This window comes from Pseudomonas sp. P1.8 (assembly GCF_001269805.1).
Classification (GTDB): Bacteria; Pseudomonadota; Gammaproteobacteria; order Pseudomonadales; family Pseudomonadaceae; genus Aquipseudomonas.
Genome location: NZ_LHVM01000003.1, coordinates 1 through 47,504 on the forward strand (window position 1 = coordinate 1; position 47,504 = coordinate 47,504).

Annotated in this window: 44 protein-coding genes and 1 pseudogene; 24 read left to right on the forward strand and 21 right to left on the reverse strand. The window is 60.1% G+C overall.

Annotated features, from left to right (window positions below):
• The 17 genes from AD668_RS29750 to AD668_RS00920 all read left to right on the forward strand — a co-directional run.
• On the forward strand, positions 1 to 211 hold a 211-nt coding region (locus tag AD668_RS29750; RefSeq protein ID WP_218187246.1), incomplete at its 5' end, for a hypothetical protein.
• A 154-nt stretch (positions 212 to 365) separates the two neighbouring features.
• A complete protein-coding gene (gene hutU, locus AD668_RS00845) occupies positions 366 to 2,033 on the forward strand; it encodes a urocanate hydratase (protein WP_053153248.1) in 1,668 nt (555 codons plus the stop codon).
• 139 nt (positions 2,034 to 2,172) lie between these two features.
• Positions 2,173 to 3,642 (forward strand): cytosine permease, encoded by a 1,470-nt coding sequence (locus tag AD668_RS00850; protein WP_053153252.1) that lies wholly within the window; start codon positions 2,173 to 2,175, stop codon positions 3,640 to 3,642.
• Positions 3,643 to 3,711: 69 nt separating this feature from the next.
• The gene (locus tag AD668_RS00855) at positions 3,712 to 4,680 is read left to right on the forward strand and encodes an ABC transporter substrate-binding protein (RefSeq protein ID WP_053153255.1); all 969 of its coding nucleotides are present in this window, start codon (positions 3,712 to 3,714) and stop codon (positions 4,678 to 4,680) included.
• 70 nt (positions 4,681 to 4,750) lie between these two features.
• Positions 4,751 to 5,602: a proline/glycine betaine ABC transporter permease gene (locus tag AD668_RS00860; RefSeq protein ID WP_053153259.1), complete on the forward strand. Its 852-nt coding sequence runs from the start codon at positions 4,751 to 4,753 to the stop codon at positions 5,600 to 5,602.
• A complete protein-coding gene (locus tag AD668_RS00865) occupies positions 5,599 to 6,429 on the forward strand; it encodes a glycine betaine/L-proline ABC transporter ATP-binding protein (RefSeq protein ID WP_053153262.1) in 831 nt (276 codons plus the stop codon). The genes AD668_RS00860 and AD668_RS00865 overlap by 4 nt, the downstream gene beginning before the upstream one ends.
• 135 nt (positions 6,430 to 6,564) lie before the next feature.
• Positions 6,565 to 8,088, forward strand: a complete 1,524-nt coding sequence (gene hutH / locus AD668_RS00870; protein WP_053153267.1) for a histidine ammonia-lyase — start codon at positions 6,565 to 6,567, stop codon at positions 8,086 to 8,088.
• A gap of 117 nt (positions 8,089 to 8,205) precedes the next feature.
• Positions 8,206 to 9,738 (forward strand): histidine ammonia-lyase, encoded by a 1,533-nt coding sequence (gene hutH / locus AD668_RS00875; protein WP_053153269.1) that lies wholly within the window; start codon positions 8,206 to 8,208, stop codon positions 9,736 to 9,738.
• Between the two features lie 101 nt (positions 9,739 to 9,839).
• The gene (gene hutI / locus AD668_RS00880) at positions 9,840 to 11,063 is read left to right on the forward strand and encodes an imidazolonepropionase (protein WP_053153272.1); all 1,224 of its coding nucleotides are present in this window, start codon (positions 9,840 to 9,842) and stop codon (positions 11,061 to 11,063) included.
• Complete coding sequence (gene hutG, locus AD668_RS00885; RefSeq protein WP_053153275.1) at positions 11,056 to 11,859, forward strand: N-formylglutamate deformylase; 804 nt, start codon at positions 11,056 to 11,058, stop codon at positions 11,857 to 11,859. The genes hutI and hutG overlap by 8 nt, the downstream gene beginning before the upstream one ends.
• 283 nt (positions 11,860 to 12,142) lie before the next feature.
• Positions 12,143 to 13,114, forward strand: a complete 972-nt coding sequence (pip, locus tag AD668_RS00890) for a prolyl aminopeptidase (RefSeq protein WP_053153277.1) — start codon at positions 12,143 to 12,145, stop codon at positions 13,112 to 13,114.
• Positions 13,111 to 13,548, forward strand: a complete 438-nt coding sequence (gene dtd, locus AD668_RS00895; protein ID WP_053153280.1) for a D-aminoacyl-tRNA deacylase — start codon at positions 13,111 to 13,113, stop codon at positions 13,546 to 13,548. The genes pip and dtd overlap by 4 nt, the downstream gene beginning before the upstream one ends.
• A gap of 321 nt (positions 13,549 to 13,869) precedes the next feature.
• Positions 13,870 to 15,687, forward strand: coding sequence for a glucan biosynthesis protein G (locus AD668_RS00900; protein WP_053153378.1), 1,818 nt, complete (start codon positions 13,870 to 13,872; stop codon positions 15,685 to 15,687).
• A complete protein-coding gene (gene mdoH / locus AD668_RS00905) occupies positions 15,680 to 18,250 on the forward strand; it encodes a glucans biosynthesis glucosyltransferase MdoH (protein ID WP_053153281.1) in 2,571 nt (856 codons plus the stop codon). The genes AD668_RS00900 and mdoH overlap by 8 nt, the downstream gene beginning before the upstream one ends.
• Before the next feature lie 192 nt (positions 18,251 to 18,442).
• Positions 18,443 to 19,240, forward strand: a complete 798-nt coding sequence (locus AD668_RS00910) for a transporter substrate-binding domain-containing protein (RefSeq protein ID WP_053153284.1) — start codon at positions 18,443 to 18,445, stop codon at positions 19,238 to 19,240.
• A gap of 128 nt (positions 19,241 to 19,368) precedes the next feature.
• Positions 19,369 to 20,328 carry an amino acid ABC transporter permease gene (locus AD668_RS00915; protein ID WP_053153287.1) on the forward strand — a complete coding sequence of 320 codons (960 nt, stop codon included), beginning with the start codon at positions 19,369 to 19,371 and terminating at the stop codon, positions 20,326 to 20,328.
• Positions 20,321 to 21,055: an amino acid ABC transporter ATP-binding protein gene (locus AD668_RS00920; protein WP_053153291.1), complete on the forward strand. Its 735-nt coding sequence runs from the start codon at positions 20,321 to 20,323 to the stop codon at positions 21,053 to 21,055. Before AD668_RS00915 ends, AD668_RS00920 begins: the two co-directional genes overlap by 8 nt.
• 142 nt (positions 21,056 to 21,197) lie before the next feature.
• Here the strand turns inward: AD668_RS00920 and AD668_RS30230 are convergent, their stop codons facing one another.
• The 11 genes and pseudogenes from AD668_RS30230 to ubiE all read right to left on the reverse strand — a co-directional run bounded on the left by AD668_RS30230 (position 21,198) and on the right by ubiE (position 29,352).
• Positions 21,198 to 22,070: a methyl-accepting chemotaxis protein gene (locus AD668_RS30230; protein ID WP_371259745.1), complete on the reverse strand. Its 873-nt coding sequence runs from the start codon at positions 22,068 to 22,070 to the stop codon at positions 21,198 to 21,200.
• Positions 22,053 to 23,114, reverse strand: a pseudogene (locus AD668_RS30235) (methyl-accepting chemotaxis protein); the annotation flags it as partial. The pseudogene AD668_RS30235 and the gene AD668_RS30230, both read right to left, overlap by 18 nt.
• A 188-nt stretch (positions 23,115 to 23,302) precedes the next feature.
• The gene (locus AD668_RS00930) at positions 23,303 to 24,010 is read right to left on the reverse strand and encodes a 16S rRNA (uracil(1498)-N(3))-methyltransferase (RefSeq protein WP_053153297.1); all 708 of its coding nucleotides are present in this window, start codon (positions 24,008 to 24,010) and stop codon (positions 23,303 to 23,305) included.
• Complete coding sequence (tatC, locus tag AD668_RS00935; RefSeq protein ID WP_053153300.1) at positions 24,007 to 24,801, reverse strand: twin-arginine translocase subunit TatC; 795 nt, start codon at positions 24,799 to 24,801, stop codon at positions 24,007 to 24,009. The genes AD668_RS00930 and tatC overlap by 4 nt, the downstream gene beginning before the upstream one ends.
• Positions 24,798 to 25,241: a Sec-independent protein translocase protein TatB gene (gene tatB / locus AD668_RS00940; protein WP_053153304.1), complete on the reverse strand. Its 444-nt coding sequence runs from the start codon at positions 25,239 to 25,241 to the stop codon at positions 24,798 to 24,800. Before tatB ends, tatC begins: the two co-directional genes overlap by 4 nt.
• A 10-nt stretch (positions 25,242 to 25,251) precedes the next feature.
• Positions 25,252 to 25,524, reverse strand: a complete 273-nt coding sequence (locus AD668_RS00945) for a twin-arginine translocase TatA/TatE family subunit (RefSeq protein WP_053153307.1) — start codon at positions 25,522 to 25,524, stop codon at positions 25,252 to 25,254.
• A gap of 25 nt (positions 25,525 to 25,549) precedes the next feature.
• A complete protein-coding gene (locus tag AD668_RS00950) occupies positions 25,550 to 25,882 on the reverse strand; it encodes a phosphoribosyl-ATP diphosphatase (protein WP_007975564.1) in 333 nt (110 codons plus the stop codon).
• Positions 25,875 to 26,276 (reverse strand): phosphoribosyl-AMP cyclohydrolase, encoded by a 402-nt coding sequence (gene hisI / locus AD668_RS00955; protein ID WP_053153310.1) that lies wholly within the window; start codon positions 26,274 to 26,276, stop codon positions 25,875 to 25,877. The genes AD668_RS00950 and hisI overlap by 8 nt, the downstream gene beginning before the upstream one ends.
• 81 nt (positions 26,277 to 26,357) lie before the next feature.
• Entirely contained in the window at positions 26,358 to 27,962 is a 1,605-nt protein-coding gene (gene ubiB / locus AD668_RS00960; protein ID WP_053153313.1) for a ubiquinone biosynthesis regulatory protein kinase UbiB, read from the reverse strand.
• Positions 27,959 to 28,582, reverse strand: coding sequence for an SCP2 domain-containing protein (locus tag AD668_RS00965; RefSeq protein WP_053153316.1), 624 nt, complete (start codon positions 28,580 to 28,582; stop codon positions 27,959 to 27,961). The genes ubiB and AD668_RS00965 overlap by 4 nt, the downstream gene beginning before the upstream one ends.
• On the reverse strand, positions 28,582 to 29,352 hold the full coding sequence (gene ubiE, locus AD668_RS00970; protein ID WP_053153319.1) for a bifunctional demethylmenaquinone methyltransferase/2-methoxy-6-polyprenyl-1,4-benzoquinol methylase UbiE: 771 nt from the start codon (positions 29,350 to 29,352) through the stop codon (positions 28,582 to 28,584). The genes AD668_RS00965 and ubiE overlap by 1 nt, the downstream gene beginning before the upstream one ends.
• Positions 29,353 to 29,507: 155 nt before the next feature.
• Here ubiE and AD668_RS00975 point away from each other — a divergent pair, with 155 nt between their 5' ends.
• The 3 genes from AD668_RS00975 to AD668_RS00985 all read left to right on the forward strand — a co-directional run bounded on the left by AD668_RS00975 (position 29,508) and on the right by AD668_RS00985 (position 31,264).
• Entirely contained in the window at positions 29,508 to 29,783 is a 276-nt protein-coding gene (locus AD668_RS00975; protein WP_053153322.1) for a polyhydroxyalkanoic acid system family protein, read from the forward strand.
• Between the two features lie 223 nt (positions 29,784 to 30,006).
• Positions 30,007 to 30,429: a phasin family protein gene (locus AD668_RS00980; protein ID WP_053153327.1), complete on the forward strand. Its 423-nt coding sequence runs from the start codon at positions 30,007 to 30,009 to the stop codon at positions 30,427 to 30,429.
• A gap of 10 nt (positions 30,430 to 30,439) precedes the next feature.
• A complete protein-coding gene (locus tag AD668_RS00985) occupies positions 30,440 to 31,264 on the forward strand; it encodes a phasin family protein (RefSeq protein WP_053153330.1) in 825 nt (274 codons plus the stop codon).
• Positions 31,265 to 31,357: 93 nt separating this feature from the next.
• Here AD668_RS00985 and AD668_RS00990 read toward each other — a convergent pair whose 3' ends face one another.
• From AD668_RS00990 to AD668_RS01035, 10 genes are all read right to left on the reverse strand, one after another.
• A complete protein-coding gene (locus AD668_RS00990; protein ID WP_053153333.1) occupies positions 31,358 to 31,975 on the reverse strand; it encodes a TetR/AcrR family transcriptional regulator in 618 nt (205 codons plus the stop codon).
• 59 nt (positions 31,976 to 32,034) lie between these two features.
• Positions 32,035 to 33,717 (reverse strand): class II poly(R)-hydroxyalkanoic acid synthase, encoded by a 1,683-nt coding sequence (gene phaC, locus AD668_RS00995; RefSeq protein ID WP_053153336.1) that lies wholly within the window; start codon positions 33,715 to 33,717, stop codon positions 32,035 to 32,037.
• 113 nt (positions 33,718 to 33,830) lie between these two features.
• A complete protein-coding gene (phaZ, locus tag AD668_RS01000) occupies positions 33,831 to 34,685 on the reverse strand; it encodes a poly(3-hydroxyalkanoate) depolymerase (protein ID WP_053153339.1) in 855 nt (284 codons plus the stop codon).
• A 161-nt stretch (positions 34,686 to 34,846) separates the two neighbouring features.
• The gene (gene phaC, locus AD668_RS01005; RefSeq protein WP_053153343.1) at positions 34,847 to 36,526 is read right to left on the reverse strand and encodes a class II poly(R)-hydroxyalkanoic acid synthase; all 1,680 of its coding nucleotides are present in this window, start codon (positions 36,524 to 36,526) and stop codon (positions 34,847 to 34,849) included.
• A gap of 259 nt (positions 36,527 to 36,785) precedes the next feature.
• On the reverse strand, positions 36,786 to 37,163 hold the full coding sequence (locus AD668_RS01010; protein WP_053153347.1) for a gamma-butyrobetaine hydroxylase-like domain-containing protein: 378 nt from the start codon (positions 37,161 to 37,163) through the stop codon (positions 36,786 to 36,788).
• 116 nt (positions 37,164 to 37,279) lie between these two features.
• Complete coding sequence (hslU, locus tag AD668_RS01015) at positions 37,280 to 38,617, reverse strand: HslU--HslV peptidase ATPase subunit (RefSeq protein ID WP_053153350.1); 1,338 nt, start codon at positions 38,615 to 38,617, stop codon at positions 37,280 to 37,282.
• A 54-nt stretch (positions 38,618 to 38,671) separates the two neighbouring features.
• Positions 38,672 to 39,202 (reverse strand): ATP-dependent protease subunit HslV, encoded by a 531-nt coding sequence (gene hslV, locus AD668_RS01020; RefSeq protein WP_053153354.1) that lies wholly within the window; start codon positions 39,200 to 39,202, stop codon positions 38,672 to 38,674.
• A 288-nt stretch (positions 39,203 to 39,490) separates the two neighbouring features.
• Complete coding sequence (locus AD668_RS01025; RefSeq protein ID WP_053153357.1) at positions 39,491 to 40,198, reverse strand: SPOR domain-containing protein; 708 nt, start codon at positions 40,196 to 40,198, stop codon at positions 39,491 to 39,493.
• A gap of 1 nt (position 40,199) precedes the next feature.
• Complete coding sequence (gene argS / locus AD668_RS01030; RefSeq protein WP_053153360.1) at positions 40,200 to 41,936, reverse strand: arginine--tRNA ligase; 1,737 nt, start codon at positions 41,934 to 41,936, stop codon at positions 40,200 to 40,202.
• Between the two features lie 210 nt (positions 41,937 to 42,146).
• Positions 42,147 to 44,366 (reverse strand): primosomal protein N', encoded by a 2,220-nt coding sequence (locus tag AD668_RS01035; RefSeq protein WP_053153363.1) that lies wholly within the window; start codon positions 44,364 to 44,366, stop codon positions 42,147 to 42,149.
• A 291-nt stretch (positions 44,367 to 44,657) separates the two neighbouring features.
• Here AD668_RS01035 and rpmE point away from each other — a divergent pair, with 291 nt between their 5' ends.
• The 4 genes from rpmE to AD668_RS01055 form a co-directional block, all read left to right on the forward strand.
• Positions 44,658 to 44,888 (forward strand): 50S ribosomal protein L31, encoded by a 231-nt coding sequence (gene rpmE, locus AD668_RS01040; protein WP_053153366.1) that lies wholly within the window; start codon positions 44,658 to 44,660, stop codon positions 44,886 to 44,888.
• A gap of 14 nt (positions 44,889 to 44,902) precedes the next feature.
• A complete protein-coding gene (locus AD668_RS01045; protein ID WP_053153369.1) occupies positions 44,903 to 45,703 on the forward strand; it encodes a thermonuclease family protein in 801 nt (266 codons plus the stop codon).
• 183 nt (positions 45,704 to 45,886) lie between these two features.
• Positions 45,887 to 47,155: a malic enzyme-like NAD(P)-binding protein gene (locus AD668_RS01050; protein ID WP_053153375.1), complete on the forward strand. Its 1,269-nt coding sequence runs from the start codon at positions 45,887 to 45,889 to the stop codon at positions 47,153 to 47,155.
• A gap of 115 nt (positions 47,156 to 47,270) precedes the next feature.
• Positions 47,271 to 47,504 (forward strand): helix-turn-helix domain-containing protein (locus tag AD668_RS01055; RefSeq protein WP_156322294.1); only part of this gene is annotated, 234 nt, incomplete at its 3' end.

Consider the following 47,504-nt stretch of genomic DNA (forward strand, 5'->3'; position numbering starts at 1 on the left):
AGCCGGCTCCTACGAAAAGCTGTTCCCCATCGCGCACCACTTTGTTACCGAACGCCCCAGCGTGGCTCAAAACCACGCTTCAGTAACAATCGTCGCGACCTCCAAAAAATCCCCGCAGAAAATTTCATCTTCGCCAGAACCCTTGTTTCAGGCGCTCTCCAGCCATTTCAGAGTTTTTCTTGAACACCCATCCAGCAAGTTGGCCGCTTGATTGCATATGCTTGTATGTACAAGTAAAGACGTATGCGTATGAGTCATGAAGACTCAACCGTCGTCCACTGATTCGCCGGTGTGCACTGATGTCCATCGGCTTGCTCGCCCACTGCCTGGGTTGGTTTTGGATTGATTGCTGAGGAGTTCTTTTCGTGACTAAATTTCGTGACGTTGAAATCCGCGCTGCCCGCGGTAACACGCTGACCGCCAAGAGCTGGCTGACCGAAGCGCCGCTGCGCATGCTGATGAACAACCTCGACCCGGAAGTCGCCGAGAACCCTAAAGAACTGGTGGTTTACGGTGGTATCGGGCGTGCAGCGCGTAACTGGGAATGCTACGACAAGATCGTCGAAAGCCTGACCAACCTGAACGACGACGAGACCCTGCTGGTGCAATCCGGCAAGCCGGTCGGCGTGTTCAAGACCCACAGCAACGCTCCTCGCGTACTGATCGCCAACTCCAACCTGGTGCCACACTGGGCGAGCTGGGAACACTTCAACGAACTGGACGCCAAAGGCCTGGCCATGTACGGCCAGATGACCGCCGGCAGCTGGATCTACATCGGCAGCCAGGGCATCGTCCAGGGCACCTACGAAACCTTCGTCGAAGCCGGTCGCCAACACTACAACGATGACCTGAAAGGCAAGTGGGTCCTGACCGCTGGCCTGGGCGGCATGGGTGGCGCACAGCCGCTGGCTGCAACCCTGGCCGGCGCTTGCTCGCTGAACATCGAATGCCAGCAGGTCAGCATCGATTTCCGTTTGAAAAGCCGCTACGTCGACGAGCAAGCCACCGACCTCGACGACGCACTGGCCCGCATCGCCAAATACACCAAAGAAGGCAAGGCGATCTCCATCGCGCTGCTGGGTAACGCGGCTGAAATCCTGCCGGAGCTGGTCAAGCGCGGCGTGCGCCCGGACATGGTCACCGACCAGACCAGCGCCCACGATCCGCTCAACGGCTATCTGCCGGCCGGCTGGACCTGGGACGAGTACCGCGCTCGTGCCAAGACCGAGCCTGCTGCTGTGATCAAAGCCGCCAAGCAATCGATGGCCGTGCACGTCAAAGCGATGTTGGACTTCCAGAAAATGGGCGTACCGACTTTCGACTACGGCAACAACATCCGTCAGATGGCTCAGGAAGAAGGCGTGGAAAACGCATTCGACTTCCCGGGCTTCGTACCGGCTTACATCCGTCCACTGTTCTGCCGTGGCATCGGCCCGTTCCGTTGGGCTGCACTGTCGGGCAACGCTGAAGACATCTACAAGACCGACGCCAAGGTCAAAGAACTGATCCCGGACGACGCCCACCTGCACAACTGGCTGGACATGGCCCGCGAGCGCATCAGCTTCCAGGGTCTGCCGGCACGTATCTGCTGGGTTGGCCTGGGTCTGCGCGCCAAGCTGGGTCTGGCGTTCAACGAAATGGTGCGCAGCGGTGAATTGTCCGCACCCATCGTCATCGGCCGTGACCACCTGGACTCCGGTTCGGTAGCCAGCCCGAACCGCGAAACCGAATCGATGCAGGACGGTTCCGACGCCGTGTCCGACTGGCCACTGCTCAACGCTCTGCTGAACACCGCGAGCGGGGCGACCTGGGTTTCCCTGCACCACGGCGGCGGCGTCGGCATGGGCTTCTCCCAGCATTCGGGCATGGTGATTGTCTGCGACGGTACGGACGAAGCGGCAGAGCGCATTGCTCGCGTTCTGCACAACGACCCGGCGACTGGCGTTATGCGTCATGCCGATGCCGGTTACCAGATCGCCATCGACTGCGCCAAGGAACAAGGGCTGAACCTGCCGATGATTACCGGCAAGTAATGCTTGCCCTGTAGGGGCCGGCTTGCTGGCGATAGCATCAGTGCGTTGCACCAGACACACCGCGCCGCATGGATCGCCAGCAAGACGGCTCCTACAGGGGATTGTCCAACCCACAATAACAATCCACAGAGGTTGAACCATGGCTGTCACCAGCGAACGTGCAGGCAACAAACCGTTGATCGAGAAACGCTCGATCGACTACATCCCGGAAGCGGAAAGACACGGTCGTCTGTTCAGCCAGTTCACCCTGTGGATGGGGGCCAACCTGCAAATCACCGCGATTGTCACCGGCGCATTGGCGGTGGTGCTCGGCGGTGATGTGTTCTGGTCGCTCATCGGTTTGCTGATCGGGCAATTGCTCGGCGGTGGCGTGATGGCGTTGCATGCGGCGCAAGGGCCCAAGCTTGGCTTGCCGCAGATGATCTCCAGCCGGGTGCAGTTCGGCGTTTATGGCGCGGCCATCCCGATTGTGCTGGTCTGCTTGATGTACCTGGGCTTTACCGCAACGGGAACCGTGCTTTCCGGCCAGGCGCTGGGCCAGTTGTTTGGGGTCAGCGACACCGTCGGCATCCTGCTTTTTGCCAGTGTCATCGTGCTGGTCACGGTGCTCGGTTATCGGGTGATCCATTGGATCGGCCGTGTTGCCAGTGTCATTGGCGTGATTGCCTTTGTTTATCTGTTCAGCCGTCTGATGAGCCAGGTTGACGTTGGCGCGCTGTTGCAAATCCGCCACTTCAGCTGGAGCAGTTTCCTGCTGGCGGTGTCGCTCGCGGCGTCCTGGCAGATCGCCTTCGGCCCCTATGTGGCTGACTATTCCCGCTACTTGCCGAGCAAAGTTTCCTCGGTAAAGACCTTTTTTGCCGCAGGCGCAGGTTCGGTCATTGGTGCACAGGTAGCGATGGTTCTCGGCGTGTTCGCTGCCGCGTCGGCCAACGGGCAATTCGCCGGCCACGAAGTGGCCTACATCGTTGGTCTGGGTGGTACCGGTGCTACCGCTGCGCTGCTGTACTTCAGCATCGCGTTCGGCAAGGTCACCATCTCCACGCTGAACTCCTACGGCAGCTTCATGTGCATTGCGACCATCATCAGCGGCTTTCGCGGTGAGCTGAAAGTAACGCGCTTGCAGCGTCTGGTGTTCGTGCTGGTCATCGTCGGTGCTGCGACCCTGATGGCGTTGCTCGGCCAGCACTCGTTCCTCGGTGCATTCAAGTCCTTCATCCTGTTCTTGCTGGCGTTCTTCACGCCCTGGAGCGCGATCAACCTGGTGGATTACTACTGCATCACCCGCGAACGCTATGACGTGCCGGCGCTGGCCGATCCGAACGGTCGTTACGGCCGCTGGAACACTCTCGGGATCAGCGTCTATGTTTTCGGTGTGTTGGTGCAGCTGCCGTTCATCTCCTCCAAGTTCTATACCGGTCCGCTGGTGGATGCCCTGGGGGGAGTGGATATTTCCTGGATCATCGGCCTGGTGCTGCCCGCCGCCCTGTATTACCTGTGCGCAAAAAAATGGCACGGCACAGTGCCCGATCAACTGATCCTGCCGGTCGAGCAGGACGCCGTCATCGAACAAAAGCTGAGCACCGGCCGCGCTGCGGCGCAGGCCTGACTGGACGTGGACAGGGCTGGATGCCTTTTGACTGCCGTAAGCCCATTCATGATTAGGAGCGTCAAGACAATGAAATCGAACAAGACCCTGCTGACCACATTGCTTTCCATGGGCCTGCTGGCCAGCGCCGGCGCCACGCAGGCGGCGGGTTGGTGCGAGTCGGGGAAACCTGTGAAATTCGCCGGTCTGAACTGGGAAAGCGGCATGCTGCTGACCGACGTGTTGCAGGTCGTGCTTGAGAAAGGCTACGACTGCAAGACCGACAGCCTGCCGGGTAACTCCATCACCATGGAAAACGCCCTGAGCAGCAACGATATTCAAGTATTCGCCGAAGAATGGGTCGGCCGCAGCGAGGTCTGGAACAAGGCCGAGAAGGCCGGCAAGGTCGTCGGTGTCGGCGCTCCTGTAGTCGGTGCTGTCGAAGGCTGGTACGTGCCGCGCTACGTGATCGAAGGCGATGCCAGCCGCAAGCTCGAAGCCAAGGCGCCAGACCTGAAAAACATCGCCGACCTGGGCAAGTACGCCACGGTGTTCAAGGATCAGGAAGAGCCGACCAAAGGCCGCTTCTACAACTGCCCGGCCGGTTGGACCTGTGAGCTCGACAACAGCGAAATGCTCAAAAGCTACGGCCTGGAAAGCACCTACACCAACTTCCGCCCAGGCACCGGCCCGGCGCTGGATGCCGCCGTGCTGTCGAGCTACAAGCGCGGAGAGCCGATCCTGTTCTATTACTGGTCGCCGACGCCGCTGATGGGCCAGGTCGACCTGGTCAAGCTTGAAGAAAAACCGGGCGTGGACAAGACCGTGACCATCAAGGTCGGCCTGTCCAAGACCTTCCATGACGAAGCCCCGGAACTGGTGGCCGTACTGGAAAAGGTCAACCTGCCGATCGACCTGCTGAACCAGAACCTGGGGCGCATGGCCAAGGAGCGGATTGCTTCGCCGAAACTGGCGAAAATCTTCCTCAAGGAACATCCTGAAGTCTGGCGCCAGTGGGTGAGCGAAGACGCTGCCAGGAAAATCGACGCGGCCTTGTAGGTCGGGCTTCTCCGACTGCCGGCAACGGCAGTCTGATGCTTGATCGCAACCCCTTGATTGAGAGTCTCTTATGTTTCCCGAAAGCTTTACCTTTTCCATCGCCGACTGGGTCAACGGTTGGGTCGATTCGCTGGTAACCAATTACGGCGACGTGTTCCGCAGCATCTCCGACACCCTGTTGTGGGCCATCGTCAATCTCGAAGGCCTGCTGCGTGCGGCACCGTGGTGGCTGATGCTGGCGATCGTGGCCGGCGTGGCCTGGCACGCAACCCGCAAGGTGGTGACCACCGCGGTGATCGTCGGTTTGCTGTTCCTGGTCGGCGCGGTCGGCCTCTGGGACAAACTGATGCAGACCCTGGCGCTGATGATGGTGGCGACGGTCATTTCGGTGCTGATCGGCATCCCGCTGGGCATCCTCTCGGCGCGCAGCAATCGCCTGCGTTCGGTGTTGATGCCGCTGTTGGACATCATGCAGACCATGCCGAGCTTCGTGTACCTGATCCCGGTGCTGATGCTGTTCGGTCTGGGCAAGGTCCCGGCGATTTTCGCCACGGTGATCTATGCCGCACCGCCGCTGATCCGCCTGACAGACCTGGGCATTCGCCAGGTTGACGGCGAAGTGATGGAAGCGATCAACGCTTTCGGTGCCAACCGCTGGCAGCAATTGTTCGGCGTGCAACTGCCGCTGGCCTTGCCAAGCATCATGGCGGGTATCAACCAGACCACCATGATGGCCCTGTCGATGGTGGTGATTGCCTCGATGATCGGTGCCCGTGGTTTGGGTGAAGACGTACTGGTGGGGATTCAGACCCTCAACGTCGGACGCGGCCTGGAGGCGGGTTTGGCGATTGTGATTCTGGCAGTGGTCATCGACCGCATTACACAGGCGTACGGTCGGCCACGGCATGAGGTGAGCAAATGAACAACGCATCCGTAAGCAAGATCGAAGTCAAAAACGTCTTCAAGATTTTCGGTAACCGTTCCAAGGACGCGCTGGCCATGGTCGGCCAGGGCAAGACCAAGGAGCAAGTGCTGTCCGAGACGGGTTGCGTGGTCGGCGTGAACGATCTGTCCCTGAGCATCGGCAGCGGCGAGATCTTCGTGATCATGGGGTTATCGGGTTCAGGAAAATCCACTCTGGTGCGCCACTTCAACCGCCTGATCGATCCGACCAGCGGCGCGATCCTGGTGGACGGCGTGGACATCCTGCAATACGACATGGAAGCCCTGCGCGAATTTCGTCGGCGCAAGATCAGCATGGTGTTCCAGAGCTTCGGCCTGTTGCCGCACAAGAGCGTGCTGGATAACGTCGCCTATGGCTTGAAAATCCGTGGCGAAAGCAAAGCCCTGTGCAACGAACGGGCGCTGCACTGGATCAACACCGTGGGCCTCAAGGGCTACGAAAACAAATACCCGCATCAGCTGTCCGGTGGCATGCGTCAGCGTGTCGGCCTGGCTCGCGCCCTGGCGGCGGACACCGACATCATTCTGATGGACGAAGCGTTCAGCGCCCTCGATCCGCTGATCCGCGCCGAGATGCAAGACCAGTTGCTGGAGCTGCAAAAGACCTTGCACAAGACCATCGTCTTCATCACCCACGACCTCGACGAGGCCGTGCGCATCGGCAACCGCATCGCGATTCTCAAGGACGGCCGCCTGATCCAGGTCGGCACGCCGCGAGAGATCCTGCATTCGCCGGCGGATGAGTATGTCGACCGCTTTGTGCAGCGTCGGGCGGCGGTGGTTTAAGAAATTTGTGGTGGTTGTGCTGGCCCCCATCGCCAGCAAGCCGGCTCCTACAAGGTGTACACAATCCCTGTAGGAGCTGGCTTGCCAGCGATGGGGTCAGTGAAGCTGCATCAATATTCAGGTACGAGGTTAAAGATGTCCCAGGCTGAAAAAATCGTTATCACCCAAGCGCAAGTCACTTGGCAGGATGTGGTGGCCGTGGCCCGCGATGGCGCACCGCTTGAGCTGTCGGCGCCGATCTGGGCACGCATCGAAAACGCTCAGGCCATCGTCCAGCGCATCGTTACCAGCGGCGAACGCGCCTATGGCATCAACACCGGGCTGGGCGCGCTGTGCAACGTCTCGCTGCAGGACGAGCAACTCAGCCAGTTGTCGCGCAACACGCTGCTCAGCCACGCCTGCGGCGTCGGCACACCGCTGACCAACGAACAGACCCGTTCGATCATGTGCGCCGCCGTCATCAACTACAGCCATGGCAAATCCGGCCTGCACCGCCAGGTCGTCGAAGCGTTGTTGGCGCTGCTCAACCGTGGCATCACCCCGCAAGTGCCGTCCCAGGGTTCCGTGGGCTACCTGACCCACATGGCCCACATCGGCATCGCGCTGCTGGGCGTCGGAAACGTCAGCTATCGCGGGCAGATCGTTGCCGCGCAGCAAGCGCTGGCTGAAGAAGGCCTGCAACCGGTCAAGCTGGGTGCCAAGGATGGTTTGTGCCTGGTCAACGGTACGCCGTGCATGACCGGCCTGAGCTGCCTGGCGATTGGCGATGCCACGCGCCTGCTGGAATGGGCCGACGTGGTCGGCGCCATGAGTTTTGAAGCTCAGCGCGGACAAATCGATGCGTTTGACGCCGAGATCATCGCGCTCAAGCCGCACCCGGGCATGCAACAGGTCGGGATCAACCTGCGAGCCTTGCTCGACGGCAGTGAAGTGATCGCCCAGAGCAAGGGCATCCGCACGCAAGACGCTCTGAGCATCCGCTCGATCCCGCAGGTGCACGGCGCCGCGCGCGATCAACTGGTGCACGCGATCAAGCAAATCGAAACCGAGCTCAACAGCGCCACCGATAACCCATTGGTGTTGGGCACCGCGGATAACTACCGCGTTGTTTCCCAGGCCAACCCGCACGGTCAGTCCGTGGCAATGGCAGCGGACTTGCTGGCCATCGCGATGGCAGAAATCGGCTCCATCGCCGAGCGTCGTCTGGACCGCTTGATCAACCCGCACGTCAGTGGTCTGCCGGCATTTCTGGTGGCCAACCCGGGTGTGAATTCCGGGATGATGATCGTGCAATACGTGGCTGCTTCGCTGTGCGCGGAGAACCGCCAACTGGCGCAGCCGGCGGTGCTGGATAACTACGTGACCTCGGGCCTTCAGGAAGATCACCTGAGCCTGGGCACCAACGCTGCGCTAAAGCTGCATCGCGCACTGGAAAACTGCACGCAGATCCTTGCCATCGAGTATTTGTTGGCAGCCCAGGCGTTCGAATTCCTCAAGGAACAACGCTTCGGCGCGGGCACCGATGCCGCGTGGCGTCTGCTGCGTGAGCGCGTTCCGGCTTACGATCAGGATCGTTGGCTGGCGCCGGATATTGCCGCTGCTGCTGGCGTTTTGAAAGAAGCGAATTTGCTGCACAAGGTTTTGCCGAACCTGAACTGATTTCCATACAAAAACCAGCGTGCCAAGGCGCGGCTCCCCATAAGGTAGACGCGACGGACAACGGACATCTCCGGAGCGTCTGGTAGTTGATAACAAACTCTCAAAAGGAGCACATAAATGACTGCCCTAAACCTGATTCCCGGCCAACTGACCCTCGCTCAGCTGCGTGATGTCTTTCAACAGCCGGTACAACTGACCCTCGACAACAGCGCCTCGGCGCAGATCGAAGCCAGCGTTGCCTGCGTGGAACAAATTCTCGCCGAGAACCGTACCGCCTACGGGATCAACACCGGTTTCGGCCTGCTGGCCTCGACCCGCATCGCCAGCGAAGACCTGGAGAATCTGCAGCGTTCGCTGGTGCTGTCCCATGCCGCCGGTGTCGGCCAGCCGATCAGCGATGAGCTGGTCCGCCTGATCATGGTGCTCAAGGTCAACAGTCTGAGCCGAGGTTTCTCCGGCATTCGTCGCGTGGTGATCGATGCGCTGATCGCGCTGATCAACGCCGAGGTTTATCCGCACATTCCTTTGAAAGGCTCGGTCGGTGCGTCCGGTGATTTGGCGCCTCTGGCGCACATGTCGCTGGTGCTGCTGGGCGAAGGCAAGGCGCGCTACAAGGGCGAGTGGATGGAAGCCACCGAAGCGCTGAAAGTCGCCGGCCTGACTCCGCTGACCCTCGCCGCCAAAGAAGGCCTGGCGCTGCTCAACGGCACGCAGGTGTCGACCGCGTTTGCCCTGCGTGGCCTGTTCGAAGGCGAAGATCTCTTTGCGGGTGCCTTGGCTCTCGGCGGCCTCACCGTTGAAGCGGTCCTGGGCTCGCGCTCGCCGTTCGACGCACGCATCCACGCGGCCCGTGGTCAGAAAGGCCAGATCGACGCCGCCGCTGCTTACCGCGATCTGCTGGGAGAGCGCAGTGAAGTGTCCGATTCCCACGAGAACTGCGAGAAGGTGCAAGACCCTTATTCCCTGCGTTGCCAGCCGCAAGTCATGGGCGCCTGCCTGACTCAGTTCCGTCAGGCCGCCGAAGTGTTGGCCGTCGAAGCCAACGCGGTCTCCGACAACCCGCTGGTGTTCGCTGCTGAAGGTGATGTGATTTCCGGCGGCAACTTCCACGCTGAACCGGTGGCCATGGCGGCCGACAACATGGCGCTGGCCATCGCTGAAATCGGTTCTCTGAGCGAGCGTCGCATCTCGCTGATGATGGACAAACACATGTCGCAACTGCCGCCGTTCCTGGTGGCCAATGGCGGCGTCAACTCCGGTTTCATGATCGCCCAGGTGACGGCTGCTGCTCTGGCCAGCGAGAACAAGGCACTGTCCCATCCGCATTCGGTGGACAGTCTGCCGACCTCCGCCAACCAGGAAGATCATGTTTCCATGGCTCCGGCGGCGGGCAAGCGTCTGTGGGAAATGGCCGAGAACACTCGCGGGATTCTCGCGGTGGAATGGCTGGCGGCGGTGCAGGGGCTGGACTTGCGCAATGGCCTGAAGACTTCGACCAAACTGGAACAGGCTCGCGCCATTCTGCGTAAAGAAGTGCCGTTTTATGAGAAGGACCGGTTCTTTGCACCGGACATCAATGCGGCGACTGAACTGTTGGCTTCGCGGTGCCTGACTGAGCTGGTTCCAACCAAGCTTTTGCCTAGCCTGTGATGCCCCCATCGCTGGCAAGCCGGCTCCTACAGGGGTTCGTATTCACCCTGTAGGAGCCGGCTTGCTGGCGATTCGATTTTGAATACTGTGGAGACTAAGGGATGAAAATCCTCTGGCAACACTGCCACGTCGCAACCATGGCCCAAGGCGTCTACTCGATTATCGAGGACGCGGCCATCGTGACGTCCGGTGCGCTCATCGAGTGGATCGGCCCTCGCGCTGAACTGCCGGCGGGCGAGTACCCGGCGGTCAACGATTTGAACGGGGCCTGGGTCACGCCGGGCCTGATCGACTGCCACACCCACACGGTGTTCGGCGGTAACCGCAGCGGCGAATTCGAGCAGCGTCTGCAAGGCGTCAGCTATGCGGACATCGCAGCCAGCGGTGGCGGCATCGCCAGCACAGTGCGTGCCACCCGCGCTGCGAGTGAAGACGAGCTGTTCGCCAGCGCAGCCAAGCGCCTGAAAAGCCTGATGCGCGATGGCGTTACCAGCATCGAAATCAAATCCGGCTACGGCCTGGACCTGGCCAACGAACGCAAGATGCTGCGTGTGGCCCGTCGCCTCGGTGCAGAATTGCCGGTCAGCGTTCGCAGCACCTGTCTGGCGGCTCATGCCTTGCCGCCGGAATATGCCGATCGTGCCGACGATTACATCGATCACATCTGCGCTGAAATGCTCCCGGCCCTGGCCGCCGAAGGCTTGGTGGACGCCGTGGATGCGTTCTGCGAGTACCTGGCGTTCTCCCCGGCGCAGGTCGAGCGCGTATTCATCACCGCTCAGAAGCTGGGTTTGCCGGTGAAGCTGCACGCCGAGCAGCTGTCGTCGCTGCACGGCTCGAGTCTGGCGGCGCGTTACCAGGCGTTGTCCGCCGATCACCTGGAATTCATGACCGAAGACGACGCCATCGCCATGGCCAAGTCCGGCACCGTCGCGGTGCTGTTGCCCGGGGCCTTTTACTTCCTGCGCGAAACCCAATTGCCGCCGATGGAAGCCCTGCGCAAGCACGGCGTGAAAATCGCCATCGCCAGCGACCTCAACCCCGGCACCTCGCCGGCGCTGTCATTGCGCCTGATGCTGAACATGGCCTGCACCTGTTTGCGCATGACCCCGGAAGAAGCCCTGGCCGGTGCGACGATCCATGCCGCCACTGCATTGGGCATGGCCGACACCCATGGTTCGCTGGAAGTCGGCAAGGTCGCGGACTTCGTCGCCTGGCAAATCGATCGTCCGGCCGACCTGTGTTACTGGCTCGGCGGCGACCTGGAAAAACGCGTCGTGCGCCACGGCGTCGAATCAAGTTTGCAGGAGATCTGCTGTGGATAAGGTTCTGAACTTCAAACAAGGCCGCGTGCCGCTGCTGATCAGCATGCCCCACGCTGGCGTGCGCCTGACGCCTGCGGTCGAAGCCGGGTTGATCCCTGACGCGAAAAGCCTGCCGGACACCGACTGGCACATTCCGCAGCTCTACGACTTCGCCGCCGAACTGGGCGCCAGTACCCTGGCCGCCGAGTATTCGCGGTTCGTTATCGACCTTAACCGCCCGTCCGACGACAAACCGTTATATGTCGGCGCGACCACCGGCCTGTACCCGGCCACGTTGTTCGATGGCGTGCCGTTGTTCCGCGAAGGGCAGGAGCCTTCCAAAGAACAACGCGCGATTTATCTGGAGCAGATCTGGACGCCGTACCACAGCACACTGCAAAACGAGCTGGCGCGTCTGAAGGCCGAATTTGGCTACGCGCTGCTGTTCGATGCGCACTCGATCCGCTCGATCATCCCGCACCTGTTCGACGGCAAGCTGCCGGACTTCAACCTCGGCACCTTCAATGGCGCCAGTTGCGATCAGCAGTTGGCGACGCAACTGGAAGCCATTTGTGCGCGTCATGACCAATACACCCACGTGCTGAACGGTCGCTTCAAGGGCGGCCACATCACCCGGCATTACGGCAACCCGGCCGAAAACATCCACGCCGTGCAGCTGGAGCTGGGGCAGTGCACGTATATGGAAGAGTTCGAGCCGTTCCGCTACCGGCCGGACCTGGCGCAGCCGACGCAGGTTGTGTTGAAGGAATTGCTGCAAGGGTTGTTGGCGTGGGGCGAAAAGCACTACAGCGCTTAAACACGAAACGCTGGCAAGTGGGCTTTTGTGGCGAGGGAGCTTGCTCCCGTCCGGCGGCGAAGCCGTCGTAAACCCGGACAGTCAGGTGTATCTGACAAAACTCGGTTGAAGGGTTTTGGGGCTGCTACGCAGCCCAGCGGGAGCAAGCTCCCTCGCCACAGGTTTGATTGCGAACTCTTGCCAGGCTGGGCATGCTCATTGACGTAAATCGGGTTTATGATGCCCCACGGCAGAATAATAGAAGTCCCCCCAGGGATGACCTCGACCCCTTACGGAGCGCGCAATGCAGACTTTGTACCCGCAGATCAAACCCTACGCCCGGCACGATCTGGCTGTCGATGCGACCCACACCCTGTATGTCGATGAAAGCGGTTCTCCGCAAGGTTTGCCGGTGGTGTTCATCCACGGTGGCCCCGGTGCCGGATGTGATGCCCAGAGTCGGTGCTTCTTTGATCCGAACCTGTACCGCATTGTCACCTTCGACCAGCGCGGTTGCGGTCGTTCCACTCCCCACGCCAGTCTGGAAAACAACACCACCTGGGATCTGGTTGCCGACCTTGAGCGGATTCGCCAGCATCTGGGCATCGAAAAATGGGTGCTGTTTGGCGGGTCCTGGGGTTCGACCCTGGCGCTGGCCTACGCGCAAACTCACCCGGAACGGGTGCACGGTCTGATCCTGCGCGGGATCTTTCTTTGCCGTACGCAGGAAATCGAATGGTTCTACCAGGCGGGCGCCAGTCGTCTGTTCCCCGACTACTGGCAGGACTACATCGCGCCGATCCCGCTGGACGAGCGTGACGACTTGCTCAAGGCTTTCCACAAGCGCCTGGTCGGCAACGATCAGATTGCCCAGATGCATGCGGCCAAGGCCTGGTCCACGTGGGAGGGGCGCACCGCAACCCTGCGTCCGAACCCGCTGGTGGTCGATCGTTTCTCCGAGCCGCAGCGTGCGTTGTCCATCGCACGCATCGAGTGTCATTACTTCAGTAACAACGCTTTCCTTGAACCGAACCAGTTGATTCGCGACATGGGCAAGATCGCCCATTTGCCGGGGGTGATCGTGCACGGTCGCTACGACGTGATCTGCCCGTTGGACAACGCCTGGGAGTTGCACCAGGCCTGGCCGAACAGTGAACTGCAGGTGATTCGTGATGCCGGTCACGCCGCTTCCGAGCCAGGCATCACTGACGCGCTGGTTCGGGCCGCCAATCAGATGGCGCGCCGCCTGCTCGACCTGGCGCCCGAAGAAGCATGAAAGGCTTGTTGCAACGGGTGCGTGGAGCACGGGTCGAGGTAGCGGGCGAGGTGGTGGGTGCCGTCGATCAGGGTTTGTTGGTGCTGGTGGCCGTCGAGCCCGAAGACACTCGGGCCAGTGCCGACAAACTTCTAAATAAGCTGCTTAACTATCGGGTATTCAGCGATGCCGTGGGCAAGATGAACCTGTCCCTGGCGGATGTCGGCGGCGGGTTGCTGCTGGTCTCTCAGTTCACCCTCGCCGCCGACACCAGGAGCGGGCTGCGTCCGAGTTTCTCGACCGCGGCCCCTCCGGCCCAGGGAGAGGAACTTTTCAACTACCTATTAGACAAAGCGAAACAGGTGCATGGCACTGTGGCATCAGGTAGATTCGGCGCGGATATGCAGGTGCACCTGGTCAACGATGGCCCGGTTACCTTCCTGTTACAGACCTGAAAGCCCTTGAAACATCTTTTTAAGCGCTTTTCGGCTGAAAACAGGCGTTTTCCCCGATAAATACTTTGTTACGCCTGATGCGTTGTAACGCGGCCTACTAGATAATCGCGCGCTACGGGGATCGGCGTTCGTTGGTCCATTTTGACTTAGGTAGAGACTTGTCCTGATCCGATTGGGGAATCATTTTGCCCCAGCGGAGTCGGAACAATGCTCGCCAACTTGGCAAGAGTGGTTTGTAAGGCCGGTTTTTTTACGCCGGGATCCGCACAAACCCTTCAACTGGCCGTTGGTTTTTTGATCTGTTTTCGGCGAGGGTTGCTCGTGATTGTTAGTCCCTGTAATGCACCAAAATTGTCTGCCAAACGGTTACGTAGCGCACTGGTAGCGGGCTCTGCACTGCTCTGCCTGCTCAGCGCCGGCCAACTTTGGGCATTCAATCTGGATGATGTGTCGGTCAAGGCAAAAGAGCTGGCCGGGCAGAAGTACGAAGCGCCGCGCAGTAACCTGCCGAACGAATTTCGTGAAATGAAATTCGCGGACTATCAGAAAATCCGTTTTCTGACCGAAAAAGCCGAATGGGCTGATCAAAAGACGCCGTTCAAGCTGTCCTTTTATCACCAGGGCATGCATTTCGATACGCCGGTGAAAATCAATGAAATCACCGCGAACACCGTCGAAGAAATCAAATACGACCCAAGTCGTTTCGACTTTGGCGACCTGAACTTTGATCCTAAGGCCACCGAACAACTGGGCTATGCCGGTTTCCGTGTGCTGTACCCGATCAACAAGGCCGACAAGCAAGACGAAATCATGACCATGCTCGGCGCGAGCTACTTCCGCGTCGTGGGCAAGGGTCACGTCTACGGCTTGTCCGCCCGCGGCATGGCACTCGATACCGCCTTGCCGTCCGGAGAAGAGTTTCCGCGTTTTCGCGAATTCTGGATTCAACAGCCAAAACCGGGCGACAAGCACCTGGTGATCTTTGCACTGCTGGATTCGCCGCGTGCCACCGGCGCCTATCGCCTGACCTTGCGTCCGGGCAGTGACACCATTGTCGACGTCAAGGCGCAGATGTATCTGCGTGACAAGGTCGGCAAACTGGGTATCGCACCGCTGACCAGCATGTACCTGTTCGGCGCCAATCAGCCGTCGAAAGTGCTGAACTACCGTCGTGAACTGCACGACTCCAGCGGTCTGGCGATCCATGCCGGTAACGGCGAGTGGATCTGGCGTCCGCTGAACAATCCCAAACACCTGGCTGTCAGCAACTTCTCGGTCGAGAACCCGCGTGGTTTCGGTCTGCTGCAACGCGGCCGCGACTTCAGCCACTATGAAGACCTCGACGACCGTTACGACAAGCGCCCGAGCGCCTGGATCGAGCCCAAGGGTGATTGGGGCAAGGGCACCGTCGATCTGGTCGAAATTCCGACCGCCGACGAAACCAACGACAATATCGTAGCCTTCTGGAACCCGGAAAAATTGCCGGAACCTGGTCAGCCGCTCGATGTCGCTTATCGTATGCACTGGACCATGGACGAGGCTTCGATCCACGCCCCGGACAGCGCCTGGGTCAAGCAGACCCTGCGTTCTACCGGTGACGTCAAACAGTCCAACCTGATTCGTCAGCCGGACGGCAGCGTTGCTTACCTGGTGGATTTCGAAGGTCCGTCCCTGGCTGCTTTGCCAGCCGATGCGGAGGTTCGCAGTCAGGTCAGCGTTGGTGATAACGCCGAACTGGTCGAGAACAGTGTGCGTTACAACCCTGAAACCAAGGGCTGGCGCCTGACGCTGCGTATGAAGATCAAGGATCCGGGCAAGGCTACTGAAATGCGTGCCGCGCTGGTGCAGAACATCGTGCCTGCGGACCTGGCCAAGACTTCGATTCCAGCGTCCAACTCCTCCGTTGCCAAGGCTGACAAAGTCGCCGCCAAGCAGCAGGAAAAAGCCGACAAGGAAGCCAAGGCCGCCGAGGCCAAGCAGGCCGACGTCAAGCCGGTTGCAGATGCCAAGGACAAGGCCAACAACAAAGACGCCCAGCAGCCTGCCGCTGCCGGCGCGGCCCCAGTCACACCGGAATCGGCACCGACTGAAGAAGTCCTGACCGAAACCTGGAGCTATCAGTTGCCTGCCGATGAGTAATTCCCAAGTACAGCCAGAAACTCTTGCCGAGTATCTGGCGCATCTGCCGATGAGCGACCAGCAACGTGCGGAACTCGCCGGTTGCCAGTCCTTCAGCGAACTGCATGAACGCCTGTCGTCATCGACGTTCGACGCCCCGACCGAGGCCGCTCAGGCTTCGGTGGGCAAGCGCCTGACGCTGAGCACTGCCGAAGAATTGCAGGACGCGGAAATGCTGGCGCTCGACGCCAGCGGTCGGATCTGCCTCAAGGCGACCCCGCCGATTCGCCGCACCAAGGTCGTGCCGGAGCCGTGGCGCACCAACATCCTGGTGCGAGGCTGGCGCCGGATGACCGGTCGTACCAACCCGCCGAAGCCGCCCAAGGACGAACGTGTCCTGCCGGCCGCACGCTGGCGCACCGTAGGTTCGATCCGTCGCTACATTCTGTTGGTGCTGATGCTCGGCCAGACCATCGTCGCCGGTTGGTACATGAAAGGCATCATGCCTTACCAGGGCTGGTCGTTCGTCGACCTCAACGAAGTGCTGCATCAACCGCTGCTGCAAACCGCCACGCAAGTGCTGCCGTATGCCTTGCAGACCAGCATCCTGATCCTGTTCGGGATTTTGTTCTGCTGGGTCTCGGCCGGTTTCTGGACCGCGCTGATGGGGTTCCTTGAGTTGCTCACCGGTCACGATAAGTACCGTATCTCCGGTAAAAGTGCCGGTAACGAGCCGATTGCGAAAGATGCGCGCACCGCACTCGTAATGCCGATCTGTAACGAAGACGTGCCGCGGGTATTCGCCGGCCTGCGGGCGACCTTCGAGTCGGTTGCGGCCACGGGTGACCTGGACCGTTTCGATTTCTTCGTCCTCAGCGACAGTAACGACGCCGATATCTGTGTCGCCGAGCAACAGGCCTGGCTGGATGTTTGCCGCGAAGCCGGGGGCTTCGGCAAGATCTTCTATCGCCGCCGTCGTCGTCGCGTAAAACGTAAAAGCGGCAACCTCGACGACTTCTGCCGTCGCTGGGGCGGTGACTACAAGTACATGGTCGTACTCGACGCCGACTCGGTGATGAGCGGTGAGTGCCTGACCAGTCTGGTGCGTTTGATGGAAGCCACGCCGGACGCCGGGATCATCCAGACCGCGCCGCGTGCGTCGGGCATGGACACCCTGTATGCGCGCATGCAGCAGTTTGCGACCCGTGTGTACGGTCCGCTGTTCACCGCCGGTCTGCACTTCTGGCAGCTGGGCGAGTCGCATTACTGGGGCCATAACGCGATCATCCGCATGAAGCCGTTTATCGAGCACTGCGCCCTGGCGCCGTTGCCGGGCAAGGGTGCGTTTGCCGGTGCGATCTTGTCCCACGACTTCGTTGAAGCCGCGCTGATGCGTCGTGCCGGTTGGGGCGTATGGATTGCCTACGATTTGCCGGGCAGCTACGAAGAGCTGCCGCCGAACCTGCTGGACGAACTCAAGCGTGACCGTCGCTGGTGCCACGGCAACCTGATGAACTTCCGCCTGTTCCTGGTCAAGGGCATGCACCCGGTGCACCGTGCGGTGTTCCTGACCGGCGTGATGTCTTATCTGTCGGCGCCGTTGTGGTTCTTCTTCCTGGTATTGTCGACGGCGCTGCTGGCGGTCAATACGTTGATGGAGCCGCAATACTTCCTTGAGCCGCGCCAGCTCTATCCGCTGTGGCCACAATGGCATCCGGACAAAGCGATCGCGCTGTTCTCGACCACTGTCGTGCTGCTGTTCCTGCCGAAGCTGTTGAGCATCATCCTGATTTGGGCCAAGGGTGCGAAAGAGTTCGGCGGCAAGTTCAAGGTGACCCTGTCGATGCTGCTGGAGATGCTGTTCTCCATGCTGCTGGCGCCGGTGCGGATGATTTTCCACACCCGTTTCGTCCTCGCCGCGTTCCTGGGCTGGGCCGCGACCTGGAACTCGCCGCAACGTGACGACGACTCCACGCCGTGGAGCGAAGCGGTCAAACGCCACGGTCCGCAAACCTTGCTGGGCTTCTTCTGGGCCTTGCTGGTGATCTGGCTGAACCCGAGCTTTCTCTGGTGGCTGGTACCGATCGTCGGTTCGTTGATGCTGTCGATCCCGGTGTCGGTGATCTCCAGTCGAGTTGGCCTGGGCCTCAAGTCCCGTGACGAAAGCCTGTTCCTGATCCCTGAGGAATACAATCCGCCACAGGCGTTGCTGGCGACTGACCAGTACACCCACGAAAACCGTTGGCATGCGCTGAACGACGGCTTCGTCCGGGCAGTGGTCGATCCACAGCAGAACGCCCTGGCGTGCTCGCTGGCGACTTCTCGTCACGGTCAGGCCGAGCCGATCGAGTGGCTGCGGATCGAGCGGGTTCGTCACGCCATGAAAGTCGGCCCTGAAGGGTTGACCAACAATGAGCGTGTGCAACTGCTCAGCGACCCGGTGGCTCTGGCGCGCCTGCATGAGCAGGTCTGGAGCGAAGGTCACCCTGAGTGGCTCGGTGCGTGGCGCAAATCGGTCAAGGCCGATCCCCATGCGCCGCTGCTGCCGCTCAAGCCCTTGAGCGTGCAGGCACAACCGGCCTGATGAAAAAACCCCGCTATCCAGCGGGGTTTTTTTTGCCTGATCGTCCCCAAACCCTTGTGCAAACAGACGAGTGCGTTAGGATCCGTCCCCGAATTGGTGTGCCCGGATAATTTTTGTCCGTAGGGGTGTGTTTCCTTCAGGGGAGCTGCCTTTTTGCGCGCCTCACAACGCAATGTTTTTGGGGACTTTAAGATGAAGAAGTATCTGTCGATGCTGCTGGTCGGCGTCACGGCATTGGTCGCAGTCAGCACGGCGCAAGCGGGTGCCATCGATGACGCGGTCAAGCGCGGCACATTGAAAGTCGGCATGGATCCGACCTACATGCCCTTCGAAATGACCAACAAGCGCGGCGAGATCATCGGTTTCGAAGTCGACCTTCTCAAAGCCATGGCCAAGGCCATGGGCGTCAAGCTGGAGCTGGTGTCTACCGGCTACGACGGCATCATCCCGGCCTTGCTGACCGACAAATTCGACATGATCGGTAGCGGCATGACCCTGACTCAGGAACGCAACCTGCGCCTGAACTTCAGCGAACCGTTCATCGTGGTCGGCCAGACCCTGCTGATCCGCAAAGAGCTGGAGGGCACCATCAAGTCCTACAAAGATCTGAACACTGCCGACTACCGCATCACTTCCAAGCTGGGTACCACCGGCGAGATGGTCGCCAGGAAGCTGATCTCAAAAGCCAAGTACCACGGCTATGACAACGAGCAGGAAGCCGTGCTCGACGTGGTCAACGGCAAGGCCGATGCCTTCATCTACGACGCACCGTACAACGTCGTTGCGGTGAACAAGGTCGGCGCCGGCAAGCTGGTGTTCCTCGACAAGCCGTTCACCTACGAACCACTGGCTTTCGGCCTGAAGAAGGGTGACTACGACAGCATCAACTTCATCAACAACTTCCTGCACCAGATCCACGAAGACGGCACCTACGATCGCATCCATGACAAGTGGTTCAAGAGCACCGAGTGGCTCAAGGACATGGAATAAGGCCGGTCAGAAAGACCGAGTCGCTCCCATCGCCAGCAGGCGGGCTCCCACAATGAAATGCATTCCCCTGTGGGAGCCAGCCTGCTGGCGATGATGGCCTTCAAGGCAACACAAACCCGGAACTTGCAATGACACTGAAAAAAGCCCAATGGCCCTGGCACGTGCTGACCGTGCTGGTGCTGATCGGCCTGGCCGGCGCGTTGTATTACGCCACCTCGCTGATGTCCTACGAATGGCGCTGGAACCGCGTGCCGCAATATTTCGCCTATCACGCCGAAGAGTCCCAGCGCGCTGCCGACATTTCCACTGTCAGCGAACTGGTGCGCAAGGGCGACAAGGCTGAGGTCACCCTGCGCAATGACGCGGGTGAAGAACAACACCTGATTGTTGACGACAACAGCCTGCAAGTCGCTCAGGGCGATGACGTGGCTGAAGGTGACGTGATTGGCGTGACCCGGCACTGGGCCGCCGGACCGCTGTTGTGGGGGCTGTGGACGACGCTTTGGTTGTCTGTCGTGTCGGGCGTTCTGGGTCTGCTGATTGGCTTGGCGACCGGCCTTTGCCGTCTGTCGAACAACCCGACCCTGCGCGACCTCTCGACGATTTACGTCGAACTGGTGCGCGGTACGCCGCTGCTGGTGCAGATTTTCATTTTCTACTTCTTCATCGGCACGGTGATGAACCTGTCCCGGGAATTCGCCGGGATCGCCGCGTTGTCGCTGTTTACCGGTGCCTACGTGGCGGAAATCATCCGTTCCGGCGTGCAGTCGATTGCTCGTGGCCAAAATGAAGCCGCGCGTTCGCTGGGCTTGAGCGCCGGGCAGTCGATGCGCCACGTGGTGTTGCCGCAAGCCTTCAAGCGCGTATTGCCACCGCTGGCCGGGCAGTTCATCAGCCTGGTCAAGGACACGTCTCTGGTGTCGGTGATCGCGATTACCGAACTGCTGAAAAGCGGCCGTGAAGTCATCACCACTTCGTTTTCACCGTTCGAAATCCTGTTCTGCGTCGCCGGCCTGTACCTGTTGATCAACCTGCCGCTGTCGAAAATCGCCAGCCGTCTTGAGCGGAGGCTCGCGCAAAGTGATTGAAGTCCGTGATCTGGTAAAAGTGTATGACACCCGCGGGCTGGTGGTGCGTGCGGTGGATAACGTCAGCACCAACGTCGCCAAAGGCGAAGTGCTGGTGGTGATCGGCCCCTCCGGCTCCGGCAAATCGACCTTCCTGCGTTGCCTCAATGGACTGGAGGAGTTCGACTCGGGTTCGGTAAGCATCGACGGCCTGCAACTGGCCGACCCGAAAACCGACGTCAACGCCTATCGCCGCGAAGTCGGCATGGTGTTCCAGCATTTCAACCTGTTCCCGCATATGACCGTGCTGGAAAACCTCTGCCTGGCCCAGAAAGTCGTGCGCAAGCGCGGCAAGAAAGAGCGCGAGGCCAAAGCCATGGCATTGCTGGAAAAGGTCGGGATTGCACAGAAGGCCAACGAATTCCCATCACGCCTGTCCGGCGGACAGCAGCAGCGCGTGGCGATTGCCCGGGCGCTGGCGATGGAGCCCAAGGTCATGCTGTTCGATGAGCCGACCTCGGCGCTCGATCCGGAAATGGTCGGCGAAGTGCTGGACGTCATGAAGAACCTGGCTGTGGAAGGCATGACCATGGTGTGTGTCACACACGAAATGGGCTTCGCCCGGGAAGTGGCGGACCGGGTGTTGTTCTTCGATCACGGGAAGTTGCTGGAAGATGCGTCGCCAGCGCAGTTCTTCGATTCGCCGAAGGATCCGCGGGCGCAGGCGTTTTTGCGGCAGGTTCTCTAAAGGCCGCGGCCTTGGGGTCGCTAATCGCCAGCAGGCTGGCTCCCACAGAGAGTTTGTAGTGTTGATGCCAAACCCTGTGGGAGCCAGCCTGCTGGCGATTGCATCACTTCGGTCCATAGCGAACCGAGGCAGATGAATCACCTCAAACCTTGAATCTGCCCACCAGCATCTGCAAATGCGTCCCCAGCCGCGCCAGCTCAACGCTGGACGCCGCGGTCTCTTCACTGGCCGCCGAGGTCTGATCCGACACATCCCGTACATTCAGCACGCTACGGTTGATCTCTTCCGCCACTGCACTTTGCTGTTCAGCGGCAGCGGCGATCTGCTGGTTCATCGCCTGAATTGCGGAGACAGTGCGGGTGATGCTCTCGAGCGAACCCCCCGCACGACGGGTCAGTTCGACGCTGCTGTCGGTCAGGGTGCGGCTGTTGTCCATGATGCTCGCAACTTGCTGCGTGCCGTTTTGCAGGCCGACGATCAGCTCTTCGATTTCCTCGGTGGATTTCTGGGTACGCTGGGCCAGGCTGCGGACCTCGTCAGCCACCACGGCAAAACCGCGACCCGCTTCGCCGGCCCGTGCGGCTTCAATCGCCGCGTTCAGCGCCAGCAGGTTGGTTTGCTGGGCCACGGACTTGATGACGTCCAGGACACTGCCGATCTTGTCGCTTTCGCGTTTGAGCTCGCCCATCGCTTCGGTGGAGTGGCCGACTTCCAGGGCCAGGCGCTCGATTTGGGCGATGGCTTCGCCAACCACTTTGTCGCCCTCACGCGCTTGCTGGTCTGCGGCGACGGCGGCCTCGGAGGCTTCCTCGGCGTTGCGCGCGACTTCCTGCACGGTGGCGGCCATTTCGTTCATGGCGGTCGCGACCTGATCGGTTTCTATTTTCTGATTGTTGACCCCGGCACTGGTCTGCTCGGTGACGGCGGACAGCTCTTCGGCGGCGCTAGCGATTTGAGTCACGCCATCGCTGATGCCGCCAATCAGTTCACGCAAGCCCTGGGTCATGCTCTGCATGGCACGCTGCAGCTGGCCGAGTTCATCGCGACGCTTGGAGACGAGGTTGTGGGTCAGGTCACCGCTGGCCACGCGCTGGGCCACGGCCAGGGTCTGGTTCAGCGGAATGATGATCTGGCGGGTGATCGCCCAGGCGGCCAGCAGGCCGAAAGCGATGGCCAGCACGGTGGCGAGGGCCAGCATGTCCTTGGCGTGTGCAGCATCGGTGTCGCGCACTACGGTTTGCGAGGCAGTGAGTTTTTCGCTCACATCCAGCAGGATGTTGCCCTGGGCAGCCATGGTCACCAAGGCCTTGGCGCTGGCTGATTGGGCATCGCGGAACTGGCTGACAGCGGCGCGATAGGCCTTGAGCGAGTCGGTTGCCTGTTGCAGGTTGGCGAGATGCTCCTCAGGCAGTTTGGCCGGCAGGCTCTCGAGATTTTTCAGGGCATCATCGATAGCGTTCAACGCGGGTTGTTCGGCTTCGCTCTTGCCGCTGTAGGTGTAGCCGCGAACCTGGAAACGAGCCTGCTGGATCAGCTTGGTCAGATCGATCACGCTGTTGAAGGTGCTCACGCTGTCGCCTTGCAGCATGGATTTTTCCACGTCGGCCACGCGGGTTATGGCGTTGTCGGCGGTGACGCCGAGTTTGCCACGAGCCTCTTCGCGGTGGGCGCCGGCCTGGGTCATATCGCTGAACGCGCGACGGTACTCGGCGACGGCCGCCAATTGCTGATCGACCTTGGCGGTGTCAGCGGGTTGCTCAATCAGGGTGCGAGCGGTCTGCAGGCTGGTTTCGAGCTTGCTGAGCAAGTCGTTGACGACGCCCGGGCCTTGTTCGCCGCGGCGCATTTCGTAGTCCAGGCGCGCGATGCGCAGGTCTTTGGTCAGCCCGTTGATCTCGGAAATGAAACCCAGTTTATCGCCGCGACTGGTCACGCCGGTCAGGCCGGTCCAGCCAGTGAAGGTAATCAACAGGGTCAGTAACAGCACCAGACCAAAGCCGATCCCCAGTTTGCGTTTGACGCTGACGTTTCCCAGATTCTCGGCTAACCATTGATACATGCTGAAACTCCCCCGGACCTTAATTTGGTATCACGGGGGGTATATCGGCCGTTGTCGGCCAATCTATAGGGGTCGTCGGATAGACGGGAAGGCGAGATAGGAGCTGCCGAAGGCTGCGATCTTTCGACTTTGATTGTTCAAGATCAAGAGATCGCAGCCTGCGGCTGCTCCTACGGGGGTGGTGTTGGTTAGAACAGCCGTGCCAGCAGGGCGGTCACGGCGGTTTCGACGCGCAGGATTCGATCGCCCAGTTGCACCGCTTGCAGGCCGGATTTGCCCAGCAAGTCGATCTCGTAAGGAATCCAGCCACCTTCCGGGCCGATGGCGAGGGTTACCGGTTCGCTGAGGGCGCGGGGGCAGGGTGGGTAGTTGCCGGGGTGGCCAACCAGACCGAGCGTGCCTTCGGCGATTGCGGGCAGGCGGTCTTCAACGAATGGTTTGAAGCGTTTCTCGATCATGACTTCCGGCAGCACGGTGTCCCGGGCCTGTTCGAGGCCAAGAATCAGCTGTTCGCGAATCGCTTCAGGCTCAAGGAACGGTGTCTGCCAGAAGCTCTTCTCGACGCGATAGCTGTTGACCAGCATGATCCGCGGCACACCCATGGCCGCCACGGTCTGAAACACCCTGCGCAGCATTTTGGGCCGCGGCAGGGCCAGCACCAGTGTCAGCGGCAGCTTGGCCGGAGGCGGTTGATCGAGGGTGACGCGCAGTTCGGCTTCATCGGCGTCCAGACGCAGCACTTCGGCCGAGCCCATCAGCCCGCCGATTCGCCCGACGCGCATGCTGTCGCCGACTTCACAGCGGTGAACTTCCTGCATGTGCGTCAACCGGCGATCACGCAGGATCGCCCGGTCGGCCGCAATGAAATCGGCCTCTTCGAGGAGCAGCAGGTTCACGCTTGGGTCGCTGGTGGCTGGTCGTTGTGATCGTCAGCCGTTTGATCGTCCGGATGCTCGCCACGCTTACTGATCAGGCTGCCAAACAGGATGCCGACTTCGAACAGCATCCACATCGGTATGGCCAGCAGGGTCTGCGAGAAGATGTCCGGCGGAGTCAGGATCATGCCGACCACGAAGCAGCCGATGATCACGTATGGGCGGATTTTCTTCAGGTACTTAACGTCGACCACGCCGATCCACACCAGCAGCACCACGGCCACCGGGATTTCGAACGCCACGCCGAAGGCGAAGAACAGCGTCATGACGAAGTCGAGGTAGCTGGTGATGTCGGTCATCATTTCCACGCCGGCCGGGGTGGCGGCGGCGAAGAACTTGAAGATCAGCGGGAACACCAGGAAATAGGCGAAGGCCATGCCGGCGTAGAACAAAAAGATGCTGGAGACCAGCAAGGGCACGGCGATGCGTTTTTCATGCTTGTACAGGCCTGGAGCGATGAAGCCCCAGATCTGATGCAGGATCACCGGGATCGCCAGGAACAGCGAAACCATCATGGTCAGCTTCAGTGGCGTCAGGAATGGTGACGACACATCGGTGGCAATCATCGTCGCGCCGGCGGGCAGATAGGCACGCAGCGGCGTCGAGACAAAGGTGTAGATCTGCTGGGTGAAAGCAAACAGCCCGGCAAAGATGATAAAGATCGCCGCTACGCAACGCAGCAGACGGGTACGCAACTCGGTGAGATGCGAAACCAGCGGCATGTGCTGGTCGTTTTCAGGGAGATCGCTCATGGGGCTCGCGGCGGCAAAGTGGTGTCAGTAGGCGCTGGCGTTGTCGGCGCGGCGGCTGGAGCAACGGGTTCAACCGGCATCGCTGCCACTGCCGGCGCAGGTTCCGCTATCGGAGCAGGTGTCGGTGGGACTGCTGCGGCAGGCGTTTGAATCGTCTGCTCGCCCACGTGCTCGACAGGCGTCGGTTCTTGCTGGGTCGGCGTGAAGATCTTCCGCGCTTCCTGCTCAAGCGACAGGATGTGTTCGTTGTGCAGTTGCCGACGAATTTCGTCAGCACCGATTTCCCGTTCAACTTCCTGTTTGATCGCGTTGAAGCTGCGCTTCAGGCGCCCGACCCACAGGCCGGCGGTGCGCGCTGCGCCCGGCAGGCGCTCGGGACCCAGCACCAGCAGGGCGACGAGGCCGACAAGCAGCAGTTCAGAGAAGCTGATACCAAACATTAGTCAGTGCTCACACGTCTTTGCGGATCGGCTCTTCGACTTTCTGCGCCTGCACGTCAATGGTGTGCGGCTGGTTCACAGAGGCTTGTGGCTGAACAGGCGGAACCGGTTGCGCCGGGGTCGCGTTCGGGTCGGCCGGCTTTTCGTCATCGTTCATGGCCTTGCGAAAGCCTTTGATCGACTCGCCGACATCAGTGCCGAGGTTTTTCAGTTTCTTGGTGCCGAACACCAGTACGACAACAACCAGGATGACGATCCAGTGTTTCCAGTCAAAAATGCCCATGTTGCTGCTCCTCTCTAATAGTTATTCAGGCGGACGGTCGCGAGGCTTTCTCGGCGTGCCCGGACAGACCGAAGCGACGGTCCAGTTCATCGAGTACAGCCTGAGGATGCTGCCCCAGTTGGGCGAGCATGACCATGCTGTGGAACCACAAATCGGCGGTTTCGTAGATCACATCACTGCAGTCACCGCTGACGGCGGCGTCCTTGGCGGCAATGATGGTTTCGACCGACTCTTCGCCGACTTTTTCCAGAATCTTGTTCAAGCCCTTGTGGTACAGGCTGGCGACATACGAGCTGTCGGCGGCGGCGCCTTTGCGCTCCTCCAGTACCTCGGCCAGACGGGTCAGAGTGTCACTCATGTTTGTGTCCTGCGGAATAGATGGCGTGCGGATCTTTCAGGACCGGGTCGACTGTTGTCCAGTCGCCGTTCTCATAGACGCGGTAGAAGCAGCTCTGACGGCCGGTATGGCAGGCGATGTCGCCGATCTGCTCGACCATCAGGATGATGACGTCGGCGTCGCAGTCCAGGCGCATCTCGTGCAGGGTTTGCACATGACCGGACTCTTCGCCCTTGCGCCACAGCTTGCCACGGGAACGCGACCAGTAAATGGCACGGTTCTCGGTAGCGGTCAGTTCCAGTGCTTCGCGGTTCATCCAGGCCATCATGAGGACGCGCCCGGTCTTGTAATCCTGGGCAATCGCCGGCACCAGGCCGTCGGCATCCCACTTGATCTCGTCCAGCCAGTTTTTCATCTTTGACTCCGACAGTGAGCCCCACACTTCAATAGTCGAGCTCAGGCGTTGAAACAGTGTGCCAGTCGTTCACACAACTGGCTATCGGCGAACGACCAGATACAAACCCACGGCCATCATGATGCCGGCGGGCCAATAGGCCAACTGGTTCAATGGCCCACCAGCGGCTAGGATGGCGCCACCGGCCAGGTGCGCGGTGCCGAGCAGGCGCAGGAACCAGTCGTCGCGGCGTCGGTGCCACGGTGGTGGCGGGTCGTAGGCGTGGGGCTGGGACATGCGTTCGAGCAGGTCGCGGGCCATATTGGCCAGATGCGGCAGTTGTTCAAACTGGCTCTGCACGTTGCCGAGCAGGGCTTTGGGGCTGACGCGCTCGCGCATCCAGCGCTCCAGGAACGGTTGCGCGGTGTTCCACAGGTCAAGGTCCGGATACAACTGACGGCCCAGACCTTCGATGTTCAACAGGGTTTTCTGCAAGAGAACAAGCTGCGGCTGCACTTCCATGTTGAAGCGGCGCGCCGTCTGGAACAGGCGCATTAGCACCTGGCCGAAGGAAATATCTTTTAACGGTTTTTCGAAGATCGGCTCGCACACGGTGCGGATTGCCGCTTCGAATTCGTTGAGCTTGGTTTCCGCCGGCACCCAGCCCGAATCGATGTGCAGCTGCGCTACACGACGGTAATCGCGCTTGAAGAAGGCAAACAGGTTGCGCGCCAGGTAGTCCTGGTCTTCCGGCGTCAGGCTGCCGACGATACCGCAGTCGATCGCAATGTATTGCGGGCTCCACGGGCTCACGGTGCTGACGAAGATATTGCCGGGGTGCATATCGGCATGGAAGAAGCTGTCGCGGAACACCTGGGTGAAGAAGATCTCCACACCGCGTTCAGCGAGCATCTTCATGTCGGTGCGCTGGTCGGCCAGGGTCGTCAGATCGGTGACCTGGATGCCGTAGATTCGCTCCATCACCAGCACTTTCGGCCGGCACCAGTCCCAGTAGACCTGTGGCACGTACAGCAGCGGTGAGCCTTCGAAGTTACGCTTCAACTGGCTGGCGTTGGCCGCTTCGCGCAGCAGGTCGAGTTCGTCGTAGATGGTTTTTTCGTAGTCGCTGACCACGTCCACCGGGTGCAGCAGGCGCGCATCGGCCGAGAGTTTTTCGGCGGCGCGGGCGAGGATGAACAGCCACGCCAGATCCTGGGCGATGATCGGTTTGAGGCCCGGACGAATCACTTTGACGACGACTTCTTCGCCGGTTTTCAGTTGCGCGGCGTGTACCTGAGCCACCGAAGCCGAGGCCAGTGGTTCGACGTCGAAACGGCTGAACACTTCGCTGATCTTCTTGCCGAGTTGTTCTTCGATCAACTTGACCGACACCTGCGAATCGAACGGCGGCACGCGGTCCTGGAGTTTCATCAGCTCATCGGCGATGTCTTCCGGCAGCAGGTCGCGGCGGGTGGACAGGATCTGTCCGAACTTGATGAAGATCGGCCCCAGGTCCTGCAACGCCAGACGCAAGCGCGCGCCACGGCTCAGGTCCAGGGTCTTGCGCGGGAACCAGCGCCACGGCAAGGCATAACGCAGCGCCCGCAGGAACCAGGGCAATGGCAGGGCGAACAGCAGGTCATCGAGGCGGTAGCGGATCACGACGCGCTGGATGCGCAACAAACGGCGGACGGCAAGCAGCTTCATGCGTTATCGCTTGGGTCGAGGGATCGGGAAAGGCGCTCGAAACGCGCCTCGAGACGTTCCAGATCGAGCTTGATCTGGTCCAGTTCACTGAATCGGGCTTCGGCTTCGCGCTGACCGACAAGCGCGCGCGATTCTTCGGCCAGGTATTCGCCCAGGTTCTGGCCCAGGCTGGCAAATCCTTGCTGATACCAGCGGGCGCGACTGCGCAAATGACCGCCGACCAGTTGCGTGGCCACCGGGCCGAGCCAGCGCGAGAGTTCGTACTCCCAGTCCAGCTCCAGGTCCTGAAGGATTGCCGCCAGCTCCAGCAGCACGCCGCTGTCGCCGTCGAGTTCGACTTGCGGGCCATGCAAAACGGAAGTCTTGTCCTTGCTCATCGCCAGTTTCAACAGGCTCGAAGCCGGTGCGCGCAATGTGCAGTCGGCGCCGGTTTCCCACTGGGAGGCGAGCATCAGACCTTCGTCGCTGGGCAGGATGAACAATTGCAGCGCCGGGCACCGGCAGTCGACGGCAATCACTTTGCCGGTCAAATGCGCGAGCCGCGGCAACGCCGTGCTGTCAAGGCGCAACACCCGGTTCAGGCCGAGTTCAACGCTGGCGAGCAGGCCGGCGAGCAACATCAGGGCTTGATGCCGCGGTGCAGGGCGACGATGCCTGCAGTCATGTTGTGATAAGTGACGCGGTCGAAACCGGCTTCCACCATCATCGACTTCAGGGTTTCCTGATTCGGATGCATGCGGATCGATTCGGCCAGGTAGCGATAACTTTCCGAGTCGTTGGTGATCAGCTTGCCCATCAATGGCATGAAGGCGAACGAGTAAGCGTCGTATGCCTTGGACATCAGTGCGTTGGTCGGCTTGGAGAATTCCAGCACCAGCAAGCGCCCGCCCGGCTTGAGTACACGCAGCATGGAGCGCAGGGCGTCTTCCTTGTGCGTGACGTTGCGCAGGCCGAAAGCGATGGTCACGCAGTCGAAATGGTTGTCCGGGAACGGCAGCTTTTCAGCGTCGGCCTGAACGAACTCGACATTGCCGGCCACACCCAGATCCAGCAGGCGGTCGCGACCGACCTTGAGCATGGATTCGTTGATGTCGGCCAACACGACCTGGCCGGTCGGGCCTACCAGGTGCGAGAATTTTTTGGTCAGGTCACCGGTGCCGCCCGCGATGTCGAGCACTCGGTTGCCGGCACGAACGCCCGACAATTCGATCGCAAAGCGCTTCCACAGACGGTGCATGCCGCCCGACAGAAGGTCGTTCATCAGGTCGTACTTGGCGGCTACCGAATGAAAAACCTCAGCGACTTTTTCCGCTTTCTGGCTTTCCGGAACGTTTTTGAAGCCGAAGTGAGTGGTGGGTTCGGCATCGCTGCCTTTGCGCTGATCAGTCATATCGCTGTCACCAAAAGAGAATGCGCGACATTCTAATCCCCAAGGGATGCTTTGTCTTGGCAAGGCTGAAGGTAAGATGGATCAACCTCGGGACGTTTTGCCGCAGCGGCGGTCAAGATTTACCGAACAGGCATTCATAAAGCAGGAGTCATTCAATGGCCCGTATTAGTGTTGAGCGTGCCCACGGCCTGGGCAAGGAAGCGGCCCGCGAGAAGGCCGACCAGTTGGCGCAGAAACTTTCCGACCAGTATGGCCTGGAGCCGCAATGGTCCGGCGACACCCTGAACCTCAAGCGTTCGGGCGTGAAAGGTGCGGTACATGTCAGCGAAGATTCGATCAAGGTCGATGTGGAGTTGGGCCTGATGATGTCGGCCATGAGCGGCATGATCAAAGCGGAAATCGAAAAGGCGCTAGATAAAGCCCTCGCATAAACGCGCTCTTGTAGGAGCAAGCTTGCTCGCGATGCAGGCAACTCGGTATTTCAGTTGCACCGAGGTGATGCCATCGCGAGCAAGCTTGCTCCTACAGTCAGAGGCAACCCTCTGTCCATGTCAGTTGTTAGGGTGCCGTTTCTAATTTTTCTCCCTACCTTTGTGCCCAAGCCCGACACTTCTTGCGGGCAGTTCCTCAAACCTTCTGCGCGTGAGGTGCACCATGGCCAAAGTTATTCTGAAGAAAAAAATCGACGCATCGACCACTGCTCTGGGCGACGTCAAATCCTATGCCCGCAAGATCTGGCTGGCAGGCCTGGGTGCCTACACCAAGGTCGGCCAAGAGGGTAGCGAGTACTTTCAAGAGCTGATCAAGGCTGGTCAAGTTGTTGAAAAAAATGGCAAAAAAGTAGTCGCTGAAAAACTCGAAGCGGCGAATGCCGAGATCGATGAAGCCAAGACCGAAGTGAGCACTTTCAAAGGTCGCGTCGAAGTTCAACTCGACAAAGTCGAGAAGGCGTTCGACACGCGTGTCGCAAGTGCCTTGAATCGTATCGGTATTCCGTCTAAACATGACGTTGAGACACTCTCTGCTAAGCTCGATGAGCTGACGGCATTGCTCGAACGTGTCGCGCGTAAATCTTAAGGAGAACGGGATGGCTGGCAAAAAGAATACTGACAAAGAAGGCAGCTCGTGGATCGGGAAAGTCGAAGACTACTCCCGCAAAATCTGGCTGGCTGGCTTGGGCGTGTACTCGAAGATCGACACTGACGGCAGCAAGCTCTTCGATACACTCGTTAAAGACGGCGAGAAAGCCGAGAAGCTCGCCAAGAGCGCTGTTGGCAACAAGGTCGACGACGTCAAGGATTCCGCTTCTTCGGCCAAGTCGCGCATCAGCGGCGTGAAAGATCGCGCACTGGGCAAGTGGGATGAGCTGGAAGGGGCTTTCGACAAGCGCCTGAACAGCGCCATTTCGCGCCTGGGCGTGCCGAGCCGCAACGAAGTCAAGGCTCTGCACAGCAAGGTCGATACCCTGACCAAGCAAATCGAAAAACTGACCGGCGCCAAGGTTGCGCCTGTTGCGGCGAAAACTGCAGCAGCCAAACCAGCCGCCAAAACCGCGGCAAAACCACTGGCTAAAGCAGCTGCAAAACCAGCGGCCAAGACAGCGGCAGCAAAACCTGCTGCAGCCAAGCCAGCGGCCAAACCAGCTGCCGCGAAAGCCGCCGCTAAACCGGCTGCCAAGCCAGCAGCTAAACCTGCGGCCAAAACTGCAGCGGCCAAACCTGCTGCGGCGAAAAAACCAGCTGTGAAAAAGCCGGCTGCACCGAAAGCTGCTGCGCCAAAACCAGCAGTGGCTGCCGCCAAACCGGCAGCCCCGGCACCTGCAGCCAGTTCGTCGAACTCTGCGTCCGCGCCGACCCCTGCTGTAACCCCGACTGCCGCGCCAGCTCCATCGACGCCAACCAGTCAGTCCTGATTCTCAGGGCTCAAGAAAACGCCCGGCCTGTAAAGGTCGGGCGTTTTTGTTTGTGCAGAAAAAGATCGCAGCCTTCGGCAGCTCCTACAGATCTCATTGGTCTTCAAGGTACTCCATCGCCATCTGTTCGGTCGCCACTTTCATCGACGCAAGCAGGTGCGGCGCCACCAGCATCATGATCTGGTAAATCACCAGTCGCACTTCACCTTCGCGGCCGAGGATTCGCTGATAGTCCAGTGAAAACAGCAACGTCAGGGTGATTTGCTCCACCAGTTGCCCCAGCGCCTGGGTCTCACTGACCAGCAACCCTTGCGCCTGTAAGCGCGCCAGCAACGACGCCAGTGTGCGCTTGAGGGAATTGAGCAGGTTGCGAATGCCCTTGGCCAGTTTCGGCAGACGTCCTGCGAGGTTCGACAGGTCCTGGAACAGAAACCGGTAGTGGGACAGGCGTTCGACGATCAGGTGCAAGAACAGCCAGTAGTCCTCAGGTGCCAATTCGACATCGGCCGGTGGATCGAGCAGTGGCGCGAGTTCGTTTTGAAAGCGCTCGAAAAGCCCGAGAATCAGCGGTTCCTTACCGTGGAAGTGGTAGTAGAGGTTGCCCGGGCTGATGCCCATTTCGTTGGCAACTTCCATGGTGGAGACATTCGGTTCGCCCTTCTCGTTGAACAAACTCAGGGCACATTCGAGGATCCGGTCGCGGGTTTTCATCCAGTCTTCTTATTGATCGGGTCATGCCACGGCAGGCAGCCGCCGTGGCTCGTTTAACGTCAGCGCACGCGCACGTAAGTGCCAGGTGCCGCCTCCATCGGTGGATAATTCTGGTTGCCCAGCGCCGTGTGCGTTTCTTTTTGCGCGCCGGAGCGCTCCTGGATCCAGCCGAGCCATTGGCCCCACCAGCTGCCCTCGACTTGCTTGGCGTCGTAGAACCAGGCCCGTGGGTCGCTGCTCAGCTTTGCGCCCTCGACATAGTTGGCTTTCGGATTGTTCGGCGGGTTTAGAATGCTTTGTATGTGGCCGCTGTTGGACAGCACAAAACGACGGTCGCCACCGAGTAGCAGCGTTGAACGATACACCGCATCCCACGGCGTAATGTGATCGTTGATGCCGGCAACGCTGAAGCTGTCGACGGTCACCTTCTGTAAATCTATCGGTGTGCCACAGACTTCGAGACCGCCCGGATGGCCCAGCGGGTTGTGCTTGAAGAAGTCCAGCAAATCGCCGTGCAGGGCGGCGGGCAGGCGTGTGTTGTCGTTGTTCCAGTAGAGGATGTCGAATGCTGGCGGCTCTTTTCCCAACAGGTAATTGTTGACGAAGTAGCTCCAGATCAAATCGTTGGGGCGCATCCAGGCGAACACCTTGGCCATGTCCCGCCCGTCCAGCACACCTTTCTGGTAGGAGCGGCGCTTGGCGGCTTCCAGGGTTTGTTCGTCGGCGAACAGTGTGGCAGGCGAATCCATTTGGCTGTCGAGCAAGCTCACCAGATACGTCGCGCTGGAGACCCGGCGCAGTTGCCGCTTGGCCTGCAAGTGCCCCTGCAGCGCGGCAATGGTCAGCCCGCCGGCACAGGCGCCCATCAGGTTGACCTCACGGGCGCCGGTGATGGCCCGGCAGACGTTCATGGCTTCTTCCACGGCCTCGACGTAAGTCGACAGACCCCATTCACGGTGGCGCACATCAGGGTTGCGCCAACTGATCACGAATGTCTGCAGGCTGTTCTTGAGTGCGTACTGGACGAAACTGTTGTGCGGGCTCAGATCAAAAATGTAGTACTTGTTGATCTGCGGTGGCACCACCAACAGGGGCTTGGAGTACTGCTTTTCGCTCATGGGCTTGTATTGGATCAGCTCCAGCAGTTCATTGCGAAACACCACCGCGCCGGCGGTGGTGGCGACTGTTTTGCCGACCTCGAACGAGTGCTTGGTGACTTGTCGTGGCAGGCCGTCGTTGTGCAGAAAGTCGTCTACCAGGTGGCTGATGCCGCGCACCAGGCTATTGCCGCCGGAGTTGAAGATTTCCTTGATCGCCAGCGGATTGAGCAGGGTGTTGGAGGGCGACACGGCATCGTTGAGCAAGGCAAAGGCGAAGTGAGCGCGGGCGCGGTCGTCCGGGCTCATATTGCTCTCGTCGATCCACTGTTTGACTTGTTTCTGCCAGCTCAGATACGCCTGCAGGCTGCGACGGTAAAACGGGTTCAGGCTCCATGCCGGGTCAGCGAAGCGCGCATCCTGCGGGTTGGTCGGGTGCAGGGTATCGCCCAGCAGCACACGACCCAGTTGTCCGCTCAGTTTCAAGGCATGTCGCGCGGTGTGCACCGGGTTGCGCAAACCATGAGCGGCCACACTGCGCAGAGTCGACAGCAGATCCCGGCCGCGCAGACCGGTGATCGCACTTTGTGCGTTGATGAACGTGGCGGGAGGGGGTAGAGACTCCCTCGCTGGTTTATCGCGCATGACTCAACACTCCTTCGTCTTCAGGCCAAATACAAATACCGAACCAGAACACCATAGACGCTGTAATGGGTTGTTGCGCGGCGCGGCGTCCTGCCGTTCCCTTACTGCAAGGTTTAGCCGCCCAATGGCGCTGGATGCGGATGCATCACCGCGCGCTGTCGCTCCTCTTCCAGGAATTTCATGATGATCGGGGCGACCGCTTCGGCCCGGGTAATCAGGAACAAATGCCCGTCGTCGATAATGTGCAGCTGGGCATTGGGAATCCGCCAGGCCAAAACGCGCATGTTGATCAGCGGGATCAGTGGGTCATCATCGCCCGCCAGCACCAGGGTCGGCTGATTGATCTTGTGCAGCCAGTGGATACTGGTCCAGCCGACGCCGGCGAACAGTTGCCAGTAGTAACCGAGTTTGCCTGCCGAGCGCACTTTGGCGGCGTGGCTGGCTGCCAGGGTCGGATCGCGACGGAACGAACCACCGTAAATCAACGGCGCAATCCGGATCACGTGGGACGGCTGAATGTAGCGCCGCGGGCTGGCCATCAGCCACAGCACCTTCGGCTTGCCCGGCACCATCACCGCACCGGCCGCCGTGGCAGCCAGTACCAGCTTCTTGCAGCGCTCTGGATAGTCAAAGGCAAACTGCTGAGCGAGGGCACCACCCCAGGACACTCCGATCACGTTGACTTGCCCGTAATCGAGATAGTCGAGCATTCGCGCCGTGAGTTTTGCCAGGCCGGGAAAGCGATAAGGCCGGCGCGGTGTCGACGAGCCGCCGACACCGGGTACGTCGAAAGCGATGACTTCCAGGTCCGGGTCGAGCGCCGCGATGAACGGAAACACCAGCTCCAGGTTGGCGCCGATGCCGTTGAATATCAGCAAGGGCGTCAAGTGAGGCTTGCCGGGGCGTACCGCCGTGCGGAGCGTCTGGCCATCCAGCTCGACGGTACGGAATATAAAGGGTTGCGGCATGCTTCGGGGCCCTGTGGGTCGCGTTTTTAAATTCTTCCCCGATCCCCTGTAGGAGCGAGCTTGCTCGCGAAAAACGCAAAGGCAACGCATTCATCCAGACAGCGCGCGTTATCGTTGACGTCCATCGCGAGCTCGCTCCTACAAGGGGCGAGGTGTGTCAGTTACCGCTCATGTACATAGGTACCGGGTGCAGCTTCAGCCGCCGGATAGGCCTTGTTGCCCAGTTTCAAAGGCGCCTTCTTCAGGTTGCCCGAACGCTCGGCCTGCCAGGTCTGCCAGTGCAGCCACCAGGAGTCGGTGTGTTTGGTCGATTCTTCTTGCCATTCATCGGCATGGGAAGGCATTTCTGCATTGGTCATGTAGCGCGATTTCGGATTGCCCGGCGGGTTCAGGATGCTCTGGATGTGCCCGCTGCTGGACAGCACGAATTCAACCTTGCCGCCAAACAGCTGCGCCGATTTGTAGCAGGAGCGCCACGGAGTGATGTGGTCGCTGGTGCCGGCCAAGGCAAAGATGTCGGCGGTGACCTGCTTGAGATCGATCGGCGTGCCGCACACTTCCAGTGCGTTCGGGCGGATCAATGGATTGTTTTTGAACATTTCGATCAGGTCGCCGTGGAACGCGGCAGGCAGGCGAGTGGTGTCGTTGTTCCAGAAGAGAATGTCGAACACCGGCGGCTCGTTGCCCAACAGGTAGTTGTTGACCCAGTAGTTCCAGATCAGGTCGTTGGGGCGCATCCAGGCGAAGACTTTCGCCATGTCGCGGCCTTCCAGTACACCGGCCTGATAGGAATGGCGCTTGGCGGATTCGAGGGTCTGCTCGTTGACGAACAGGGCAACGTCGCTGTCCAGTGTGGTGTCGAGCACGCTGACCAACAGTGTCAGGGAGTTCACCTTTTTCTCGCCGATTGCCGCGTAGTGGCCCAGCAGTGCGGTGCAGGTGATCCCGCCGGAGCAGGCGCCGAGCATGTTCACATCTTTGCTGCCAGTGATCGCGGTGATCACGTCGACGGCTTCCTTGAGCGCTTCGATGTAAGTCGACAGACCCCACTCGCGTTGCGCCTTGGTCGGGTTGCGCCAACTGACGATGAATGTCTGAACGTTGCTGCGCAGGCAGAACCGCGCCAGGCTCTTCTCCGGGCTCAGGTCGAAAACGTAGAACTTGTTGATCTGTGGCGGTACTACCAGCAGTGGGCGCTCATAGACTTGCTCGGTGCTCGGCTTGTACTGGATCAGTTCCAGCACATCGTTGCGGAACACCACCGCGCCTTCGGTCACGCCCAGGGTCTTGCCGACCTCAAATGCACCCATGTTGACCTGGCTCGGCATACCGCCGTTGTGCACGATGTCCTTGGCCAGATGGGAAAGGCCGTCAAGCAGGCTTTTACCGCCGGTTTCGAAGAAGCGTTTGACTGCTGCAGGGTTGGCCGCCGTATTGGACGGTGCGAGCGCTTCGGTCATGAGGTTGATGACGAAATGCCCGCGACCGACATCCTGTGCCGGCAGATTGCTTTCGTCGATCCAGGTGTGGAGCTCCTTGCGCCACGCCAGGTAAGTCTGCAAATAACGTTTGTAGAGCGGGTTTTGGCTCCAGGCCGGATCGGCGAAACGACGATCTTCGTTGGTCGGTTGCAGCGCGGATTTGCCGAGCAAAACGTTCTTGAGTTCAAGGCCGAAATGAGCGACATGCTTGGCGCTGTGAATCGGTTGCCTGACGGCTTGCCTGAGCACCATACGAGCTGAAGCCAGTAGATCTTTGCCACGCAGTCCAACGACAGGATTGAGCCCCAAGGTGTTTTCGGAGGCTTGATACTTCAAGTCATCGTTATTCTTGTTACTCATCTACGACGCTCCATTGTCCTGAGACGAGTACCGGGTCGTGCTGTGCAGTCTCACAACTAACGCCAGGTACTGCTGCTCGGGGTGACCGTTAATACTGCATCGCTGCTTTTTTAATGCAGAGAGCACTGCAGGGAACTTGCCAGTTCCATTGGTTACCCGAGTTTAATTTTTTTCGCAAGCAGGCCAATCAGTGGTCCTGGAGCGGAGCATTCAAGCAGATGAAATTAGAAAATGCCTTCTAATGAACAAGAGGCTCGGACTAGAGCATCAGTTTGACGACAGACTCGTTCGGATCGCGGGTTTTTCCGGCCGCTTTGAGCTCGGCAAGGTAGTCTTCCCAGAGTGCGTCATAACGCCGCGCCAGTTCGTAGAGGTATTCCCAGGTGAACAGACCGCTGTCGTGGCCATCATCGAACGTCAGTTTGATTGCATACTGACCGGCCGGTTCTACCTTGGTCAGTCCTACGTTGATCTTGCCAAATTGCAAGACAGGTTTGCCGTGGCCCTGGACCTCGGCGGAGGGGGAGTGCACGCGTAGAAACTCGGCGGGCAGGGTGTATTCCTCTCCGGTCGCGTATTTGAGCGACAGGGTTTTTGAGGCTTTGTGCAGTTTGATGTCGGTGGGGAGCTGGGTCATGGCCGGATATCCGTTGGTATGCGTGATCTGACCCTTGTAGGAGCCGGCTTGCTGGCGATGGCGATCTTGGGTGCGTCATCGCCGGCAAGCCGGGCTCCTACAAGGAATCACATTACCTACAGGATATAACGGGACAGGTCTTCGTTCTGTGCCAATTCGCCCAGGTGACTGTTGACGTAGTCGGCGTCGATCTGGATCACCTTGTCATCATGTGCGCTGGCCAGGTCGCCGGCACTGAACGACACCTCTTCGAGCAGGCGTTCGAGCAATGTGTGCAAACGGCGGGCACCGATGTTTTCGGTTTTCTCGTTGACCTGCCAGGCGATCTCGGCGATGCGCTTGATCCCGCTCGGCAGGAACTCGATGCCCAGGCCTTCGGTTTTCAACAGCGCGCAATATTGCTCGGTAAGCGACGCATGCGGTTCGCTGAGAATGCGCTCGAAGTCTTCCGGGCTCAGGGCCTTGAGTTCCACGCGGATCGGCAGACGGCCTTGCAGCTCGGGCACCAGGTCGCTCGGCTTGCTCAAGTGGAAAGCACCGGAGGCGATGAACAGGATGTGGTCGGTCTTGACCATGCCCAGTTTGGTGTTGACGGTGCAACCTTCGATAAGCGGCAGCAAGTCGCGCTGTACGCCTTCGCGGGACACATCGACTCCACCGGAGTTGCCGCGCTTGGCGACCTTGTCGATTTCGTCGATGAACACGATGCCGTGCTGCTCGACTGCTTCCAGCGCCTTGGCCTTCAACTCTTCATCGTTGACCAGGCGACCGGCTTCTTCGTCACGCACCAGTTTCAGCGCTTCCTTGACCTTGAGCTTGCGGGCTTTCTTCTTGCCCTTGCCCATGTTGGCGAACAGGCTTTGCAGCTGGTTGGTCATTTCTTCCATGCCCGGTGGCGCGGAGATATCGACGCCGGCCATCTCGGCGACTTCGATTTCGATCTCCTTGTCATCCAGCTGACCTTCGCGCAGGCGCTTGCGGAACAGCTGGCGGGTGTTGGAGTCGGCAGTCGGGGCGTCGTCGTTGCTGAAACCCATACGCGCCGGAGGCAGCAGGGCGTCGAGGATACGCTCCTCAGCGGCGTCTTCGGCGCGGTGGCGAACCTTGACCATTTCCTGTTCGCGCAGCAGTTTGATGGCGGCATCGGCGAGGTCGCGAATGATCGATTCGACGTCGCGACCTACATAGCCGACCTCGGTGAATTTGGTGGCTTCGACTTTGATGAACGGCGCATTGGCCAGTTTCGCCAGGCGACGGGCGATCTCGGTTTTACCAACACCGGTCGGGCCGATCATCAGGATGTTCTTGGGTGTTACTTCAACACGCAGCTCTTCAGGCAGCTGCATCCGGCGCCAACGGTTACGCAGAGCAATGGCGACGGCGCGCTTGGCATCGTCCTGGCCGATGATGTGGCGATTGAGTTCGTGGACGATTTCACGGGGAGTCATGGACATAATATTTAAAGGACCTCAAGCAAGAATGAGCCGTGGCGCTGGGCCGAAACAGACTTACTCGGCGCAGTCCTGCTCCTCAATGGTCTGGGTGTGGTTGGTGAATACACAGATGTCGCCGGCGATGCCGAGGGCGGTTTCGACGATTTCGCGGGCCGACAGATCAGTTTTCTTCAGCAGTGCGCTGGCAGCTGCTTGAGCGTAAGCGCCGCCGGAACCCATGGCGATCAAGCCGTCTTCAGGCTCCACCACATCGCCGTTACCGGTGATGATCAGCGAGGCGTCTTTGTTGGCGACGGCGAGCATGGCTTCGAGGCGGCTCAGGGTGCGGTCGGTGCGCCATTCTTTGGCGAGTTCGACGGCGGCACGGACCAGATGGCCCTGATGCTTTTCAAGCTGGCCTTCGAAACGTTCGAAGAGGGTAAAGGCGTCGGCAGTAGCGCCGGCAAACCCGGCAATGACCTGACCGTGGTACAGGCGGCGAACTTTTTTCGCATTGCCTTTCATCACGGTATTACCAAGGGAAACCTGGCCGTCGCCGCCCATGACGACTTTGCCGTGGCGGCGAACTGAAACGATGGTGGTCAAGGGAAGAGTCTCCACGCAGCGGGGCGAAAATGCCTTATGCCCATTCATATGGGGGTGGTGGGGCGTTTTTCAACTGCGAGGCGGGAGAAGGGACGAGCGGTGTTTCGTGCACAAGGTTGTGTTGTGTGGTCTGACGCCATCGCCAGCAAGCCGGCTCCTACAGGTTGTGTGACTTTCACGGATACGGTGAGCCGTGGACTTCACGGCGTTCGCGATACCGCGAACGATACATAACCTGTGGGAGCCAGCCTGCTGGCGATGAACGATGACGCGGTGTTCCTTAAGGGCTCAGCGGTTCTGGCGTTGTTGTAACAACAAGTTGCTGAAGCCGGCACCCGCCAGTTGTTTCTGGGCGGTGGTCAGTTGTTCGCGATTGCTGAACGGCCCGACCAAAACCCGATACCAGGTTTCATCCTTCACAGTGCCGGACTCGACCGCCACAGCCTGGCCTAACAGAATGATCTGCGCGCGCACCTTGTCCGCATCAGCCTCTTTGCGGAACGAGCCTGCCTGCAGGAAGAACTTCGTCACCGGCGCAGCCTTGACCGGCGGTGCAGGTGGCGGCGTGATCCCGGCCAGAGCAGCCTGAGCGCGTGCGGTGTCGATCTTCGCCGCTTCAGCCGGGGTGACTGGCGTTGTTGGAATGGCCGGCACTTGCGGCGTCGGCAGGGTCTTCTCCGGCACGGCATCTGGCGGCACGATGACCTCCGATTCTGGTAGCAAGGTGTAGAAATCGTACTTCGGCTTCACCGGTTGCGTCGGGCTCGGCGGGGTCTTGTTGGCCTCGGCGATCTTGGTGGCTTTCTGTTGCTGCTCCACCTTCTCGCGTTTGACCGTGTCGCTGCCTTTGCCCGGCTCCAGTTTCATCAGGAACACGATGAACGCGCCGACCGTCAGGCCGATCGCCATCCACAACCAACCCGGAATCGGTTGCTTTGCAGGAGCTTGGTAACGGCTGGCGCCACGCTTGGGTGCAGGTTTTTTCTTGGCGGCCAACTTACATACGCTCCAGAGTTTCCAGGCCCAAGAGTTCCAGGCCTTGCTTGAGGGTGCGTCCGGTCAGTGCGGCGAGGCGCAGACGGCTTTGCATTTGTTCCGGGGTTTCGGCGGCGAGGATCGGGCAGTTCTCGTAGAAGCTGGAGAACAGGCCGGCGACGTCGTACAGGTAAGTGCAAAGGATGTGCGGCGTGCCTTTTTCGGACACGTTGTTCAGGATTTCACCGAACTGTGCGAGTTTCGCCGCCAGCTCATGCTCGTGCGCCGCTTCGAGCACGATCTGGCCTTCGACTTCGCTGAAGTCCTTGCCGAGTTTGCGGAATACTCCGGCCACGCGGGTGTAGGCGTACAGCAGATACGGCGCGGTGTTGCCTTCGAAATTGAGCATCAGATCGAAGTTGAAGCTGTAGTCGCTGGTGCGGTGCTTGGACAGGTCGGCGTATTTCACTGCGCCAATGCCCACGACCTTGGCGATGTTGCGCAGCTCGGCTTCGGCCAGCTCGGGGTTCTTGTCTTTCACCAGGGTGTAGGCGCGTTCCTGGGCTTCGGTCAGCAGGTCGATCAGCTTCACGGTGCCGCCATCACGGGTCTTGAATGGACGGCCATCGGCGCCGTTCATGGTGCCGAAGCCCATGTGTTCCATTTCCATCGGATGGGTCACGAAGCCGGCCTTGCGCGCCACGGCGAACACTTGCTGGAAGTGCAGGGCCTGGCGCTGGTCGACGAAGTACAGCGCGCGATCAGCCTTGAGTTTGCCGCTGCGGTAGCGCACGGCCGCCAGGTCGGTGGTGGCGTAGAGGTAGCCGCCGTCAGCCTTGACGATGATCACCGGCAGCGGGTCGCCGTCGGCGTTCTTGAATTCGTCCAGGAATACGCATTGGGCGCCGTTGCTCTCGACCAGCATGCCCGCCGCTTTCAGATCGTTGACCACGTTGATCAGGTCGTCGTTGTAGGCGCTTTCGCCCATCACGTCGGCCATGGTCAGTTTGACGTTGAGCAGTTCGTAGATCTTCTGGCAGTGGGACAGCGAGATGTCCTTGAACTTGGTCCACAGCGCCAGGCAGTCGGCATCGCCGGCTTGCAGCTTGACGACCAGGCCGCGGGCGCGGTCGGCGAATTCTTCGGATTCGTCGAAGCGTTGCTTGGCGGCACGGTAGAAGTTTTCCAGGTCCGACAGCTCGTCGCTGGTGATCGGGTTTTCCTGCAGGTAAGCCATCAGCATACCGAACTGGGTGCCCCAGTCGCCGACGTGGTTCTGACGGATGACTTCGTCACCGAGGAATTCCAACACGCGGGCCACGCCGTCGCCAATGATGGTCGAGCGCAGGTGGCCGACGTGCATCTCTTTGGCCAGGTTCGGTGCCGACAGGTCGACGACGGTACGCTGTACCGGGCCGGCCTTGCGCACGCCGATGTGGGCGTCGGCCAGGGCGGCGTCCAGGCGCGAGGCCAGGGCATCGGTGTTCTGGAAGAAGTTCAGGAAGCCGGGACCTGCGATTTCGGTCTTGGTGATGTTTTCATCAGCCGGCAGCGCGGCGATGATTTTCTCCGCCAGGTCGCGGGGCTTCATGCCTGCAGGCTTGGCCAGCATCATGGCGATGTTGCTGGCGAAGTCGCCGTTCTTCTTGTCGCGGGAGTTTTCCACCTGGATCGCCGGCGACAGGCCTTCAGGCAACACACCTTCGTTGACGAGTTGGGTGATGGCTTGTTGGATCAGCTGGCGAATGGTGTCTTTCATGGTCTTCTCTTTCGACCGCAGGTGCGGCGGCGCATCATGCGCTGGTGGAAAAACTGGGCATTATCCGTTGCCAGGGCGGGCTTGCCAACCTTAGCAGGCAGGATGTGGATGTGTGGTGAAAATTGGGCCGCTATCGCTGGTGTTCACCCAGGCAGGTATCACCACAAAACCCCTGTAGGAGCTGCCGAAGGCTGCGATCTTTTGATCTTTCTAATACAAGTCCACCGGGTCAACATCCAGCGACCAGCGCACCGCCCGTCCGCTCGGCATCTGCTCCAGCACCAACAACCAACTGGTCAGCAAGCGGTGCAGGGGGGCTCGGGCTGTCGCTTGCAACAACAATTGCGCACGATAACGCCCGGCTCTGCGCTCCATCGGTGCTGGCACCGGCCCCAGCAGCTCGATGCCGGTCAGGTTCTGTTCCGCCAGCAACCGCTCGGCTTCGCGACAGGCTTCATCAAGAAAGCCCTCGGCTTGCCCCGGTTTGTGCGCTTCGGCCCGCAGCAATGCCAGATGCGCAAACGGCGGCAGGCCGGCAGCGCGACGCTCGCTCAAGGCCTGCTCGGCAAAAGCGAAGTAACCCTGCTCGGTCAGCTGGATGAGCAGCGGGTGGTCGGCGAGGTGTGTCTGGATGATCACCTTGCCGGGTTCCTCGGCGCGACCTGCGCGGCCCGCCACCTGGACGATCAACTGCGCCATGCGCTCGCTGGCGCGGAAATCACCGGAAAACAGTCCGCCGTCAGCATCAAGGATCGATACAAGCGTCACTCGTGGAAAGTGGTGCCCTTTGGCAAGCATCTGCGTGCCGATCAGAATGCACGGCTGGCCTTTTTGAATGGTTGCGAACAACTGGTTCATCGCATCTTTGCGTGAGGTGCTGTCACGGTCGACCCGCAGGACCGGGTAGTCCGGGAACAGAATCTGCAGGCGTTCCTCGGCTCGTTCGGTACCGGCCCCCACCGGACGCAAATCGACCTTGTTGCACTTCGGGCATTGGCGTGGCACGCGTTCAACGTAGCCGCAATGATGGCAACGCAGTTCGCCATAGCGCTGGTGCACGGTCATGCGCGCATCGCAGCGCTGGCACTCGGACATCCAGCCGCAGTCGTGGCACAGCAGGGTCGGCGCGAAACCTCGGCGATTGAGAAACACCAGAACCTGCTGGCCGGCAGCAAGTGTCTGGCCGATGGCTTGCTGCATCGGCCCGGAAATTCCGCTGTCCAGCGGACGACTTTTCACATCCAGACGCAAGAAGCGTGGCTGCTTGGCGCCACCGGCACGCTCGTTCAGCCGCAGGAGGCCATAACGACCGGTGTAGGCGTTATGCAGGCTTTCCAGCGACGGCGTCGCGGAGCCGAGGACGATCGGGATGTTTTCCTGGCGTGCCCGTACCAGGGCCAGATCGCGGGCGTGGTAGCGCAAACCTTCCTGTTGTTTATAAGAGCCGTCGTGCTCTTCATCGATGATGATCAGTCCGGGGTTTTTCATCGGGGTGAACAGAGCCGAGCGGGTGCCGATAATAATGTCGGCCTCACCGTCACGTGCCGCGAGCCAGGCGTCGAGGCGTTCACGATCGTTGACCGCCGAATGAATCAACGCGATGCGCGCATTGAAGCGCTGCTCGAAACGCGCCAGGGTTTGCGGGCCGAGGTTGATTTCCGGGATCAGCACCAGCGCTTGTTTGCCGGCCTCCAGGGTTTCGCGGATCAGCTGTAAATACACTTCGGTCTTGCCGCTGCCCGTGACGCCGGCCAGCAAAAATGCGTGATAACTGTCGAACCCGGCGCGAATCGCCTCATAAGCGGCGCACTGTTCCGGGTTGAGCGGCAACTCGGGTTGCGCCAGCCAGTGCTCATGGCGTGCGCCGGGAGCGTGCCGACGGATCTCGACTTGCACCAGGTCCTTGGCCAGCAATAGGTCCAGGCTGTCTTTGCTCAGCATCAGTTTGCTCAGCAATTGATGGGCGACGCCGTGGGGGTGCTGGGCAAGCGTCGCCAGGGCTTCTCGCTGGCGCGGGGCGCGGGCGATGCGCGGGTCGTCGAGACTGGCGCCGGGGGCGGCAGACCAGAATCGTTCCTGGCGCGCTTCGGCCAGTTCGCCTTGGCGCAGCAGCACCGGCAAGGCCCAGCTCAGCGTATCCCCAAGGCTGTGCTGGTAATACTGGGAGGTCCACAGGCACAGCTTGAACAGCGCGGGCGGTAGCGGCGGCGTGGCGTCGAGCAGCGCCAGCGCCGGCTTGAGCTTTTCGGCCGGGACTTCGCTGGTATCGGTGACTTCGACCAGAATCCCGATCATTTCCCGTCGCCCGAACGGCACCCGCAAGCGCATACCGGGGTGCAACTGCGTGCGCAGCACGCCAGCCGGCGCGCGGTAGTCGAACAGGCGGCGCAGAGGCGAGGGCAGGGCGAGGCGCAAAATGGCGTCGGGCACGCGGGGGGATCTCGATTAGCGAAAGATAAAAGCGGGGTTGCCTGTCCCCCTGTAGGAGCAAGCTTGCTCGCGATAGCGTCGTGTCAGGCAACACATATGCTGACTGACAGGCCCTCATCGCGAGCAAGCTTGCTCCTGCAGGGGATCGCGTATTGGTCCGGGAGCCTAGCAGACGGTCGGTCTCAGGGACAGCTTGCGTGATTGGCATTGTCTGGTAGAATCCGCGGCCTAATTACGTGCGGTATTCAACAATAGTGTTGGGTGGCGGCACGCTAGCCCGAGGAAGACACCATGAAAGCTGATATCCATCCAGAATACCCAGCAGTTGCTGTTACCTGCAGCTGCGGCAACAAGTTCGAAACCCGTTCGACCTTCGGCAAAGCCCTGGCGATCGACGTTTGCAACGAATGCCACCCGTTCTACACCGGTAAGCAGAAGACTCTGGACACTGGCGGCCGCGTTCAGCGCTTCGCAGACCGTTTCGGTGCTTTCGGCAAGAAAGCTCCAGCTGCTGCAGAGTAAGGTTAAGGAGCCCGATGGGCTTTTCCTTGCTGTTGAAAAAGGCGTCCCTTGCGGGCGCCTTTTTTATGTCTGCGATTTGGCTTTCAACTGCTCAAGCCTTCTGTCCGGCTCCCCATGGGCTGACATCCGCCACGGTAGAGCGCGTGGTGGACGGCGACACCCTTCGCCTGAGGGATGGTCGCAGTGTGCGCATGATCGGCCTGAATACGCCGGAGTTGGGCAAGAAGGGCCGTTCCGACGAACCCTTCGCAGTGACGGCGCGCAAGCGTCTCGAAGCGTTGGTGGCGGCAAGCGACGGGCAAGTCGGTTTGCTGTCCGGTAAAGAAAGCAAAGATCACTACGGCCGCACTCTGGCCCATGTCTACGGCGCCGACGGCGCTAATTTTGAAGCGCAAATGCTTGCCGAGGGCCTGGGTTTTCAGGTGGCCGTCGCACCGAATGTCGATTTGGTTGCTTGTCAGCAAATTGCAGAGCGCCGCGCTCGTGAGGCCGGGCTCGGCGTGTGGCGCCAGTCACCTGTGCTGAAAGCAGAACAGATCAATGCGTCCGGGTTTGCCGTGCTCAGTGGTCGTGTAAGCAAGGTTCAGCGCAATCGCGGCGGGGTTTGGATCGAGTTGCAGGATTCGGTTGTATTGCGTGTTGCACCCAATCAATTGGCGCGATTCGATATCGCTTCGCTGGAGCGCTTGAAAGGCAAGCAGGTCGAGGCGCGCGGCTGGGTACTCGATCGTTTGCGTCGCGGCGGACTTCAGGCTGGCCAGGCGCGCTGGATGTTGCCATTGACTGATCCGGCGATGTTGCAAGCGTTGCAGTGATAAAAAATTGTAGACATTTTTTCTGCTGATTGTGAACAGTCTATCCCTTGTGTTCCGCGGCTCTTGGCCCAAAGTCGTAGGGCAGGGCGCTTGACAGGGGTGACCAGCCAGTCTTGTGGGGACTTTGCGAGGCGCGTATCCTCGCTGACCAGTCTGTCCAACAGTAAAAAGCGGAATGCCAAAATGTCTGATCTGAAAACTGCCGCTCTCGAATATCATGCCAATCCTCGTCCAGGGAAGCTGAGTGTCGAGCTCACCAAGGCCACTGCTACCGCCCGCGACCTGTCGCTGGCGTACAGCCCGGGCGTAGCCGAACCAGTGCGTGAGATCGCTCGCGATCCTGAACTGGCCTACAAGTACACCGGCAAAGGCAACCTGGTTGCAGTCATTTCCGATGGCACCGCGATTCTCGGCCTGGGTAACCTCGGCCCATTGGCTTCCAAGCCAGTGATGGAAGGTAAGGGCGTGCTGTTCAAGCGCTTTGCCGGCATCGACGTTTTCGACATCGAAGTTGACTCCGAAAGCCCGCAAGCCTTCATCGACACCGTCAAGCGCATCTCCATCACCTTCGGTGGCATCAACCTGGAAGACATCAAGGCACCTGAGTGCTTTGAGATCGAACGCGCTCTGATCGAGCAGTGCGACATTCCAGTGTTCCACGATGACCAGCACGGCACCGCTATCGTGACCGCGGCTGGCATGATCAACGCCCTGGAAATCGCTGGCAAAACCCTGGCCGACGCCAAGATCGTCTGCCTGGGCGCCGGTGCTGCCGCCATCTCCTGCATGAAATTGCTGGTGAGCATGGGCGCCAACATCGAAAACATCTACATGGTCGACCGTACTGGCGTGATCCACTCCGGCCGTGACGACCTGAACCAGTACAAGGCTGTGTTCGCTCACGCGACCGACAAGCGCACCCTGGCTGACGCCCTGCAAGGCGCTGACGTGTTCGTGGGCCTGTCCGGTCCGAACCTGCTGAGCGCTGAAGGCCTGCTGTCGATGGCGCCTAACCCGATCGTGTTCGCGTGCTCAAACCCTGATCCGGAAATCTCCCCGGAACTGGCGCACGCCACCCGTAACGACGTGATCATGGCCACCGGTCGTTCCGACTACCCGAACCAGGTCAACAACGTACTGGGCTTCCCGTTCATCTTCCGTGGTGCCCTGGACGTTCGCGCCAAGCGCATCAACGAAGAAATGAAAGTGGCTGCAGCCAATGCCCTGCGTGAACTGGCCAAGCTGCCAGTGCCTCAGGAAGTGTGTGACGCCTATGGCGGCATCAAGCTGGAATTCGGTCGTGAGTACATCATTCCGAAACCAATGGATGCTCGTTTGATTACCCTGATCTCCGATGCCGTGGCCAAAGCCGCCATCGAGACCGGTGTGGCAACCCTGCCGTATCCGAAGAACTACCCGCTCAAAAGCGTGGATGACGTGTTCAACGGCTAAGTCGTTGTAGCGCTTCAACCAAAAGCCCCGGCTCGTGAGACTCGGGGCTTTTTTGTGCCTATTGTCCCGTCCTGAATAAGGTTTACACCTTCTGACCTATTTTCAGGAGGGAGCAATGGATTCGGGGAAAAGGCGCAGTCAGCGCGATTACACGCTGGCTTTTAAATTGTCGGTGGTCGATCAGGTCGAAAAGGGCGAGTTGAGTTATAAAGAGGCTCAACGGCGCTATGGCATCCAGGGTCGGTCAACGGTGTTGGTGTGGTTACGCAAGCATGGTCGGCAGGATTGGAGCCAAGGCGCGTCTATTCGAGTGCTGAGGAAGAGTTCCATGGCCGAGTCCACGGTACCG

Coding starts and splice junctions, on each gene's coding strand:
- AD668_RS00850 (WP_053153252.1), top strand. CDS start 2,173: ATGGCTGTCACCAGCGAACGTGCAGGCAACAAACCGTTGATCGAGAAA.
- AD668_RS00855 (WP_053153255.1), top strand. CDS start 3,712: ATGAAATCGAACAAGACCCTGCTGACCACATTGCTTTCCATGGGCCTG.
- AD668_RS00860 (WP_053153259.1), top strand. CDS start 4,751: ATGTTTCCCGAAAGCTTTACCTTTTCCATCGCCGACTGGGTCAACGGT.
- AD668_RS00865 (WP_053153262.1), top strand. CDS start 5,599: ATGAACAACGCATCCGTAAGCAAGATCGAAGTCAAAAACGTCTTCAAG.
- hutH (WP_053153267.1), top strand. CDS start 6,565: ATGTCCCAGGCTGAAAAAATCGTTATCACCCAAGCGCAAGTCACTTGG.
- hutH (WP_053153269.1), top strand. CDS start 8,206: ATGACTGCCCTAAACCTGATTCCCGGCCAACTGACCCTCGCTCAGCTG.
- hutI (WP_053153272.1), top strand. CDS start 9,840: ATGAAAATCCTCTGGCAACACTGCCACGTCGCAACCATGGCCCAAGGC.
- pip (WP_053153277.1), top strand. CDS start 12,143: ATGCAGACTTTGTACCCGCAGATCAAACCCTACGCCCGGCACGATCTG.
- dtd (WP_053153280.1), top strand. CDS start 13,111: ATGAAAGGCTTGTTGCAACGGGTGCGTGGAGCACGGGTCGAGGTAGCG.
- mdoH (WP_053153281.1), top strand. CDS start 15,680: ATGAGTAATTCCCAAGTACAGCCAGAAACTCTTGCCGAGTATCTGGCG.
- AD668_RS00910 (WP_053153284.1), top strand. CDS start 18,443: ATGAAGAAGTATCTGTCGATGCTGCTGGTCGGCGTCACGGCATTGGTC.
- AD668_RS00915 (WP_053153287.1), top strand. CDS start 19,369: ATGACACTGAAAAAAGCCCAATGGCCCTGGCACGTGCTGACCGTGCTG.
- AD668_RS30230 (WP_371259745.1), bottom strand. CDS start 22,070: ATGCAGAGCATGACCCAGGGCTTGCGTGAACTGATTGGCGGCATCAGC.
- tatC (WP_053153300.1), bottom strand. CDS start 24,801: ATGAGCGATCTCCCTGAAAACGACCAGCACATGCCGCTGGTTTCGCAT.
- tatB (WP_053153304.1), bottom strand. CDS start 25,241: ATGTTTGGTATCAGCTTCTCTGAACTGCTGCTTGTCGGCCTCGTCGCC.
- AD668_RS00945 (WP_053153307.1), bottom strand. CDS start 25,524: ATGGGCATTTTTGACTGGAAACACTGGATCGTCATCCTGGTTGTTGTC.
- AD668_RS00950 (WP_007975564.1), bottom strand. CDS start 25,882: ATGAGTGACACTCTGACCCGTCTGGCCGAGGTACTGGAGGAGCGCAAA.
- hisI (WP_053153310.1), bottom strand. CDS start 26,276: ATGAAAAACTGGCTGGACGAGATCAAGTGGGATGCCGACGGCCTGGTG.
- ubiB (WP_053153313.1), bottom strand. CDS start 27,962: ATGAAGCTGCTTGCCGTCCGCCGTTTGTTGCGCATCCAGCGCGTCGTG.
- AD668_RS00965 (WP_053153316.1), bottom strand. CDS start 28,582: ATGTTGCTCGCCGGCCTGCTCGCCAGCGTTGAACTCGGCCTGAACCGG.
- ubiE (WP_053153319.1), bottom strand. CDS start 29,352: ATGACTGATCAGCGCAAAGGCAGCGATGCCGAACCCACCACTCACTTC.
- AD668_RS00975 (WP_053153322.1), top strand. CDS start 29,508: ATGGCCCGTATTAGTGTTGAGCGTGCCCACGGCCTGGGCAAGGAAGCG.
- AD668_RS00980 (WP_053153327.1), top strand. CDS start 30,007: ATGGCCAAAGTTATTCTGAAGAAAAAAATCGACGCATCGACCACTGCT.
- AD668_RS00985 (WP_053153330.1), top strand. CDS start 30,440: ATGGCTGGCAAAAAGAATACTGACAAAGAAGGCAGCTCGTGGATCGGG.
- AD668_RS00990 (WP_053153333.1), bottom strand. CDS start 31,975: ATGAAAACCCGCGACCGGATCCTCGAATGTGCCCTGAGTTTGTTCAAC.
- phaC (WP_053153336.1), bottom strand. CDS start 33,717: ATGCGCGATAAACCAGCGAGGGAGTCTCTACCCCCTCCCGCCACGTTC.
- phaZ (WP_053153339.1), bottom strand. CDS start 34,685: ATGCCGCAACCCTTTATATTCCGTACCGTCGAGCTGGATGGCCAGACG.
- phaC (WP_053153343.1), bottom strand. CDS start 36,526: ATGAGTAACAAGAATAACGATGACTTGAAGTATCAAGCCTCCGAAAAC.
- AD668_RS01010 (WP_053153347.1), bottom strand. CDS start 37,163: ATGACCCAGCTCCCCACCGACATCAAACTGCACAAAGCCTCAAAAACC.
- hslU (WP_053153350.1), bottom strand. CDS start 38,617: ATGTCCATGACTCCCCGTGAAATCGTCCACGAACTCAATCGCCACATC.
- argS (WP_053153360.1), bottom strand. CDS start 41,936: ATGAAAGACACCATTCGCCAGCTGATCCAACAAGCCATCACCCAACTC.
- rpmE (WP_053153366.1), top strand. CDS start 44,658: ATGAAAGCTGATATCCATCCAGAATACCCAGCAGTTGCTGTTACCTGC.
- AD668_RS01045 (WP_053153369.1), top strand. CDS start 44,903: ATGGGCTTTTCCTTGCTGTTGAAAAAGGCGTCCCTTGCGGGCGCCTTT.
- AD668_RS01050 (WP_053153375.1), top strand. CDS start 45,887: ATGTCTGATCTGAAAACTGCCGCTCTCGAATATCATGCCAATCCTCGT.